Source organism: Agrobacterium sp. a22-2 (assembly GCF_012276985.1).
Lineage (GTDB): Bacteria > Pseudomonadota > Alphaproteobacteria > Rhizobiales > Rhizobiaceae > Allorhizobium.
Genome location: NZ_JAAXMM010000018.1, coordinates 1 through 56,371, shown reverse-complemented (window position 1 = coordinate 56,371; position 56,371 = coordinate 1). Strand labels below are relative to the sequence as shown.

Below are 56,371 nucleotides of genomic sequence, written 5' to 3'. Positions count from 1 at the left end.
GACGATGGCGCCCTTGCCATAACCCTGGATATCGGACTTGTCGCCGCCGAGCGCTTCGATCAGCCGGTTGGCCATCATGAGGCCGAGCGGCTCCAGGTCCTTCATGAAGCCGGCGATTTCTTCGTGATAGCTGCCGGCGAAGGGATTCTCGATGACGGCGAGGATGGCGCCGCGCTTGAGCGGCGTTTCAACCGGCTTGCCGCCTTCGTGATAGATGTCCTCGACGGTGGTCAGGAATTTGCGGATCTTCGGTTCAGGCATAACGTTTGCTCTCCAGAAGGGCGCCGGCGCGGGCCGGCATGGCAATGGTTTCGAGATCGGCGGTGACCAGATGGCCCTGGGCTTTCAGGAACAGCCCGGCGCGATGCACCAGTCCCTGCGCCATCAGCCCTTGCGCTTTGGCGCCGCCGGCGTCGAGTGCTGCGGTAACCTCGGCATCGCTCAGATCGCCGCAATCGACGGTCACCAGCCGGGCGCCGAGATCGCTGTTATCGATGACCCGATTTGCCGGCAGGCGCTGAACAGCGGCATGGCCGGGCAGATCGACCGCATTGGCAACGATCGTCGCCGCCGCATCGGCGGCAGCAGCATTCGATGCCAGCACCGTCACCGAATCGGCAATGCCCATCGACAGGCTGCGTCCGCCGCGGCCGCTGGTGGCGATGCCGCGGGTCGGGCTTGCGGCATCCACCGCGAAATCGCCGAGATGCGCGCCGTCTTCGCGCGCCATGCGGATGCGGAAGTCCGCCTGCTCGTCGAGATGCAGGGCGATGTCGCCGCCATTGTTGACATAGATCCGCCGCGGCCGTTCCTGGCCGTCGAAGCTCGCCAGCATGGCGGCGAGGATTTCATCGGCCACCGCTCCGGCTACGGCTGCCATCGGCGTGATGAAGGCCGTGTCCGCAAAGGGAAGAACGGCGGTCATCATGCGCTTGGCGATCTGCCCTTGCGGCATCGCGCAGCCGGTGAGCGCCTGGCTCTTCAACAGCGGCAGTTCCGCCACCAGTTCATTCAGAACGGTGCGGAAACGGCGGTTGGCATGGGCGAAGGCATGGGCGCGGAAATAGGCTTCCAGCTCCAGCGAGATGGCGCCATCGACGCCGATGATCAGATCGATCGGCCCGTGCTGCAGATGCAGCCGGCCGTTCGGGTCATGGTCGATAAAGCTGGCTGTGGGGCCGGTCATGAAGGCTCGCGCGTCATCATGCGCCCCATCTGAAATTGCGGCCATCGGTCGGCCAGGCGCGATCTGCGACCGGCGCCAGCTTGCGTTCGGCAAGGCCCAGCGCCTCTTCGATCGGCACGATGGCCTCCATATGACCGCCCAACGCCTGATAATCGGCAAGCCGCATGGTGAATTCGATGGGGGCGACCAGGGCGGGGGTCGGCACGTAGCCGAAGGAATTGCTGGGCATGTCCATCACATCCGCCATGACGGTGATGCCGCCACCCGGCCAGACATAGGCCGGTGCACCCCCGCAGGAGACGTGGGTAAGCGCGTCCTTGACCGAACGGGTAAGGCGGACCGGATTGGTGGTGACGCCTGCACGAAGGCTGCCGCCGGCACCGCCCATGAAGAGCACGGAGGCCAGCGCCGGTTCGCAATTCTCGGCAATGATATCAACCGATTGCTGCAGCGGGGCTGGCAGGGTCGATTGCAGGATGGGAACAAGATTTTCATCCAGCACGTAATAGCCGAACTGTTCGCCGGTGGTCGAGACCATCAGCATACGAAGGCCGGGATAAGCTGTCTTTTGATCAAAATCGCCGATGATCGACAGGGGATCGGAAATATTGGTGCCGCCCCAGCCGGTGCCGGGTTCGGCGACCTGGAAATAGCGGCCGGGCGTCGAGCGGCGCCCCTTGATCTTGATGCCGGTCGGCTGGACATCGAGCAGCTTGCCAGCCTGGTGTTCGGACAACACGCCGGTGATATGGTCGTCGACGACGACGACTTCGTCGACATGGCCGAGCCATTGCTTGGCGAACATGCCGATGGTGGCCGAGCCGCAGCCGACACGCATGCGCTGTTCCTCGACACCATTGATGATCGGCGCGGTGCCGGCCTTGACGATGAGGCTTGCCCCGCCGTCGATCGTCATCTCGACGGCTTGCCGATTACAGAGCTGCAAAAGCGCGTCGCAGGTGACGCGGCCTTCCTTCTTGGAGCCACCGGTCAAATGATGGACACCGCCGAGCGACAGCATCTGCGAGCCGTATTCACCCGTCATCACATGGCCGATCTGCTCGCCATCGACCCGGACGGCCGCCGATTCGGGGCCTAGGAAACGGTCGGTATCGATCTTCACCTTGGCGCCGCAATAGCTGAAAATGCCTTCGGTGACGACGGTCACCATGTCGACGCCGTCCTGTTTCTGGGAGACGATGAAGGGCGCGGGCTTGTAGTCGGGATAGGTCGTGCCGGCACCGACGGCGGTCACGAAATGCCGGGCGGAATGGACGATGTCGCCGTCCCATTCGCCTTGGCTGTCGGCCATGAACGGAACGACCTTGCCGCCATCCGAGAGCGTGGCTTCGATCACCGTCAGCGGATCGACGCGGATCAGTTCACCGGCGACATTGGCATAGCGGTCGCAGGCCCCTGACCGGCCATCGGCGATGTAGCACATGACGGGACAGGCATCACAGCGGATCTTGCCGTTGATGGCGCTTTCGACATGCTGTTTGACCATCTGCAGCCTCCTGTCATACCCTTGGCTTGCGATCGTGGCGCGGCATCAGGGCTTGCGGGCGAAGTCGGCCAAGCTGGACATGCGAGCTGAAGGCCTATCGTTTGTATGCAAACGACTATCCGTCGGGATGGGGCAACTGTCAAGCAGGGCCAGGGTATTGATGCGGCCGATGTCGTCAGCGTCACGTTGACAAACGGGCCGGTGCGGGTAAACCCGAATGCGGTGATTGGCCGGGACGGGCCAAGCCGAACAGGAAACAGAGATGGCCCTGACCCAGGATTCCGATACGCCCATGGACAGCGACAAGCCGAGCGCCTCGGACTACCGGGTCGATCAACAGATCGGCTTTTTCCTGCGTCAGGCCAACCAGCGGCATGTGTCGATCTTTGCCGGCCTGATGGGGGATCGGCTGACCACGACCCAATGGGCAGCGTTGACCAAGCTGAAGGAAATCCAGCCGACCTCGCAGAATCAGCTGGGCCGCGAAACCGCGATGGATGTCGCGACCATCAAGGGCGTGGTGGACCGGCTGGTCAAGCGCGGCTTCATGAAGACCATGGCGGATGCCACGGACGGCCGGCGGCTGGTGCTGTCGCTGACCGAGGAAGGCCTTTCGGCGATCGACCGCAATATCGACACGGCGATCGCGGTCAGCGAAGAGACGATGGCGCCGCTGACCTCGGGTGAGCGGATGATGCTGGTCGAACTGTTGCGCAAGCTCTGCTGACAGCGGGTTGCCGCTTCAACCGACGCCGACATACCGTTTCAGGAGATCGGGATCGTCCTTCAGGGTCTCAACCGGCAGGGTCGCCTGCACCTTGCCGTTTTCGACAAGGCAGATGCGGTCGGCCAGGGCCAGGACGGCCTCGACACGCTGCTCGACCAGAAGAATGGCCTTGCCGCGCTGGCGCAGCGTGATCACCACGTCACGGATCGCCGAGATCATCGAGGGCATCAGGCCCTCTGTCGGTTCGTCCAGCAGGATGACGGAGGGATCGATGCAGAGCGCTCGCGCCGTTGCCAGCATCTGCTGCTCGCCGCCCGATAGCGTTCCAGACACCTGGTCCATTCGCTCGCGCAGCCGCGGAAAGAGCTCCAGGGATTCCTCCAGAATCTTACGGTCGCTCTTGCGGGTCATCAGCCCGATCTCGAGGTTTTCTCGCACTGTCAGTTCGGAAAACAGGCGCCGGCCCTGCGGCACATAGCCGATGCCGCATTTCGGCACTTCATGGGGCTTGAGGGTGGTCAGCTCTTTTCCATCGAGCGTGATGCTGCCGGACCTGGCTTTCAGCAGGCCCATGATCGCCTTCAGCGTCGTTGTTTTGCCGGCGCCGTTGCGGCCAAGCAGGCACAGGACTTCGCCCGGCGCCAAGCTGAACGACATGCCCTTCAGCGTCTGGCTGTTGTCGTGGAAAACATCGAGATCCCGGATGTCGAGCATATCAGACAGCTCCCAGATAGGCGGCCTGGACCGCGGCATTGGAGCGGATGTCCTCCGGCGTGCCGCTGGCGAGGATCTGGCCGAAGTTCAAAACGGTGATGCTGTCGGCAAGGCGCATGACCACCGGCATATTGTGTTCAATCAGCAGGATCGTCGCGGTCCTGGCGATGTCCTTCACCAGGGCGCAGAAATTGTCGATCTCGCCATCCGACAGGCCCTGGGTCGGCTCGTCGAGGATCAGAAGCTTGGGCTCCAGCGCAAGGCCCATGGCAATCTCCAGCAGGCGCTGGTGCCCGTAGGACAGGGTCCCGGCCTTTTCCGCGCTTCGGCTTTGCAGGCCGACCTTGGTCAGCGCCTGTTCGGTCAGGGTTTTCAGACGTTTGCCGTCGATATGGCCGGACAGGCCGGCATCCCGCTGCAGGGCGCTCTGCACGGACAGGGCGACATTGTCGAAGGCCGACAGCGTCGGGTAGACGCTGGTGATCTGGAATGTATAGGCAATGCCCTGGCGCACCCGCTTGAAGGCGGGGTCGCGGGTTACGTCCCGGCCCATGAATTCGACGGTGCCGGCGCTCGGCTCGATGCGGCCCGACAGAAGCGAGACGAAGGTTGTCTTGCCGGCGCCGTTCGGGCCGATGATGGCGCGGATCTCGCCCGTCTTCAGCGAGAAATCGACATTGTTGACGGCCTTCAGGCCACCAAAATGGCGGCTGAGACCCTTGGTGGAAAGCAGTGTCACGGGATCCATGGGAACCACCTGTCGCGGATCGAGCCAAGGATACCCTTGGGGAAATAAAGGACGAGCAGCACAAGCGCGATGCCGGTGACCAGCAGGTAGGCCGTGGTGTATTCGCTGGCGATATCGATCATGTAGAACATCGCAGCCGTACCGATCAGCGGCCCGAGAATGGTGCCGGCGCCGCCGAGCAGCGTGAAAAGCAGCGCCTCGATGGAATACTGGATCGAGGCAAAGGTCGAGCCGATATAGCCGAACAGCAGTGCGTAAGCCGCGCCCGCCATGGCCGACAGGGTGCCGGAGGCGACCAGTGCGATCAGCTTCAGCCGGAAGGTGTCATAGCCGAGCATCAGGGTTCGCGGCTCGTTTTCGCGGATGGCGATCAGCACCCGGCCGATTGGCCGGCGCACGATGGCAAAAATGACTGCAGTCGTCAGCGTCAGCAGGAAGAGTGCGATATTGTAGCGCGTCGTCGGATCGGTCAGATCGAAGTGCAGGCCGGCCAGATCGAAACTGCGCGCCGTCGGCGGCATGGTGAGCCCCTCCTCGCCACGGGTCCAGGTGGTGAAATAGTTGGTTGTCAGATGGGCCACCTGCGCGAACATCATGGTCACGATCATGAAGGCGACGCCGGTGGTGCGCAGCGATATGACGCCGATGACCAGCGATGCGATGAAGCCGGACGCAATGCCGGCCAGGAAGGCGAGCGGCACGCTCCATTCGAAATAATAGGCGGTCAGACCGGCGCCGTAGAGGCCGGCCGCGAAGAACATGGCATGGCCGAGGCTGAGCAGGCCCGTGTAGCCAAACAGCAGGTTATAGGCCATGGCGAAGACGGCCAGCACCATGATGCGGGTCATGGAGAGATGGTGATAATCGGGCAGCACGAACTGCAGGCAGAACAAAAGGGCGATGGCAAAGGCCAGCAGGCCGGCGGATTTGGAAAAGCTCATGCCGCTCATCGCTGTTTTGCTCCGAACAGGCCTTCCGGCTTGAAGACCAGGACGAGCGCAACCAGCAGGGTCGAGATCATCTTGGCCAGCGTCGGCGAGAAGAAGACGGAAATGATGCCATCGCTAAGGCCGATGATCAGGGCGGCAACCACCGTGCCGCGGATGCTGCCGAGACCGCCGATGATGACGACGATGAAGGAGAGCAGCAGCGGATCGAGCCCCATCAGGTAATGCGCCTGGCGGATCGGCACGATCAGCACGGCGCCAATGGCGGCCAGCATGGCGCCGGCGGCAAAGACGAAGGCATAGACCCGGTCAATCGGAATGCCGAAGGCCTGCGCCGTTTCGCTGTCGAGTTGGGTTGCTCGCATGACCAGCCCAATGCGGGTGCGGGTCAACACGAACCACACGACCAGCAGCATGACGGCGGCGGCAAAGATGACGAACAGGTTATAGGCGGAATAGCCGAACCAGGGCAGCTGGATGCGATAATAGAAAGGGGCGGCGACGGGCCGGGCATCCGGGCCATAGGCGAGCAGCACCGATTGCTGGATGATGTAAAGCATGCCGATCGTCGCGACGATGGTCGATTCGGGATTGTAGTTGAGCCGCTTGAGGATCAGCCGCTCCCCGGCGAAGGCGACGCCGCCGACCAGAAGCGGGCTGACGATCAGCGCCAGAAAGAAACCGGCGGCGGGATGGATGCCGACCATGGTGGTGACCCACCAGGCGAGCACCGCCCCGAGCATGTAGAATTCGCCGTGGGCGACATTGACGATCCGCATCACCCCAAAGACGAGCGACAGGCCGAGCGCCGTCAGTGTCAGGACCGCTGCCTGCAGCAGGCCTTCCAGGGTGGCGAGCAGGAAAAAGGGGCCGAATGCCAAATCGGTAGTCCTTCAGTCAGGTATGGCGGAGGGACACTATCCCTGACCGCCGACAAAGCGCAACCGTGGCCGGGACGGTGGACCCGGCGCTTCGGAACTTCGAATGGTATCGTGGAAAACCGCCTGACGGCGTTTGCCGCGGCTCCCGATCCGGAGCCGCGGCAGACCGAAATCAGAGTGCCATCTTGGTGTAGTCGGCAGTCACTTCATAGGCGCCGTCTTCGATGGACGTCTTGTGAACCACGTTCAGCTTGCCGTCTTCGACCTTGGAAATGTACTGGTGGCCGTAGACCTGATGGTTCTTGCCGTTGAACACCTTGTCGCCCTGCGGATGCTCGCGGCCTTCGTCGAATTTTTCGAGCGATTCCATGGCTTCAATGAAAGCAGCCTTGTCCTTCGGGCCGGTATAGTTGGCCTTTTCCATCGCCTGCTTGATGACGAACAGGCTTTCCCAGCAGCCGAACATATGGGCGTAGGTGGAGATGTCCTTCGGGTCGGCAAGGCTTGCGCCATTGTCATCGACGCCAACGGCGGCGCGGTAGAACTTGTCCCATTCGGTCTGGTCTTTCTGGGCATAGCGCGGCATGCCTTCCCAGAAATAGGTGCCGTTGAGGAAGTCGAGCTGCGGCGTGGCCAGATCGACGGCTTCCAGGCTGTCGATGAAGCCGAAGATTTCCGGGCGTTGCGAGCCGTAGAACTGGCCGAGTTCGGTGACGAAGGTCAGAACCGCCGGGCCGACCATGACATGGTAGAGCACTTCGGTGTCGGAGGGGATGCGCGGCAGGTAGCGGGTGAAGGAGGATTCCGTCGGCGGAACAGCGATCAGCTCGAGGATTTCGCCGCCCTGGGCCTTCATCGCGGCCGAGAAATAATCGCGATGATCATGACCGAAGGCGTAATCCGGGAAGATCATCGTCGCTTTCTTGCCGAGATTCTTGGAGATCCACGGCGCCATGGCGGTGACCTGCGAGCGCACGTCGGTGATACCAGGCTGGAAACAGTAGCGGTTGAGCTTGCCCGACGCGACGTGGAAGCCTTCCGACACCACGACATAGGGCATTTTCAACTCGCCGGCGCGGGGAGCAGCACCCATGACGACATGCGAAAACAGAGTTCCGAAGGTCACGTCGACCTTGTGCTGGGTGGCGAATTTCTCGACCACTTCGGCGCCGCGCTTCGGATCGGTGCCGTCATCCTCGACGATGATCTCGACCGGGCGGCCGTTGATGCCGCCTTCCTCGTTGATGATCTTGACGGCGGCATTGGTGACGCGCTCGTACCAGCGGCCATAGGAGGCGCCAATGCCGGTGCGGTGCAGTTCGAGGCCAATCTTGATCGGCTCGGAGGTCTGGGCCTGGCTATAACGAACGAAACCCGGTGCGGCTGACGTGATAATGCCGGCGCCGGCGGCAGCGCCCATCCCCAAAAGGGTGGAGCGACGAGTCAAGGCTGATTTGGGCTTGATAATGGTGTCGGACATTAAAATTTCCCCTCTTGTGGAAATGACGTCTGCCTTTGTTTTGTTGCGGTGGCAGATCGTTCGTCCACTAACAAAACATGAGAATTTCGAAATGACAAGTGGCGGGGATTGCCGAGATTTCCTGTGCTCTCGACCCCATGCCGCTTGCCGTGGTTATAGTTCGCGAATGCGAGCGGCCTGTTCAACTGTCTTTTCCGCCGATTGGGATCAATCGTTATGCAAGGACCCGGAATTTACGGTTTTAACGGCTATTTTTTAGGCATTTAATCAGAGACAGCGTCACCACTTGGAAAATGATGCGGATGTTTCGGTCGTTCCGCCAACGGCCCGCCGGTCATATTTTTGAACGCAGGCGCCCGCGGGCGTGGACAGGGGCGATTTCTCGATGTTTGTATACGAACGATAGTGACGGGGGTGGCGATGAAGGACCGGCAGGACACCAGCGGAAAATGGCGGCTGAGGGCGGGCCATTTCCTGCCAGGCGTCGGCGCGGTTCCGGCATTCGTCGCAGTCGCCTTGGCGCTCCTTTTTTCATCCAGCGATGCCTTTGCCCATGGCGCCGAACGGGGGCTGGCGATGCTGCTGCCGAATACCTATGCCCGCACCGGCGGTGGCCTTGCGGTGCTGGTGTCGTTTCTGGCGCTGGCGATCGTTCCTTCCGTCTGGTTCCGCAGGATGGAGAGTGCCAGTCTGCGGCTACTGCCGGCCGTGCCCGTGCCGGCGGTTCCTGACAGCCTGCTGTCCTTCGCCGTGATGGTGGTGCTGATCCTGTCCGGCTTCCTGTCGGTGTCCGATCCGCTGACCAACCCGCTGCCGCTGGTGATCTGGACGCTGTGGTGGGTGATGTTCGCGCTGCTGCAGGCGGTGTTGGGCAATCTGTGGGTCTGGCTCAATCCATGGACGGGGCCTCTGGCACTGCTGCGCCTGGCGACCCGCCGGCCGATCGGCACCACGCCGCTTCTCCGCCTGCCGCAGCGGCTTGGTTACGGGCCGGCCATCGTACTGTTCTTCCTGTTTGCCTGGTTCGAACTGGTGTCGCTGGCGCCGGAGGACCCTCCATTGCTGGCCAAGGTGGTGCTGGGCTACTGGCTGTTCACGCTGGCGATGATGACGCTGTTCGGGGAAGCGGAGTGGGCGAAGCGGGGCGAGCCGTTTTCGGTGTTTTTCCGGATGATCGGCCTGCTGGCGCCGATCTTCGTTAAGAGACCGAAGGAGGCGGGCCAACGCTCCTGGATCGCGCTGACCTGGCCGGGCCAACGCTGCCTCGAGGTCGAACCCATGCCGATCAGCGGCATTCTGTTCATTCTGCTGACGCTCGGCACGGCGTCGTTCGACGGATTTTCGGAAACCTTTACCTGGCTCGGCTTCATCGGCATCAATCCGCTGGAATTTCCCGGTAGAAGCGGCGTCATGACCGCCAATTCCTGGGGATTGCTGGCAGCGCCCGCGGCGCTCAGCCTGCTGTTTCTGGGCTCGGTAGCGCTTGGCGCCTGGATCGCCGGGGAGAGGTCGGCGACCAACATCCTGCGGCTTGCCGGCCATCTGGTCTATTCGATCATCCCGATCTCGATCGCCTTCCATGCCGCCCATTACCTGACGCTGATGATGGTCAACGGCCAGTATCTCTACATAGTGATATCGGACCCGTTCGCGCTGGGCTGGGATCTGTTCGGCACGATCGACCACCATGTCACGGCGTCCTTCATGAACACGATCGAAGGCGTGCGCGTCATCTGGGTGGTTCAGACGCTGATCATCGTCGCCGGCCACGTGGTCGGCATTGGCCTCGCCCATATGATCGCCATGCGCTATTTTCCAAGCTCGGCGACGGCGGGCCTCAGCCAGATCGGCCTTGCGGCGGTCATGGTGTTTTACACGGTGTTCGGCCTCTGGCTGCTATCGACGCCCTCGGCCGGGTAGGTTTGACCTCAATGACCCGCGGCGGCTGTTCTGGCCGTTGCGACGGCCTCGTTGATGCCTTGCCATGCCGTTTTGTCGGGTGCGAAGCGGGCGCGCAGATAGGCGGTGAGGTCGGCGATCTGACGGTCGCTCAGGCTCCTGGCAAAGCTCGGCATGGACATCACTTCCAGATCACGGGCGGTTGCCTGCGCCGTCAGATGGGCGGGCGCTTCCACGCCTTGCAGAATGGATTGCAGCACATTGTCCGATCGGGTGCTGTGCAGGTTGCTGTTGAGAGCAAGGCTTGCCAGCGGCGAGGTTTCGCTGTGGCAGGCGGCGCAGGCGCCTTCGAAAATGCGTGCGCCTTCCGGGGAAATCATCATCGCCGCAGCCGTTGCGCCTTGCGATGCGGCGATGGCCGCCTGCTTCTGTGCGGCGGCGGTCTCCTGGGACACAGGGTTGCCAAGGCTTGCAAGATAGGTCGCCATGGCGCGGATATCGTCATCCGGCAGGGGCGACAGGGATTTGACAACCGCCGCCATCGGTCCGCCGGCGCTGCCGTGATTGGGCGAATGGCCGGTGCGCAGGTAGTCGTAGAGCGCCGTTTCGCTCCAGCCGACCGGGCCGGGGCCGTCGCCGGCGATGGCGTGGGCCTGCCAGCCATCGGCGATGCCGCCCGCCAGATGGGCCGCCCCGGTTTTTTCCGCGCCGACGACATTTCGATCGCTATGGCAGGCGGAACAGTGACCGAGGGTTTCGACCAGATAGGCACCGCGGTTCCAGGCAGCACTTTGGGTCGGTTGCGCGGCCAAAGGGGCAGCTTTCAGGAACAGAGCATTCCAGCCGGCCATCAGCCAGCGTTGGTTGAACGGGAAGGCGAGCCTGGTTTCCGGCATGGAGGAGGCGACCGGCGCCTGGGTCATCAGGAAGGCATAGAGCGCCTGCAAGTCGGCATCCTCAGCCTTGGCAAAGGACGTGTAGGGATGGACCGGGTAGAGATGATGCCCGTCGCGCGCGACGCCTTGGCGCATGGCGCGCTCGAAGGCCGGATAGGACCAGGCGCCGATGCCCTTGGTGGCGTCGGGCGAGATATTGGTCGCATAGACGGTGCCGAACGGCGTTTCGAACGCCCGCCCGCCGGCAAAGGCTTTGCCATCGCTGCCTTCGTGACAGACGTTGCAGGCACCGGCAGCAGCGGCGAGGCGGCCCCGCTCGATGGTCGCAGGACTGTAGGTCGCGGGGTCTGGTCTGGGGATTTCCGGATAGGCTGTTCGCCACGGCGAGGAGAGGGTGATGCCCCCGGCCACCGCACCGGCGATGCCGGCCAGGGCCAGGCCGAGCCGCCAGCGTCGCTTGGGCGGTTCCGGGGTTGGCGGCGACGGCAGATACGTGCCGTCTGCCGGCTGCAAGGCTGCCAGCACCTTGTCCGGCGTCAGCGGCAGTTCGCGAAAGCGGATGCCGGTTGCGTCATAAACCGCGTTGACGATGGCGGCCGCACTGGGAACGGAGGCGGATTCGCCGGCGCCGCGCGGCTCCTCGTTCTGCCGGGGCAGCATGAGCACGTCGATCTCCGGCACTTCGGGGAAGGTGATGATCGGGTAACCGCCCCATTCGACGCTTTCGACGGCGGTTTCCGTAAAGTTGACCTTTTCCTTCAGCACGCGGCTCAGCGACTGGATGACATTGCCGTGGATCTGGTGGCGCACGCCGTCCGGGTTGACCATCATGCCGGTGTCCTGGCCGACGGTGACGCGGGTGACGGCGATCTCGCCGGTCCGCCTGTTGACCGCGACATCGGCCACCCAGGCCGACCAGGCGGCCGGTACGCCGGGAAATTTGCCATGCACATAAAGCGCGTAGGCAAAACCGCGACCGTAAAGCACGTCGCCCTCGCGGCCGGCAGTGCCGGGTCGGGTGCGCGGCGTCCAGGCGGCCTTTTCGGTGACGGCGCGCACCAGATCGATGGCGCGCGGATCGGTCATGTAGCGCAGGCGATATTCGACCGGATCGACGCCGGCGGCAAAGGCCAGTTCGTCGATGAAGCTCTCATGGGCAAAGGAATTCGGCATGGCCGAGACGCCGCGGAACCAGGAGGCGCGGGCGATCGGCGGCATGTCGTGCACGGTGACGCGCATCGGCGCGAAGGCATAGGGCGGGATGGCGGTGCGGTCGCCCATCTCGGCGACATCCGGCGTGCTGGAGATCTTTCCCGTCAGGATCAGCGCGAGCGTCGGCGAGAGGTTCGAGGGATAGCGGGTCTCAAAATCATAGGCGACCGGCCCGCCGTCGAGATCGAGACCGCCGCGCACGTCGATGACCTGGGCGGCTCCCTTGGGCTCCCAGGCGTGTTCCTGTTCGCGGGTCAGTTGCACCCGCACCGGACGACCGACGGCGCGTGACAACAGGGCAGCATCGGCCGTCACGTCGTCGGCACAGTTGCGGCCGTAGCAGCCGGCGGCTTCCAGCCGCTCGACAGTGATCGCCGCTTCGGGCATGTCGAGCAGCAAAGCGAGATCGCGTCGCACGGAAAAGGGGTTCTGGGTGCCGGACCAGACGGTCAGCCGCTCCGGGTGCCAGTCGGCCACCGCGCAGGACGGGCCGATCGAGGCATGCATCTGGTAGGGCCAGACATAGGTGCGGTCCATGCGCGGCGATGCGCCTGCAAGCGCCAGATCGACATTGCCCTGGTCACGCAGGATGCGGGCTTTCGACGGATTGTCGCGCAGCGGCTGTTCCGGCCGGTTGAGATCCGGCAGTTTCGGTGGCGGTCGCCATTCGACGCGCAACCGATCCGCCGCCTCGATCGCCTGTTCTTCGCGCTGCGCAATGACGCCGACAAAATCTCCGACGACCACGATCTGCACGACGCCGGGCAGGCCTGCAATCGAGCTCTCGTCTACCGATAACAGGCTGTTGCCGACATGGTCGCCCTGGTCGAAGCCGGCATGGGGCGGGCGGATGACCCGGCCATGCAGCATATTCGGAACCCGCACGTCATGCACATAGGTCCATGTCCCGGTCGCCTTGCCGGCGATGTCGTTGCGCGGCTGCGATTGCCCGACGATGCGGTAGTTGGCGACATCCTTCACCGGCACTTCGGCATCGATGTCCAGGCGGACATGCCGGCCGGCAATCAGATCTCCGAAGGACAGCGCCCAGTTGGAGGTTTCGCCGTGGCGGACGATGCCGTCGTCAATGGTCAGATCATCAACGGGCACGCCCTGCCGGAGGGCGGCTTCGGCCAGAAGATAGTGCCGGGCGGTGGCCGCCGCCTGGCGCAGCGGAATGGCCGTGACCTGGATTGTTTCGCTGGCAATGGTCGGGCCCTGGTCGGGCACGGCGGTCGTGGTGCCGAGCACCATGGAGACCCGGTCGAAGGGCACGTCCAGCTCTTCGGCGACGATCTGCGCCAGCGCCGTGCGGATGCCGGTGCCGAGATCGACATGACCGTTGAAGGCGCTGATCCGGCCGTCCGGGTGCAGCGCCAGGAAGGGGTCGGGATTGGCTGCCGAGCCGGGCCGGATGACCAGCAGGATTTCCGCCGCATCGAGATAGGCAGCGCGCGGTGTTTCGGTTGGCTCGGTCATGGCGCGCCCCCGGGGGCCGGGTTTTCGGCGGCGGCCTGGCGGACGGCGGCGAGGATTTCCATATGGGTGCCGCAGCGACAGAGGTGATGGCGCAGCGCGTCGCGGATCTCCGCCTCGTCAGGGTGCGGATTGCGGGTCAGGAGCGATGTCGCGGCGATGATCATGCCGTTCATGCAATAGCCGCACTGGGCCGCCTGCCGGTCGATGAAGGCCCGCTGTACGGGGTGGGGATGATCGGGCGTGCCGAGCCCTTCAAGGGTGACGATGGGCCGGGAGCCAATAGTCCGGACGCTGACCGAGCAGGACCGCACGGAGCGACCGTCGACCAGTACGGCGCAGGCACCGCATTCGCCAAGGCCGCAGCCGAATTTCGGGCCATTCAGTCCCAGATCGTTGCGCAGCACATAGATCAGCTTGGTATCGGGCTCGATATCCAGCGTGTGGCTTCGCCCGTTGACGGTCAGTGAAACGGCTTGCACGGTCATGCTGTAAAGCGCTCCAGCCCCAAAGGATGGCGGCTGCAAAGGCACAAAGCAATGCATCCCGGCATGGCGCGGCCGGGTTGATGACTGAACACTGCGGTCCCCTTTGGTTTTCTTGGTCAGCGCTCGTTGAAGGGCTAGAATAGGCAAAATTTGTTGGCATGCAAATGAATTTCGCGGCAGTCCGCACTGGCAAAGCCTGTCCTGCTCAAGGCGGATTTTCAGCGGCGCGGACCTCTGGCGCGATCCGAATTTCGCCCTATCTTGTGAAGCATGATGAAGCCGGAGACGCTGCTGTTCCCAGGGCCCGAGGGCCTCTATTGTCCATCCGGTGACTTCCATGTCGACCCGGTGCGACCGGTGCCGCGTGCCCTCATCACACACGGCCATTCCGACCATGCCCGCGCCGGCCATGGCAAGATTCTGGCAACACGACAAACCCTCGACATCATGCGGCTGCGCTATGGGGAGGATTTCTGCCGCGAAGCACAGGCCGTCGGCCTGGGCGAGGTTGTCGACGTCAACGGCGTCAAGGTCAGTTTTCATCCGGCCGGCCATGTGCTGGGATCGGCGCAGATCGCTGTTGAAGAGGCCGGATTGCGAATTGTCGCATCGGGCGATTATAAGCGCGGCGCCGATCTGACCTGCGCGCCTTTCGAGCCGGTGCCCTGCGATGTCTTCATTACCGAGGCCACCTTCGGCCTGCCGGTCTTCCATCACCCCGATCCAGCCGGCGAGATCGGGAAACTGCTGCGCTCGCTGGAGCAGTTTCCCGAGCGCAGCCACCTGGTCGGCGCCTATGCGCTGGGCAAGGCGCAGCGGGTCATCTCCCTGCTGCGGCAATCCGGCTATGACAGACCGATCTACATTCACGGTGCGCTGGTGAAGCTGTGCGATTATTACATCGGCCAAGGTGTCGAACTGGGTGATTTGCGTCCAGTGGCGGCCGAGGGCAGCGAAACGTCCGTGTTCCGCGGCGCAGTCGTGGTCGGGCCGCCGTCTGCCTTCAACGATCGCTGGGCACGGCGGTTTCACGATCCGGTGGCGATCTTTGCCTCGGGCTGGATGATGGTGCGCCAGCGGGCCAAGCAGCGCGGCGTCGAACTGCCGCTGATCATTTCCGATCATTGCGACTGGCCGGAACTGACCGCCACCATCACCGAGATCGCGCCGCAGCAGGTCTGGGTGACCCATGGCCGCGAGGAAGCACTGGTGCGCTGGTGCGAGCTTGCGGGCATCGCGGCGCGGCCGCTGCATCTGGTCGGTTACGAAGACGAGGGCGATTGACATGCAGGCTTTCGCCACTCTGCTGGATCGCCTGGTGCTGACGCCAAGCCGCAACGGCAAGCTCAAGCTGCTGACGGACTATTTCCGCAGCACGCCCGATCCGGACCGCGGCTATGCCCTGGCGGTGCTCGCCGGCACTCTGGAGATCAGAAGCGTCAAGCCGGCGCTGTTGAAGGAGCTGGTGCTGGAGCGCATGGACGAGGTGCTGTTTCGCTATTCCTACGATTATGTCGGGGATCTGGCCGAGACCATAGCGCTGGTCTGGGACACGGATCACCGCGATGCGGTCCCGGCGCAGGCCCAACCAGGGCTCGGGACTGTCGTCGAGCTCGTGCAAGGGCTTGGCCGGACGGAAGTGCGCAGTGCCGTGCGGGATCTGATGGACCGGCTTGATCCGTCAAGCCGCTTTGCTTTCCTGAAGCTCGTGACCGGTGGCTTGCGGATCGGTGTTTCGGCAAGGCTTGCCAAGCAGGCCCTGGCGGACCTCGGCGACAGGGATGTCACCGACATCGAGACGCTGTGGCATGGCCTGACGCCGCCGTATGAGACATTGTTTGCCTGGCTTCAGGGAGCCGAGGAAAAGCCGGCACTCGCCACGCCGGCGATTTTCCATTCGGTCATGCTGTCGACGCCGATTGCCGATAGCGACCTGGAGACCCTGGATCCTCAGGATTTCGCGGCGGAATGGAAATGGGACGGCATCCGTGTCCAGCTGTCGCATTTCGGCGGCACGCGCCGGCTCTATTCCCGCTCCGGCGATGATATCTCGAACGCCTTTCCCGATGTGCTGGAGGCCGCCGATTTCGAGGGCGTCATCGATGGTGAGTTGCTGGTCGGCGGCACCTCGCGAAGCAACCGCCCGACGCGGACCTTTTCCGATCTGCAGCAACGGCTGAACCGCAAGACCGTTTCCGCCAAGATGCTGGCCGAGTATCCGGCGTTCATTCGTGCCTATGACGTGTTGTTCGAGGGGGCCGAAGATGTACGCGACCAGACTTTTCTGGAGCGCCGCGAGCGACTGTCGCGCCTGGTGGAGGCCGCGGCTCCGGATCGTTTCGACCTTTCGCCACTTGTGCCGTTTTCCTCCTGGGCCGAACTCGACGCACTTCGCTCCGATCCGCCCGATCCTGTCATTGAAGGAGTGATGCTGAAGCGGTTCGACAGCGTCTACCAGGCCGGCCGCGCCAAAGGGCCATGGTTCAAGTGGAAACGCAATCCGCTCAATGCCGATGCGGTGCTGATGTATGCGCAGCGCGGCCATGGGAAACGGTCGAGCTACTATTCGGATTTCACCTTCGGTTGTTGGACCGCGACGCCGGAGGGCGATCAGTTGGTGCCGGTCGGTAAGGCCTATTTCGGTTTTACCGATGCCGAACTTGAGCTGCTCGACAAGTTCGTGCGCAATAACACGGTGGAGCGGTTCGGCCCGGTCCGGGCGCTGCGGGCCGAGCGGGACTATGGGTTCGTGGTCGAGGTTGCGTTCGAAGGCATAAATCGATCGAGCCGGCACAAATCCGGTGTGGCGATGCGCTTTCCGCGCATCTCGCGGCTCCGCACCGACAAGCTGCCGCGTGACGCCGACCGGCTGGAGACGCTGATGGCGCTCATCAGTTGACCCCCCAAGCTGCTGGATAGGCGACAACAAAAAAACGGCGCCACGCGATCATCGCGCGGCGCCGTTCCATCGGCAGCATCATGCTGCCAGAAGGCTCAGTGCTTGCTGAGCCAGGTGTCGATCTCGCGTTCGGATTCTTCCGGGGTCTTGCCGTAGACTTCCTGAATGCGCCCGGCGAGCTGCTTGCGGTTGCCGGCGATCACATCGAGGTCGTCGCCGGTGAGCTTGCCCCACTGGGTCTGGGCCTTGCCCTTGAATTGTTCCCAATTGCCTTCAATCTGATTCCAGTTCATGTCGAACTCCTTCTGGTTGATGGTGGTGTCCGGTAACGAGTACCTGGTCTAACAACGCATCTCGGGTCTCCGGGTTCCGATAAAAATGCAGGCTCGCTCGCTTCTCTTTTGCGCAACTGCGACGTTGCGTCCATGATCCAGGGGTGACGGCGCCTTGATTAACCGGGTCGCCATGGAACATAATGGGGCCTTGCGCGTTGTCTTTGCGAATCCCGTTTCAAAAGGAGAATCTTCCATGGCCAATCCATCGATCGCAGACAAGATCTCGGGAAAGAACGGCGCTGCAGCGAGTGCCAGCGATATCGAAGCGCAGCTGGAGCAGCTGAGCCGGGATGTCGCTGAATTGACGCGCATCGTTGCCTCCTTCGGTAATGGCAAGGTCCAGGATGCGACCAATCGCGCTGCCCGCATCAGCAATGAAGTGGCGGAAGCCTCTGCGGAAGCCATTCAGTCCGCGCGCAGCACTCTGGTTTCGGCGGAAGAAGATCTTGAGGCCCATATCCGCAACAAGCCGCTGCAGGCGATCTGCATTGCAGCGGGTGTCGGCTTCCTGGCAGCGCTGATGACGCGGCGGTAACGGATGGGAAAGCTTGCCGAACAGCTTGCCTTGATGGCGATGCGTGGGCTAAGCCCGCGTGTTGCGGAAATCCGGCGGAATACTTTGGGACATATCGTGGCCGGCGTGCTGTTTGCCACCGCCTATGTGGCCGTTATCGTGGCTTCGTGGTTCTTCCTCACCCCGGAAGTGGGACCGGCATGGGCGGCTTTGATTGTCGCAGGGGTCGCCATTCTGGTCGGTCTGCTGGTGCTGGCGTGGGTCGCGATCGCCAATCGGCGGGCCGAGCGGCTGGCACTGATCAGGCGCGCCAGCCTGACGGCTGATCCATTGAGCTCGGGGCTGGCGGCGGAACTGCCGGGAATGCTGCGCGACAATCCGATCACCACGGTTGCGCTGGTTTCGGGCTTTGCCTATCTGCTCGCCCGCAATCACGGTTTCGGACGCCCGCCCAAACAAGACTGACGTTTCGGACGCGCTGGGGGACTGTGGCCGGGAGGCGTTTGGCGACGCAGCCCGGCCACGGCCTCGAACATTGAAATCGGTGAGAGAATGTTGAGCGCGCCTACTCGGCCTTGTTGTTCTTGCGTTCGGCTGCATCGAGGCGTTCCAGCAGGTCCAGGAAATGAGCCGGGGTGCCTTCTTCAACGATGCTCTCGTAGTAGCCTCGCAGTTTGGTGGCGATCAGGGTGCTGGCATTTTCTTTCTGCACATCAGTTGTTTTTTTCTGTTTGTCGTGGCCTGTCTTTTCGCCCGGCATGGTCATAATGTCCTGATCAACCCATATACACTGTCATGAATATCCTGCTAGAATAAAGTAATAGCAAAAAAGTTCCGCAGGTCGGGAACATTTTTTTCCAGCGTGCGTTTGTAATCGAGTTTGCATCTGATGATGTGCCCAATTGGAGAAGCTGCATGTCCCTTACTGCCCGCGTTGCCGTTCATATTCCTTATCTGAGACGGTATGCCAGAGCTGTTACTGGCTCACAAACTTCCGGAGACGCTTATGTAGCAGCAGTTCTTGAAGCTCTTATCGCGGATCTTTCAGTTTTTCCAAAAGCAAGCAGCGACCGTGTCTCGCTCTATAGACTGTTCGTCACCATATTTGGTTCAACAAATATTGAAGTTCGTCCGGTTTCTTCGCCTTTTGCCTGGGAGCAGCGGGCGGCGGCAAACCTCGCTGCCGTGCCGACGCGCGAACGTCATGCCTTCCTGTTGATCTCCGTGGAAGGGTTCACACCGGAAGAAGCGGCTGAAGTGCTGGATGTCAGCAACGAGGAGTTCCGCGTCATCTTCAATCAGGCCTCCACGGAAATCTCCAAGCAGGTGGCCACCGATATCATGATCATCGAAGACGAGCCGCTGATCGCGCTCGATATCGAGCAGATGGTCGAGGATCTCGGCCACCGGGTCACCGGCATCGCCCGCACCCACAAGGAAGCGATCGATCTCTACGGCCGTACCCATCCGAAAATGGTGCTGGCCGATATTCAGCTGGCCGATGGCAGTTCCGGTATCGATGCGATCAACGACATCCTGAAAGTGGATACGGTTCCGGTGATCTTCATCACCGCCTTCCCTGAGCGCTTGCTGACCGGCGAACGTCCGGAGCCGGCCTTCCTGGTGACGAAGCCGTTCAATCCCGACATGGTGAAGGCGTTGATCAGCCAGGCCCTGTTCTTCAACGAGCAGACACGCCAGTAGACCGGCGTGTCGGTCTGGACGGCGATCGATTTTGTGAGTTCTGGAAATTTGCCGCTGCATTGAGGTTTGGGAGCGGTGCAGCAGGCGGTGCCGATGCGGCGCCCGCGGAGTAACACATTGGTACATCGGCTGACATGGTTTGAACCTCAGCGCGGAGATGCGCAACTGCGCGAGTTCTTCATTTCCGCGCTGCTGGACATGGGAGCCAGCTTGATCCTGCAGGATGAGCAGGGAAAGTATATCTGTATCACCACGCTGCCGCCGCGCTGGTCGCTTACTCCGGATGTGGAGCCGAGCGACGACGGCATCTTCGGTGCTGAGATCGGCGCCAGGCTCAAGGAGTTGAAATCCGGGCTGGTGGCTGCGGGCGATGGCGGCGACGTGGAAATCGAACTGCCCGATGACAGCGTCTTCGAGTTCCGGTGCAGATTGGTGGAGATGTCCAGCAACAATGTCTGCATGATGACCGTGGTCGTCGACCGGACGGAAGAGCGGCGACGCGAACGCCTGTTGCGGGCGCTGCTGCGGGAGGTCAGTCATCGGTCCAAGAATCTCCTGGCGATCATTCAGAGTATCGCTTTCCAGACGGCCCGCTATTCCGGGACGCTTGAGGGGTTCCTCACGAAATTTCGCGGGCGCTTGCACGCCCTGTCGCTGTCTCAGGATCTCGTGACCGATTCAAGCTGGCGCGGCGCCTATTTCCGCGAGCTGCTGACGCAGCAGGTCGAGAAATACGTGCCGGAGAATCCTAGTCTCATCCAGGTATCCGGAGACAATGTTCTCCTGTCGCCAAACGCCTCGCTGCATATCGGCCTGGCGCTGCATGAGCTGGTGGTGAATGCCGTCAGCCACGGCGATTTCGTCAGCCAGCGCAAGACAATCCGCGTCACTTGCGAGCGGCTGACCATGCCACAAGGCGATGAAATCAGGGTGACCTGGTCGGAGCCGTTGTCTTCGCCGATCGACGAAGAGGGCCAGCGGGCGCGCGGTCGGTTCGGCAGCACGGTCCTGGAGCGGGTCGTACCCGCCTCGGTCAACGGCCGGATGGTGCACACGCTTGATGCCCGCGGCGTCTATTACGAGCTGGTCTTTCCGGTTGAAACCACGGACTGAGTTGCCGGAAGCCGGGTTTACAGGTTTCCGGCGATAACGGGCTGATGCGAGGAACCTTTTGTGGCTCCAGCCGTTTCTGGAGCCCTGCCTGCCTGGCCGCAATCGTATCCGCCGGGTGGCTTTGATTGTATTTCATTCCGCACCCTTCACCGGAGAATTTGCATGCGTCTCTTCACCTGTTCCAATTGCCGGAGCACAGTGCATTTCGACAATAGCGCCTGCCTGACTTGCGGATCAGGGCTTGGCTATCGGCCTAGCACGTTCGAGATGCTTGCGATGGATTCGTCTGGGCGTGTGTTGACCGACGTGGGTGCCGGCCCCTACGAAGCCCGCCTTTGTAGCAATTCGACCGCTGGTGCCTGCAACTGGCTGGTCGAGGATGATGTTCCCGGTGGCTTTTGCCTGGCCTGCCGGCACAACATGACGATCCCCGATCTTGGAAATCCCGCCAATGCTGAAAACTGGCGCAAGATAGAGGCTGCAAAGCGATATCTGTTCTACTCGCTCATGCGTTTCAGACTGCCGCTGACTACCCGGGCGCAGGATCCCGACGAAGGTCTTGCCTTCGATTTTCTCGCTGACAATTCCAGTGCGAGAGACGGTACGCCGATCCTGACTGGTCATGATGCCGGCCTGATCACCATCAACATTGCCGAGGCATCCGATGCCGAGCGGGAAGCACGGCGCGTGTCGCTGGGCGAGCCCTTCCGCACACTTGTCGGACATTTCAGACACGAGATCGGCCATTATTATTGGAACCGGCTGGTGCGGGACGGTGGCCAGCTCGACCAGTGCCGCGCGGTGTTCGGAGACGATAGCCAGGATTATGGTGCTGCGCTGCAGCAATATTATGCCAATGGCCCGGCGCCTGGATGGGAGCAAGGCTATATCAGCGCCTATGCATCGTGCCATCCATGGGAGGACTTTGCCGAAACCTGGGCGCATTATTTCCATATGGTCGATGCGCTGGAAACCGCCCATGCTTTCGGCTTGCGGACCCGGCCGGAAACGGACAGCGAGGGTCTGGCCCTTCGCGTCACTTTCGATCCGTACAAGGCATTCAACGCGACCGTGCTGATTGATGCCTGGGTGCCACTTACTCTGGCGGTCAACAGCATCAACCGCAGCATGGGACAGCGGGATCTCTATCCCTTCGTGCTGTCGGTGCCTGTTGCAGCAAAGCTCGAATATATCCATCAGCTCATACATGGAGCCGACATTTCAGGCATGTAGCTCTTCGGGAAAAAGTTCAGGCACCCAATGGAACTTTAACAATGCCGGCGCGTTAACCTTCGCAGAAGGAGAGCGACAATGATGAGCTTTGCCGCCGTTATGGTGCTGGTTGCCTGCCCATCTGATCAGACGGCCTGTATTCAGGAGCCGGTCGTCGTTATCTCCTATGCCGATTCAAAAGCCTGCAGGGCCGATCTCGATCGCGAGGTCAGCAAGGCAGGGAGGTATGCAGCGCTGATCTACGGTGACTGCATTCCGGTCGATCCGGCGCTTCTGGCTGGACGCATGGCTATCCGCCAGGAAATGTCCGCAGAAAGGCTCGCCGCCTTGTCGCCCGCCAAGGCGTTGCCGGCAAAGAGCCGTGCCATGGCGCTTGTTGCGGACCCCCTGGCCATTCCCACGCCGCTGGAGCGCTACGAGCGTCGATAAGGGCTTATGGCCGACAGAGCTTCTTAGCCATAGACGACTTGATTGCCTCATTTTCTTCCCGTCTGTCCCGCATAAAAAAACCGGACCAAAGGCCCGGTTTTTTATGCCGAAACGAAATCTCATTCAGGCGCGGCGGAAAAGCCGGCTTGCGAGCGAGAGCAGAAACAGGACGATGAAGATGAAAAAGAGTATCTTCGCAATGCCTGCAGACGCGCCCGCGATTCCGCCAAAGCCAAGGGCGCCGGCAATCAGGGCCACCACCAGAAACACCAACGTATAGTAAAGCATGAAGCATCTCCTCTGTAACGAATGATGTTTTTAACGTTGGGATTGGAAAAAGGTTCCGTTCTAAGTTGCGCGATGCATCTTCTGGCGGCAGCATAGGCCAGAAAAAATTCCGCATCGAGGGGAACCTTATCGCCGATGTGCCGTTCCCTTCCACAATGCTTTCAAACCTGTTGGAACAGTATGACCAAACATCACGACATAGCCGATACCGGAGCTGACGACGGCGCCCTGACGGCAGGGCCTTATTCCAGCATTTCGTCCAAGTTGCGCCAGTTTTATCAATCCGTTCAGGAAGAGGGAATCCCTGACAGATTTGTGTCGCTTCTGGAGCGGCTGGATGAAGCCGAGAAGACGGCTGGACACGGTATGGGCATGAAGGACAACACTCAATGAGCGTTGAAAAAGAAGCGAACGATCGCAGTTTCAAGAGAGAATTGCTGGCCGCCTTGCCAAATCTACGGGCATTTGCCGTGTCTTTGACGGGGAGGCATCATGTGGCCGACGACCTCGTGCAGGACACGATCATGAAAGCCTGGGCCAAGCAGGATCACTTCGAGCCCGGGACCAACATGAAAGCCTGGCTGTTCACCATTCTGCGCAATGAATTCTATTCCCAGATGCGCAAGCGCGGCCGCGAAGTGTCCGATTCCGATGGCATCTTCACCTCGCAGCTGTCGGTTCACCCGCAGCAATACGGCGCTCTCGACCTGCAGGACTTCAAGAAGGCTCTGGATCAGCTGCCGAACGACCAGCGCGAGGCGATCATCCTGGTCGGTGCGTCCGGCTTTGCCTACGAGGAAGCGGCCGAGATTTGCGGTTGCGCCGTCGGCACGATCAAGAGCCGCATCAACCGCGCTCGAAACCGCCTGCAGGAAATCCTTGGCGTTTCGGGTGAGGGTGACTACGGCCCCGATGCCCATAGCTCCGCGGTGACCAAGAGAGCGTTTGCTGTTTGAGCGAAAGGAACTCCGCTCCTCAGGTTGGCGATCTGTCGCCGGCCTGACGAACGGCGTCGATAATGATCTTGTCGTCGAAAGGCTTGGCGACGATGATGCTGCGGCCCAGTTGGGGCAGCGTTGCCGATATGTCGTCGTAGGATGACAGGAAAACCGGCACTGCGCCGTGCTCCTCGATGAAATGGGCGAATTCGATATTGCGGTTGATCGAGGGCGCAGCGTCCAGCACGACCACATCGTAGCGCGCGGTGGCCAGCTCCGCCTCAAGGTCGTAGCGTGGACAGACTTTCACAACGCATCCAAGCGCTTCCGTGAGAATGCCCTCCACCTCCATGGCGATCAGCAACTGCTTCTCGGCAACGAGAACCCGAATTGGCCGGCAAATCATGGCTTCCGCCTCCTTAAAAAGGCCATATGGATCGTCGGGCTGCATACTGTCATTTAAAAAAGACATAGCCGGCCAGGGAATGGAACAATCGGGCCTGCCGGGGATTTCAAGAAGAAATGCACAGGGGACATGATGGCGGCCGAAAGACAGAAGAATGGGATCCACACGGCATGTCTTGAATGTCCCTTGCGAAAAATCGAACATTTCCGTGAATTTACGCCAACGGAGCTCGAATTCGTGCGGCGATTCCGCAAGGGCGAGTTTCATGCCGATGCCGGCACGACGATTCTGGTCGAAGGCAGCCATAGCGCGCATCTCTACACGGTGCTTGAGGGCTGGGGCTTCCGCTACAAGATTCTGGAGGATGGTCGTCGGCAGATCCTCAACTACATTGTCCCAGGCGACATGATCGGCCTGCAGGGGGCGGTCTTCGATGAAATGGCCCATTCGGTCGAGGCTCTGACGCCGATGACGCTATGCGTCTTCGAACGCGACCATCTGTTCTCTCTTTTCCAGAAGCATGCTGGGCTCGGCTATGACCTGACCTGGATCGCCTCGCGCGAAGAGTCGATTCTCGATGAGCACCTCCTGAGCATAGGACGCAGGACCGCCCTGGAGCGGGCGGCCTACCTGCTGGCCTTCCTTTTCGACCGGGGAAAGGCCGTCGGGCTGATCAACGGCAACAGACGCCAGTTGCCGCTGACCCAGGCTCATATTGCCGACACCCTTGGCCTGTCGATCGTTCACACCAACAAGACATTGCGCAAGCTGGCCGCCAAAAACCTCGTGCGATGGCTTGACCGCGGCTGCGAAGTTCTCAATCCTGAAGGTCTGCAGGACATCGCCGACTGGCATCCGGGCGCCATCGCGAAGCGCCCGTTCATCTGAACCGGCGGCGCTCGTCGCGTGCTGTCGCATGCGGCGTTTGCCGGCGTTTTCCTCATCCCAAACGCAAAACCCGCCGCGGCTGTCTGAGCCGGGCGGGCCTGCAGGAATTGATCGGGCGCTACGTCTCCGTCAGGCGACGATCAAGACGCCGGATACGAGGGCGATGATCAGGACGACCAGGACGATAAAGATCAAGATCTTGGCAATACCGGCCGATGCACCAGCCACACCGCGAAAGCCCAACAGACTTGCTACTGCCGCGATGAGAAGGAAGACCAGAATCCAATAAAGCATACGTTTCTCCTTTGAAAAGTTGTTCAATCAACGATGCCGCTCCACGATTGTTCCATCATTGTTTGCAGTGATCTTCTTTTCCAGTCAGGTGGATCTTCCACGCGGGATCTCCTGGATGGGCCACGCAACCGCGGTGGATCGGCCGTTTTCGGCACCAGGCAAGCCGCGCCAGCATCTTTTCATTGTCACAATAAGACGCTAGCTATTTGCCATGACAAAAATCCTCAGCCTTGCCCTTAACCCGGCCATCGATATCTCTACGGATGCGGTGAAGGTCGGCCATACCCACAAGACCCGGACCCATAACCAGCGCCAGTTTCCAGGCGGCGGCGGGATCAACGTGGCGCGTGTCATTGCCGAACTGGGGGGACAGTCGGATCTGGCCTACCTGTCCGGTGGCGGCAGCGGCATTCTTCTTGAAAGCATGCTCTCGACGCTTGCCGGCCAGCAGCATGTCTTCAAGATCCATGACGCCGTGCGCATTGCCTTCATGGTGCATGAAGAATCGACCAATTTCGAATACCGCTTCGTACCGGAAGGGCCGCTGGTCACCGAGGCCGAGGTCCAACCGGTGTTCGATCTGCTGGAGGCCAGCGATGCCGACTATGTGGTGGCCAGCGGCAGCCTGCCGCGCGGCCTGCCGGCCGATACCTATGCCCGGATGGCCGATATTGCCGCCCGACAGGGCGCGCGCTTCGTGATCGATACATCGGGCGAGGCGCTGCACGAGACACTGACCCGCTCGCGAGTGTTTCTGATGAAACCGAGCAGCGGCGAACTGGAGAGTTTTGCCGGCCGAAAGCTCGACACGGAAGGTCTGATTGCTACTGCCTCCGAGATCGTTGCCAGCGGTGCGGCGCAGAACGTTGCCGTGACGCTCGGTGCTGACGGCGCCATGCTGGTGAATGCGGACGGGGTCATTCGGACGCCGGCCATCGACGTGCCGGTGCAGTCGGCGGTTGGCGCAGGCGACAGTTTCGTCGCCGGTATGGTGTGGTCGCTGGCCGAGGGCCACGAAATCGCTGAGGCCTTCCGCTTCGGCGTCGCAACCGGTGCCGCAGCCGTCATGACGTCCGGCACGGAACTGTGCCGGCGCGCGGATGTGCTGGCGCTCTACGAGGCCTCCTGCGCCACCTCGCAGTCCAAAGGTTAGGCCTGTTTCCTGCGGTCTGCTTTCTCCGCTTCCGCGACGATCTGTTTGACGGCGATGAAGCTGTCCGGGCTCACCGACATCGAGTTGATGCCGCATTGCACGAGGAATTCTGCGAATTCCGGGTGGTCGCTGGGTGCCTGGCCGCAGAGGCCGATCTTGGCGCCGGCCTTGCGGGCCTCAATGATCACTTTCTCGATCATCCATTTCACCGCTTCGTCCTGCTCGTCGAACAGGTCTGCCAGTTCGCCGGAATCCCGGTCGACGCCGAGCGTCAGCTGGGTCAGATCGTTCGAGCCGATCGAGAAGCCGTCGAAACGATTGGCGAACTTGGCGGCCAGAATGACGTTGGACGGGATCTCGCACATCACATAGACCTGCAGGCCGTTGTCGCCACGGGTCAGGCCATTCTCCGCCATGACAGCCAGAACCTTGTCGGCCTCTCCGACCGAGCGGCAGAAGGGGATCATCACCACGACATTGGTAAAGCCCATTTCGTCGCGCAGCCGCTTGATGGCTTGGCATTCCAGCGCAAAGCCTTCGCGGTAGCGCGGCGAGTAATAGCGCGAGGCGCCGCGAAAGCCGATCATCGGGTTTTCTTCGGCCGGTTCGAATTCCGCGCCGCCGATCAGTCCGGCATATTCATTGGTCTTGAAATCGCTCATGCGCACGATGGCGGGTTTCGGATAAACCGCCGCGGCCAGCCGACCGAGGCCGAGAGACAGCTTATCGACGAAATAGTCGGGCTTGCTGGCATAGCCTGCCGTCAACGCGGCGATGTTCTCCTTGGCCTTGTCATCCCTCAAGGTCTCGAAATGCACGAGCGCCATCGGGTGAACCCGGATGGCATTGCTGACGACGAATTCCATACGGGCCAGCCCGATGCCATCGGCCGGCAGGCGCCACCAGCGGAAGGCCGAGCCCGGATTGGCCAGGTTGAGCATTACCTGGGTCTCGGTGGCCGGCAGATTGGAAACGTCAAGCTCCTCGACTGTGACGTCGGCAATGCCGTCATAGACGAAGCCCTCGTCGCCTTCCGCGCAGGAAATCGTTACGTCCTGGCCGGAATGCAGGATCTCCGTCGCATGGCCGGCGCCGACGATGGCCGGCAGGCCCAGTTCGCGACTGACGATGGCGGCATGGGATGTTCGCCCGCCGTGATCCGTGACGATGGCCGCAGCGCGCTTCATGATCGGCACCCAGTCCGGGTCGGTGGTCTGGGTCACCAGGATGGAGCCGTCGACGAATGAGCCGATATCCCTGGCGCTTTCGATCAGGCAGACCTGGCCGGTCGCCACCGCATCGCCGATCGACAGGCCCTTGACCAGCATCTTGCCCTTGTTGTGGATCGCATAGGTCTTGAAGGCACCGGCGCCGCGGCGCGCCTGCACTGTCTCCGGCCTCGCCTGGACGATATACATCGCACCGGTGCGGCCGTCGCGCGCCCATTCCATATCCATCGGGCAACCGTAATGGGCTTCGATGGTTGCGGCCCATTGGGCGAGGGTCACGATTTCGGGATCACTCAGAACATAGGCAGCCCGTTCGACCTTGGAGGTCGGCACGTTACGGGTCGGGGTCTCGCCAGTGGCGTAGATCATCTTGATCTCCTTGGCGCCGCGTTTCTTTTCGATGATCGGCACCAGGCTCGGCTTGTCGAGCAAGGGTTTGAACACCTGATATTCGTCGGGATCGACCGTGCCCTGCACGACATTCTCACCCAGGCCCCAGGCGGCATTGATCAGCACGACCTTGTCGAAGCCGGTTTCGGTGTCGATGGAAAACATGACGCCGGATCCGCCGAGATCGGAGCGAACCATCTGCTGGACGCCGATCGACAGGGCGACCTTCATGTGGTCAAAACCCTTGGTCTTGCGATAACTGATCGCCCGGTCGGTGAAGAGCGATGCATAGCAACGCCGGCAGGCATCGATCAGGGCAGCATCGCCCTTGATGTTCAGAAAGGTTTCCTGCTGGCCGGCAAAGCTTGCGTCTGGCAGATCCTCGGCCGTGGCGCTGGAGCGAACGGCAACTTCCACCTCGGCGACACCGGCCCGGCGCGACAGTTCGCGATAGGCTTCCCGGATCGCAGTGGACATCTCGGCCGGCCAGTCACCTTTCAGAAAAATGGCGCGGATCGCCTTGCCGGTTTCGGCCAGCGTCGCCTTGCCGGCATCCCATTCGGCCAGCAGGTCCGTCATCCGCGTCTTCAGGTCATTGGCCTCGACATAGCGCCAATAGGCGTCTGCCGTCGTGGCAAAGCCAGGTGGCACATGGATTCCCTTGGGCTCCAGTGTCCGGACCATTTCGCCCAGCGAGGCATTCTTGCCCCCCACCTTGGCCACATCCTGGCGGCCGAGGGTTTCGAACCATGCGATGGATTGCGATGCTGCCGTCATGTCCTATCTCCCTTCCGGGTGGTCTTGTTGTGGCGCAACCATCAGTCTGGTCACCCGGCTGAGTTGAGCTTACGGGAACGAGCACGGGACGCTTTGACAGAAATCAAAGGCTCTCGCGGTTGCAGGCCCCCGGGCGCAACCGTTGCCCATGGCCGGAATTTCGGCTGGGATGATTCTCGTTGCGCTGCAACTTATTACTTGTAAACGAAACTCAAGTTTATTATCGGAAGAGATGGTTTTGCGATTTATCGCGCCATTGTCCTGGCTGCGGGCCGATGCGGACTAGACAAAATCGACGTTTCGAGAAGGAAATCGCCATGATCTTTCGCTCCCAAGTGTCCCTCGCCACGGCAGCGATGCTGGCCTTGCTCTTGAGTGCTGCGATCGACAATAGCGGCTTTGCCCTGGCCCAGGAAACCGCTCCAGCGGCTTCCGTACCTGCTGCTCCCACTGCGGTCGTGCCGGCTCCTGTCCCGACGACAAGTGAAACGCCTGCCGTTGCTACGCCAACGACGTCCCGGCCGGTTGCTGTGGCGCCATCGGCGGTGCCGAGCGGGACCGCTACGCCGGGTGAAGTTCCTGCAACGCCTGCGCTGCCCGCCGCACAGTCCGCGCCTGCTCAGGATGCCGTTCAGGCCGCGCCAGCGAGCCCGCAGACGGCACCGGGAACCTCCGAACCTGCTCCCTCGACGGAACCGCAGGCCCCAGCGTCCGACGCTGTTGCAGCCGAACCGGCGGGCGGCATGTTCAGCGACCTCATCGAGATCCCGCGCTCCGATCTTCCGCACGACCTGTCGCCAATCGGCATGTTCCTGGCGGCGGACTGGGTGGTGAAGTCTGTGATGATCGCGCTTGCGTTTGCGTCCTTCCTGACCTGGACCATTCTCATTGCCAAGACATTGCAGATGGCCGGTGCCAAGGCGCGGGCGCAGCGGGGCCTGAAGACCGTGCGCAATGCCAAGACGCTCGGCAATGCCGTGACCGCCATGGGCCGGCGCCGCGGCGTTGTGGCGCTGATGCTCGCCACGGCAAGCCAGGAACTGCAGTTTTCCGACCAGGCGATCGACCATGCCGGCGGTGACGGCGTCAAGGAGCGGGTCGGCTCGGCGCTTACGCGGATCGAAGTGCAGGCCGGCCGCCATATGGCCAACGGCACGGGGATTCTGGCTACCATCGGTTCGACCGCACCTTTCGTCGGGCTGTTCGGCACGGTCTGGGGCATCATGAATTCGTTCATCGGCATTTCGGAATCCCAGACGACCAATCTTGCGGTCGTGGCACCCGGTATTGCGGAAGCGCTGCTGGCAACGGCGATCGGTCTGGTCGCAGCCATTCCGGCGGTGGTGATCTACAATGTCTTTGCCCGTTCGGTGACCGGATACCGCCAGATCCTGGCTGATGCTGCAGCCGGCGTCGAGCGACTGGTCAGCCGCGATCTCGACTTCCGCAAGGTGCCGACCGAAAACCGGGCGGCGAAAATCAAGCTTGTGACGGAGTAAGGCCATGGCAGGCGGTATTCGTGAAGGGGCCGGCGACGATCTGGTCGAGAACCACGAAATCAACGTGACGCCGTTCATCGACGTCATGCTGGTTCTGCTGATCATCTTCATGGTAGCGGCACCGCTGGCCACCGTCGATGTCAATGTCGACCTGCCGGCTTCCACATCGACCCCCGCGGAACGTCCTCCTGAACCGGTCTATGTGACGCTCAAGGATGACCTGACGCTCAATCTCGGCAACAATCCCGTGGCGCGCGAAGCGCTGGCAGCCGATCTCGACCGGATGACCGAGGGCAAGAAAGACACCCGGATCTTTCTTCGTGCCGACAAGGCCGTCGACTATGGCCAGTTCATGGAAATCATGAACCTGCTGCGCGATGCCGGCTATCTGAAGATCGCGCTGGTGGGCCTTGAAACATTGCCACAGCCGATTGCATCGTCGCCAGACGAAACACCGCCGGCGCCCGAGGGCCAGCAACCATGACAGTTCCTCCGGTGCAGCGTCGGTTTTCCCTTGCCGAACTGGCCCTGTGGTCGAGTGCCGGCATTTTCGCTTTCGTCGCCCATGCCGGAGCCGTGGCGCTGATGCTGCAGCAGCCAGCCGAAATGGCGGCCGCCGACGCGCCGCCGGCTGCGATCATGATCGAAATGGCGCCGGAGCCGGTGGCCGTCAACACGGAAGAAGACCAGATCGTCCCCGACGAGGTCGATGCCGAGGAAATCAAGACGGCAACCACCGAGCCCTTGCCGGAGCCGATCGTCGAGCCGCCGCCGGAGCCCATGCCCGAGCCCGTTATCGAGCCCGTGGTTGAGCAGGAACCCCTTCCGGAACCGGAGCCGACGCCACCTGAGATCGTTGAACCGATGCCGCCCGAGCCGCTGCCGGAACCGGTGGAAGAGGTGGACCCGATCGAGGAAATGATGAAGGCCGAACTCGAGAATGTCGAGGTGCCTTTGCCGATCCTGCGTCCGCCGCCGCCGCCGGAAACGAAGAAAGAGGAGGTTGCCGAAAAGCAGCCACCGAAGAAGAAGACTGTCACTCCCCCGCCGCCGGCATCGAAGGCGGCCAAGCAGGCCAAGGCGCAGGTGCAGCAATCCGACCGGACAGCCGCCGCACAGAACAGCACGGGTGCCGCGCAATCGTCGGTTTCGCCGGCGCGCTGGCAGTCACGCCTGATGTCGCATCTGGAGCGTCGCAAGCGCTATCCGAGCGAGGCCAAGGCCAACAAGGAACAGGGAACGGCCTATGTGCGGTTCCGGATCGACGATTCCGGCAATGTGCTGTCTGTGTCGCTGTCGCGTTCCTCGGGCTATGCGTCACTCGACCGAGCGGTGATCGAGATGGTGCAGCGCGCCTCGCCGGTTCCGGCTCCGCCGCCCGGTGCCAACAAGACCATCACGGCGCCGGTGAAGTTCAACATCCGCTAAAGGCTTGCCAGAAGCTCTTTTGTTCGCAGGAACACTTCGAGCGGCGTTCCGGCTGCCGAGATGTGGTGCCAGTCTATGGTGCCGGTTGCCTTTGCCATTTGGCGTTCCAGAATATCGGGCGTGGCGTCGGACGGACCTTTCGGCCGAGCGATCACCCGATCCTTCAGCACATTCGCGTCCGCTTCCAGCCAGATCCCGGTAAACGGCACACCGAGGTCTCGCGCGACCGCTTCCATGGCGGCGCGGTCTGCCGCACGGTCGAAAACAGCGTTGGCGATCACGGTGCCGTTGCTGCTCAAGATGCTCTCGGCCTTGCGGCATAGGCTATCGTAGACTTTAGCGGAGACCTCCGGAGCATAGGCCTCCGGTGGCAGGGGCTCGCTCGGCCGCCGGCCGAACATCGCCTTGCGGATACGGTCGCTTTCCAGCATCCGGGCGCCGGGCGGGCCGCCGATATGTGGCGCCAGGGCCTCAGCCAATGTCGACTTGCCCGAACCGCTGAAGCCGCCGATCACCACCAGCCCCGGCTTTGCGGGCTTCAGCAGTTCCCGCGCGAAGTCGAAATAGGAGGTGGCGCTGGCCGTCAATTCTCCCGAGCCATCGCCGATTTCGGCGATCTGGGTTCCGGTGACATGGGCGCGCACGGCGGCTCTGACGGCCATGAAAAAGGGCAGGAGGGTAAAGCCATCGTCATCGCCCGTAACATCGAGGTAGCGGTTGACGACCGTGTTGGCGAATTCCGGAAAGCCGCGATGCCAGAGGTCCATCAGCAGGAATGCCAGGTCATAGAGGGTATCGATCGTGGCGATCTGGTCGTTGAAGTCGATGCAGTCGAACAGGCGTGGGCCGGATCTCGTCATGTAGATGTTGCGCAGGTGCAGATCGCCATGGCAGAGGCGCACCTTGCCTGCAGCCTCGCGGCTATCCATGGCCGCCACATGGGTCGTCCAGGCCTGCCGGAATGCCGCGGTCAGCGCGGAGACATCCGCTTTGGCAAAGACCTCGCTGGTCGCAAAGCCGCCTTCGTTGATATCGAGAACGCCGGCCATGTTGGCCGATCCGCTGCCGTCATGCATCACAGGCGCCTTGGCATGGAATTCGGTGATCGTCACTGCGGTTTCTTCCATCACCGCCTTGCTGAGCTTGCCCTCGGTCGCCATGCGATCGAACAGGTCGTGCTGGCGGAACCGCTCCATCTCCACGACGGCATCGACCGGTTCGCCGGTTCCGTCGAAGGCCAGGTGACCGTCGGCCTCGCGGGTGATGCGGCGGACACCGAGATAGAGATCGGGCGCCGCGCGGCGATTGAGTTCGATCTCTCGCTCGCAGAAGGCCAGGCGCAGGTCATAGGTCGAGAAGTCTACATAGGGCAGCTTGACGGCGCGTTTCAGCTTGAAAGCGCGAGCTTCGATGAGAAAGACCAGCGAGATATGGGTCTCGATGATCTTGACCTTGCCCGTCTGTCCATAGCTTGCCGCGTCGCTCAGAAAGGCGATGGTGGCCGATTGGTCCTGTATGTCCATGCGTGCCTCGGGCGTCCTATGGTCGTCGTGCCGGCACCTTGGCCGATTTCACCGGCCAAGACCAGTCGACCTTAGGCTGGATGCCACCATGTCGCGCCTGTCTACGAAAAAAGCCGCGTCGACCCTTTCAGGTGCAACGCGGCTTTGAATGCTTGTCTCAGCAGGTGTGATCAGCCCACGTCGAACTTGACGCCCTGAGCGAGCGGCAGGGTCTTGCCGTAGTTGATGGTATTGGTGGCGCGGCGCATATAGGCCTTCCATACATCCGAGCCGGACTCACGCCCGCCGCCGGTTTCCTTCTCGCCACCGAAGGCGCCGCCGATTTCCGCGCCCGACGGGCCGATATTGACATTGGCAATGCCGCAATCGGAACCGCGTGCCGACGTGAAGGTTTCGGCCTCCTGCATGTTGTTGGTGAAGATCGATGACGACAGGCCCTGCGGCACGTCGTTGTTCATGTCCAGCGCCTCGTCGAATTCGGCATATTTGACGACATAGAGGATCGGCGCAAAAGTCTCGTCCTTCATCGGGCCGGACTGTTCCGGCATTTCGACGATGGCCGGCCTGACGTAATAGGCGTCTGCCGCTTCGGTCTGCAGCAACCGCTCGCCACCGGAGACCTTGCCGCCAGCCGCCTTGGCCGCTTCAAGGGCGGTCTGCATGCGCTCAAACGAGGCCTTGTCGATCAGCGGGCCGACCAGTGTCGTGCTTTCGAGCGGATTGCCGACGGAGACCGAGCCATAGGCCTGGATCAGGCGGGGCACGAGCTTGTCATAGACGCTTTCATGCACGAACAGGCGGCGCAGCGAGGTGCAGCGCTGCCCGGCCGTGCCCATGGCCGCGAAGGCGACGCCGCGCAGCGTCAGGTCGAGATCGGCGGTCGGGGCCACGATGGCTGCATTGTTGCCGCCGAGTTCGAGGATCGAACGGGCAAAGCGGGTGGCCAGACGCGGGCCGACCTTGCGGCCCATGGCCGTCGAGCCGGTGGCCGAGACCAGGGCGATCTTTTGATGGTCGACCATCACTTCGCCGATCTCGCGTCCGCCGATCAGCAGGGTCGAGAGATTGGCCGGAGCCGTGCCGCCTTCGGCGACGAAGCGCTTCAGGGCCTTTTCGAAGATCGCGTGGGTGGCGATTGCCGTCAGGGGCGTCTTTTCCGAAGGCTTCCAGACGATCGAATTGCCGCAGACCAGCGCCAGCGCTGCGTTCCACGACCAGACGGCGACCGGAAAATTGAAGGCCGAAATGATGCCGACGGCACCGAGCGGATGCCAGGTTTCCATCATCCGGTGTTCCGAGCGCTCGGTGGCGATCGTCAGGCCGTAGAGCTGGCGGGACAGGCCGACTGCGAAGTCGCAGATATCGATCATTTCCTGCACTTCGCCGAGGCCTTCGGAGACGATCTTGCCAACTTCGATCGATACCAGACGTCCAAGCGCCTGCTTGGCCGAGCGCAGTTCTTCGCCCAGCAGGCGGATCAGTTCGCCGCGCTTGGGGCCGGGCACGAGGCGCCATTCCTGGAAGGCCTTGTGGGAGGCTTCGATGGCGGCAGCGGTCGCTGCGGCGTCGATTTCCTTGACCTGCGCCAAAGCCGTGCCGCTGATCGGCGACTGGACGGCCAGCGTGCCGCCGGAAAGCTGGTCGGCGGAGACGCCGAGATCGGCCATAATGGCGCGCACATCAGCGGCAAGATCGAGTGGAGCGAGGCTCATGGGTGTTCCCTTCTTTGGAAGTGTCGTCTTGTTGCGGTTCGGGCCAGTTGCACCGTTCAGGCGCGGGCTCCGGCAAAATGGGCAAGCTGCGCGCCGGCTTCGTACCATGTCTCCTTGAGGGTACGGAAGGGCGGATCGCGCGGATCGGTGAGCGGCAGCGGCAGGTCGCTTTCCGGCAGTTCGCCGAGGATATGTCTGGCCAGAACCTTGCCGAACACCGTTCCCGGCGCAATGCCGCGACCGTTATAGCCGGAAAAGCCGACGACGTTCGGCGCGAACTTATGAAAGCGTGGCAGGGCATTGGCGGTCATGCCGATCCTGCCGTACCACTCGCTTTCGAAATCGACGTCGCCGAGTTGCGGGAAGAGCTGCTTGAGGCTGCGGCGGGCCCAGGCCTTGTGGATCGCCGAGCCGGTGCCGCGAAGCGCGCCGACGCTGCCGAAAACCAACCGGCCGGCCTCATCCATACGGAAGGAGGAGAGCACTTCCTTGGTGTCCCAGCAACCTTCGTTGCCGGGCAGGATGGTGCGGCGAAGGTTGTCGCCAAGTGGCCTTGTGGCGAGATTGAAATAGGGCAGGAGCACCTGTTCGGTGCGAACCTTTTCCCAAGGGCCGGTGCTGTAGGCATCCGTGGCAACCACGATCCAGTCTGCCGATACGCTGCCGCGGTGGGTCCTGACCCGCCAGCCGGTGCCCTGGCGCTCGGTCGCGGTCACTTCGCTGCCCGTGTGCAGGACAGCGCCGGCCTTGACGGCCGCATGGGCGAGACCCCGCACATAGGCGAGCGGCTGCAGGGTGCCGGCCCGCCGGTCGAGCAGCGAGCCGCTATAGCCCTCGGTGCCGATGCGCGATGCGGTCTCGGCGGCGTTCAAAACCTCGACCGGTGCGCCGCGCTTCTGCCACTGTGCAGCGCGCTGTTCGATTTCCTTGAAGCCGGCTGCGCCGACCGCGCAGTGCAAGGTGCCGGCCTTCTGCAGCTCGCAGGCAATGCCATGGGTCTCGATGAGGTCCATGACCACGCTCGGCCCGTTGCCGAGCAGATCGAGCAGTCTTTCGCCATGCACAGGCCCGAGTTCGCCCGGCAGATCGTCGGGCATGACCCACATGCCGGCATTGATCAGGCCGACATTGCGGCCGGCGCCGCCAAAACCGATTTCCTTGGCTTCCAGCAGAATGACGCGGCTGCCGGCACTGGCCAGATGCAGCGCGGCCGAAATGCCGGTATAGCCGCCGCCGACAATCACCACGTCCGCTCTGGCATCGTCCGTAAGCGGCACCGTTACCGGAGGCTCAGGCGCCGTCTTTTCCCAGAGGCCGTGGGAGCGGGGATCGTTCAGCATGGGGCTTCTCCATCGGCTCTGCGGTGCACGGGGTGGCGCGCCGGGAAAGGGTGAAGTCCGGATGGACGGTTGGAGGACCGGCAGGTGGCCTGCCATCGCGGTGTCCAGCCCGTTTTGCCCGGCTTCATTCCAAAATATACAGTCGGCCATAATTAGGTGAGGATTTTTTCGACATATAACGATAATTTCTCAAGAGTTCATTCCATCAAGGCATAATACCCCCATGCTGCAGGCCCGCCGTTTCCTTCCCTCCCTGTCGCTGCTCGCCGCTTTCGAGGCTGCGGCCCGCACCGGAAGCGTGACTGCCGCTGCCCGCGAGCTGGATCTGACCCAGAGTGCGGTCAGCCGGCAGATCAAGGCGCTGGAGGATCAGCTCGGCGTCGAGTTGTTCCTGCGCGAGCGCCAGACCATTCGTTTGACCGTTGCCGGCGACGGTTATGCCCGCGAAATCCGCGAGGCGCTGCGGCGGATTTCCAGCGCTTCGCTCAACCTGCGCGCCAATCCGCATGGCGGCACGCTCAATCTCGCCATCCTGCCGACCTTCGGGGCACGCTGGCTGGCTCCGCGGCTCGGCAATTTCCTCAAAGCCAATCCCGGCATTACCATCAATCTGGTGACACGGCTGGTGCCTTTCGATTTCCGGCTCGATACGATCGATGCGGCGATCCATTTCGGACAACCGTCCTGGCCCGGCGGCGAGTTGACGCTGCTGATGAACGAGACCACCATTCCCGCCTGCAGTCCGGCGTTCAAGGAAAGTCATGTCCTCGCCGAGCCCAAGGATATGCTGAAGGTGCCGCTGCTGCATCTGATGACGCGGCCGGACGCCTGGGAGAAATGGCTCACGCTGAACGACGTACCGTTCGAGACGGTCAGCGGCATGCTGTTCGATCAGTTCGCGACCGCCGCCCAGGCGGCCAAAGCCGGCCTCGGCGTCGCGCTTTTGCCGGTGTTCCTGATCCAGGAGGAGCTGGAGCGCGGTGAACTGGTGGCGGCGATCGACCGGGAGATCGAGAGCAGCGCGCGTTATTATCTGGCCTTCCCCAAGGAACGGGCCAGCTATCCGCCGCTGGCTGCCTTTCGCGAATGGATCGTGGCTGAGGCGCAGGCTGCCATGGAAAGCGGCTGCCATAAATTGCCGGCGCACCGCTTGCAAGCCTAGGGCATTTGGGGGATAGTGCCGGCGATTTGCCGAACACCGGTCGCGGCCAGAGCCTTGGGGCTCACTCTCATCGACCGACGCAGGATTGTCTCATGAAGCCGATATTCGTCCAGCTGCAATGTGCCCCGGGCAAGACCTATGAGGTCGCAGACGCTATCTACAAGGCGGAGATCGTCTCCGAACTCTATTCGACCAGCGGCGAATACGACCTGCTGATGAAGGTCTACCTGACCGAGGACGAGGATGTCGGCAAGTTCGTCAACGAGAAGATTGCCTCGATCCCCGGCATTTCCCGCTCGCTGACGACGATGACGTTTACCGCCTTTTGAGCGACGGTTGCGCCTACCAGCCTTCCGAGAGAACCTTTTCCAGCATGTCGGCAAAGAAGTCGGCGCTTTCCTTCGCAAGGCAAAGCGGCGGCTTGATCTTCAACACGTTCAGATGGTCACCGGTCGGCTGCATGATGACGCCGAGATCGAGCAGGCGGTCGCAAATGGCGGCCGTCTCGGCCGTTGCCGGCTCCAGCGTGTCACGGTCGCGGACGAATTCCAGGCCGAGATAAAGCCCCATGCCATGCACGGCGCCAACCAGGGGGAAGCGTTGGCCTAGCGCTTCCAGCCGGCTTTTCAGGTAATCGCCGATGATGCGGGCGTTTTCCTGCAGGTCTTCGTCGCGCATGATGTCGAGCACGGTCATGCCGACCACGCAACTGACAGGACTGCCGCCGGACGAGGAGAAGAAATAGCCCTCCTTTTCGAAAGCCTCGGCGATCTCCCTACGGGTGATTACGGCACCGAGCGGCTGGCCGTTGCCCATGCCCTTGGCAATGGTGATGATGTCCGGCACGACCCCCTGCGTTTCGAAGCCCCAGAAATGATGGCCGAGCCGCCCGTAGCCGACTTGAACTTCGTCTGCGATACAAAGCCCGCCCCGGTCGCGCACCAGGGCATAGACTTGGCGAAGATAGCCCGGTGGCAAGGGAATGCCGCCAGCATTGCCATAGACGCTTTCGCAGACGATGCCGGCGAGCCCCGTTCCGGCCGCGTCGATTTCGGCAAGAGTTGCCGCAACGGCTTCGACATAATCGGTCGTCGAGGCTTCGCCGCGGAATTGGCCGCGATAGGTATTGGGCGAGAGAACGGGATGAACCCAATCCGGCCGGGTCTCCAGCGCACGCGGGTTGTCGGCTATGGATGTGGACACCGCGTCGCTGGCAACCGTCCAGCCGTGATAGGCCTCCAGCAGGCTCAGCATGTTGCGGGCGCCCGATGCCGCCCAGGCCAGCCGGATTGCCAGGTCGACGGCCTCCGAACCGCTGTTGACCAGGAAAACGGTGTCGAGGCCATCGGGGGCGAGGCCGGCGAGCCGTTCGGAAAACTCGGCAACCGAGGCATAGTGAAAGCGCGAATTGGTGTTGAGCAGCGACCATTGGTGGCCGGCGGCATGGGCCAGCCGTGGATGGCCGTGGCCGACCATGGTGACGTTGTTGACCATGTCGAGATAGGCGCGGCCCGTCGTGTCGAACAGATGCTCCTTCCAGCCGCGTTCGATCTGCGGCGGATGGGAATAATAATTCTTCTGAGGCGCGGCGAAATTGCGATGCCGGCGTTCGAGCAGTTTTTCGTCTTCGAGCGGTGGCGCATCGATATCCGTGCCGAACAGCGCCGATGGCGAGGGGCAGAGATGGCGCCAGGCCTGCGCATGGGCGGGTCTGGCAAACAGCGGTGGCACGAGATCGTCGTCCCGGCAGAATTGCAGCCGCAGGCCGCCGATCGTGCCGGGCGCGCCGGCAATGCGGCCGAGGTCCTGACCGGCCACCAACGGCGTTCCGTCATCGATCGGGCAATCCAACCCATGGATGTGCAGGGACAGGTCCTCTCCCCGCAGGATAATGTGCTGCTCGGTGGTCTGCAGCACGCCGTCGAATGGCGCCACCGCCAGGGTTTCGGCCGGCAGGCAGGCGTCAATATGCAGGGCGAAGGTGGCCGGTGCATGGGCGGAGAGCGGCTTGGTGTAGGACAGGCGATACTCGCCGTAACGGGTGGTGGCGACGCCGGTTTCGGCCGCGACCTGGGCCAGCAGTTTCCAGTCGATCTCCGGATCGGACCATTCGTCCTGGATGAAATCGAAGCTCCGGGTCGACAGGTCGGTCAGGCGAACGCTGTCGGGTTCGACGTCGGGCAACAGGCGGCCGATGTCCGGCAGGACTGCGGGAGTGTCGACAGTGTCACCGACGGCCTGCAGGATCGCCGTTTCCATCAGCGAGAAGGGCACCGATGTGGCGACTTCGAAGATCTCCCTTTCGTGGGCGGCGTTGTCGATCACATAGCCGTTGTCCGGATCGATGGCGCGCTGCTGCTCGCTGCTGGCGACCAGCACGCCGGCACGGGCGACGATCAGCGGCCAGAGAGCGCGCAGTTCGCTTGCATTCAGCGGGCTGACGGCATGAAAGGCCCGGACGGCCGGCAGGATGAAGAACGGATCATTGTCGGCATGGTGCAGCAGCGAGGCGCAGGTCACGGCGAGGTCGGCGACCAGCCAACTGGAGATGACATCGCCAAAATCGATCACGCCATCGGGGATCGGGCGGCCATCGGGGTCGGGCCGGCTGACGACGTTGTCGTCGGTGATATCCTGATGGATGGCCTGCACCGTGAGATCGGGCGTCAGCGGCCGCAGCCGCTTCATGGCGCTGATCATCGCCTTGGCGATCTGGTCGCGCAGCGGCCGGTCGGTCACCGCGCCCAGCAGGCGCAGCGCCACGGGGCCGGCGCGGCGAAGATCCCATTGCAGATCGCGCTCAAGGCCGTCGTGGGAGAAGTCCTTGAGGCCAAGGGCAACGCGCCCGGCAAGATCGCCAAGTGCGGCCACGGTCGTTGGGGGCAGATGTTTGCGGCGGGTCAGCGGTTCTCCCTCAAGATAGGAGAGCAGTCGGACCTGGTAGTTTTCACCGTCGACCGCGAGCGCGACGATATCGGTGCCGCTTGTGGAGGCGATCGGTTCCGGCACGCGGGCCATGCCATCGATGGCGCGCAGATGGCGCATGGCGGCGTTCTGGGCCTCCAGTTCGATGGTTGCATATTCGGCGCGGCAGATCTTCAGGACGAAGCGGACGGCGCCGGTGTCGATGCGGAAATTGCGGTCCTGCTGGCTGCCGAGTTCGACAATGCTGCCCTCGAGCCCGTAATGCTCTTTCAGGATGTCTGCCGCCTGCTCAATGGAGACGGCGGGCCGGGGGAGTTCGGTGCGCTCAAACAGAGTGCTGTCGGGCATGGTTGTTCTCCCTTGGAGACTCAAATTCAGCCGACAATATCAAACGCATAGCGCGCGTCCATCCCGGCCGCACTGATCTGCGGCCGGAGGTCTGCTTGAGGCATTAACCGAAAGCGTCAGCCCATGCGCTCGGAAGCGTAGGAACCGGGGCTTGCGGGGAAAACGACCGTGCGGTTGCCGTTGATGAAGGTGCGGTGATGGATATGCGCGTGGATGGCGCGGGCCAGCACCTGGCTCTCGACGTCGCGGCCGATCGAGACATAGTCCTCGCCCGACTGCGCATGGGTGATGCGGGCAACGTCCTGCTCGATGATGGGGCCTTCGTCGAGGTCTGCGGTGACGTAATGGGCCGTGGCGCCGATCAGCTTCACGCCGCGCTCGAATGCCTGCTTGTAGGGATTTGCGCCCTTGAAGCTCGGCAGGAAAGAGTGGTGGATGTTGATGATCCGTCCGGACATTTTCTGGCACATGCTGTCGGACAGGATCTGCATGTAGCGGGCCAGCACGATCAGTTCGGTGCCGGTCTGCTCGACCACTTCCATGATCCGAGCCTCGGCCTGCGGCTTGTTGGCCTTGGTGACCGGGATATGGTGGAACGGAATGTCGTGATTGACCACGACCTTCTGATAGTCGAAATGGTTGGAGATAACACCGACGATCTCGATTGGCAGCGCGCCGATCTTCCAGCGGTAGAGCAGGTCGTTGAGGCAGTGGCCAAAGCGCGACACCATCAGCAGCACCTTCATGCGGTGGGCCGAGTCATGCATCTCGAACGTCATGGCGAATTTCTCCGCGATCGGCGCGAAGCCCTCGAGCAGCTTGTCTCCGCTGAGGCCCTCTTCGGAGATGAAGCTGACGCGCATGAAGAACTTGCCGGTATCGAGGTCGTCGAATTGCGAGCTGTCGATGATGTTGCAGCCCTCGGCGGCGAGATAACCTGAAATCGCGGCGACAATGCCTCTGGTGGACTTGCAGGAAACCGTCAATACGTAGCTAGTCATATCTCAACCCTTATGCTCGGCCCGTGCAGGGCATGCGGCAGTTGTTTATCCCAAGTGAAAGGCGCCGGACAAGCTCCGGCGCCTTGTCGTTGGAATAGCTGTTCTGCGAATCGAACGATAATTCCGGCCCTCAGATGTCGAGCGTGGTGTCGCGCTCCCATTGGGTGAAGTGACCGGCATAAGCGTTCCACTCATTGTGCTTGAGCTTAAGATAGGCTGCGGAAAACTCCGTTCCCATTGCGTCTTTCAGAAGCGTATCCCCGTCGTATTGACGCAAGGCGTCGAGCAGATTGAGCGGAAGGCGCGGCGCGTCCTTTACCAGATGGCCTTCCTGATACATGTCGATATCGTGATGCGGGCCGGGATCGGCCTTGGTGCGCACGCCGTTGAGACCGCAGGCGATGATCACGGCCTGCAGTAGGTAGGGGTTGACGGCGCCGTCCGGCAGGCGGAGCTCGAAGCGGCCGGGACCCGGAACGCGCACCATATGGGTACGGTTGTTACCGGTCCAGGTGACCGAATTGGGCGACCAGGTGGCCCCGGAGGTGGTGCGCGGCGCGTTGATGCGCTTGTAGGAATTGACGGTCGGATTGGTGATGGCGGCCAGAGCCGAGGCGTGGTTCATGATGCCGCCCAGGAAATTCAGGCCCTTGGCGGACAGGCCGAAATCGGCATTGTCGTCGGCAAAGGCATTGTTTTTGCCCGGCAGGTCCCAGACCGAGATGTGGCAATGGCAGCCATTGCCAGTCAGTCCCTTGAAGGGTTTCGGCATGAAGGTGGCGCGCAGTCCGTGTTTTTCGGCCACGGATTTGACCATGAACTTGAAGAAGGAATGCTTGTCGGCGGTTTTCAGCGCGTCGTCAAATTCCCAGTTCATCTCGAACTGGCCGTTGGCATCCTCGTGGTCGTTCTGATACGGCCCCCAGCCGAGTTCCAGCATGTAGTCGCAGATCTCGGCGATAACATCGTAGCGCCGCATGATGGCCTGCTGGTCATAGCAGGGCTTTTCCGCCGTATCGAGACCATCGGAAATTTCCGAGCCGTCGGCGGAAATCAGGAAGAATTCCGCCTCGACGCCAGTCTTGACCCGCATGCCCTCGCTCTGGGCTTCACCGATCAGCCGCTTCAGCAGGTTGCGCGGCGCCTGCGCGACCGAGCGGCCTTCCATCATGCAGTCGGCCGCGACCCAGGCGACTTCCTTCTTCCACGGCAGCTGGATCACCGAAGAGGCATCCGGCAGGGCGAAGAGATCTGGATGGGCCGGTGTCATGTCGAGCCAGGTGGCAAAGCCGGCAAAGCCCGCCCCTTCGCGCTGCATGCCGGCAATCGCCTGGGCCGGCACAAGCTTGGCTCGCTGCCCACCGAACAGGTCGGTATAGCTGATCATGAAATATTTGATGCCATTGTCCTTGGCATAGGTTGCAAGATCGAGTGTCACGTCGTTCCCCTTTTGGATTTTTTAGACACTTGCGCGATAGTTCAGGGTGGGTTTTGCCCCTCACCCTAGCCCTCTCCCCGCGGGCGGGGAGAGGGGACGACAGGGCTGCTCAAAACCCTCCCTTGCCGGGGATCCAGCTGGTGCCGGCCAGTGGCACCTGGGCCATGGCCGAGGCCTCGATGGTCAGGGCGCAGAGGTCTTCCGGCTCGAGATTGTGGACATGGTTCTTGCCGCAGGCCCGCGCGATGGTCTGGGCCTCCAGCGTCATGACCTTGAGATAGTTGGCAAGCCTGCGGCCGGCCAGAACCGGATCGAGGCGCTTCATCAGTTCCGGATCCTGCGTGGTGATGCCGGCCGGGTCGCGGCCCTCGTGCCAGTCGTCATAGGCGCCGGCGGTGGTGCCGAGCGCATTGTATTCCGCCTCCCAGTGCGGATCGTTGTCGCCGATCGCCACCAGTGCCGCGGTGCCGATCGACACGGCGTCGGCGCCGAGCGCCAGCGCTTTGGCGACATCGGCACCGGAGCGGATGCCGCCGGAGATGATGAGCTGCACCTTGCGATGCATGCCCAGATCCTGCAGGGCCTGGACGGCGGGCCGAATGCAGGCAAGCGTCGGCATGCCGACATTTTCGATGAAGACGTCCTGCGTGGCGGCGGTGCCGCCCTGCATGCCATCGAGCACCACGACATCGGCGCCGGCTTTCACGGCCAGCGCCGTGTCGTAATAGGGCCGAGCGCCGCCGACCTTCACATAGATCGGCTTCTCCCAATTGGTGATTTCGCGCAGTTCGAGGATCTTGATTTCCAGGTCGTCCGGGCCTGTCCAGTCGGGATGGCGGCAGGCGGAGCGCTGGTCGATGCCTTTCGGCAGGGTGCGCATGTCGGCGACGCGGTCGGAAATCTTCTGGCCGAGCAGCATGCCGCCGCCGCCGGGCTTGGCGCCCTGGCCGATGACGATCTCGATGGCGTCGGCGCGGCGCAGGTCATGGGGGTTCATGCCATAACGCGACGGCAGATACTGGTAGACGAGGATCGAGGAATGGCCGCGTTCCTCCTCGGTCATGCCGCCGTCGCCAGTGGTGGTCGATGTGCCGGATAGCGACGCGCCACGGCCGAGCGCTTCCTTGGCCGGGCCGGATAGCGAGCCGAAGCTCATGCCTGCAATGGTGATGGGGATCTTCAGCTCGATCGGCTTCTTGGCAAAGCGTGAACCCAGCACGACATTGGTGTCGCAGCGCTCGCGATAGCCTTCCAGCGGATAGCGCGAGATCGAAGCGCCGAGAAACAGCAGGTCGTCGAAATGCGGCACCTTGCGCTTGGCGCCGCCGCCACGGATGTCGTAGATGCCGGTTGCCGCCGCACGGCGGATCTCGGACAGGGTGTAGTCGTCGAAGGTAGCAGACTTGCGGGGCGTGGTGGGCGGGTTGTGATAGCTCATCTCATGTCCCTCAATAGGCGTCGGCATTGTCGATGTTGAAATTGTAGAGCTTTCGGGCCGAACCGTAGCGCTTGAACTCCTCCGGCTTCACATCCGTCACGCCTGACCTGTCGAGAAGCGCCTGCAGGATCTCGATGTGTTCGGCGCGCAGGTCCTTCTCGATGCAATCGGCGCCGAGGCTCTTCACGGTGCCGCGCACGAAAAGCCGGGCCTCATAGAGGCTGTCGCCCAGCGCATCGCCGGCATCGCCCAGTACCACCAGATTGCCCGACTGCGCCATGAAGGCCGACATGTGGCCGATATTGCCCTTGACGACGATATCGATGCCCTTCATCGAAATGCCGCAGCGCGACGAGGCATTGCCTTCGATGATCAACAGCCCGCCGCGGCCGGTGGCGCCGGCATACTGGCTGGCATCGCCCTTGATGGTAACCACGCCGGACATCATGTTTTCGGCAACGCCCGGACCGGCCGAACCATGGATGGTAATGGCGGCCTGCGCGTTCATGCCGCCGCAATAATAGCCGACATTGCCGCGTACATCGACGCTGACCGGCGCATCGATGCCCACGGCGACTGCGTGGCTGCCGCGCGGGTTCAGCACGTCGAAATGCAGGTCATTGCTGCCGGCGGGGATGTCGTGGAGGCTTTGATTGAGCTCACGCAGCGGCGTGATGGCAAGATCGAAACTCGGCATGCTGGTCTTCCTTGTCGGCCAGTTTGGTCAGGCGGCTTGTTCATGTTCCCAGAAATAGACGGTGGCCGGTTCCGGCTCCCAGATGCGGGCGGTGTCGATGCCTGGCAGGTTGACCAAGGCGCGATATTCCGAGCCGAAGGCGACATACTGGTCCGTCTCGGCCATGACAGCCGGCTTGCAGGCGATCGGATCGCGCAGCACGCCGAAGCCCGACTTGGTGCCGACCACGAAGGTGAAGAAGCCGTCGAGGTCGTCGATGGCGCTGTCGAGGGCCGCGCCGAGGTTCTTGCCATGGGCCATTTCGGCAGTGAGATAGGCGGCTGCGACTTCGGAATCGTTTTCCGTCTCGAACGACATGCCTTCGCGCTTCAGCTCGCGGCGCAGGTTGTTATGGTTTGACAGCGAGCCGTTGTGCACAAGGCACTGGTCGGCGCCGGTCGAAAACGGATGGGCGCCGAGCGTCGTAACGGCGGATTCGGTGGCCATGCGTGTATGGCCGATGCCGTGGGTGCCGGCCATGGAATTCACCGCAAAACGCGAGACCACGTCCTTCGGCAAGCCGGTTTCCTTGTAGATCTCGATGGTGTCGCCGCTCGACATCACCCTGATATCGGGACGGAGCGTCGAGAGAAGGGTGCGGGCCTCACTGACCTTGCCCGCATCCAGCGTGATCACCGCGTGGGAATTCTTGATCTTGACGTCGACCTCGCTGTCGAGGCTCTTGGCCAGATCAGCTTCAAGGCTTGCGAAATCCGTCTCTGAGGCGGCCGATTGTACGGTGATCTTTGCCTTGCCCGACTGCGGTGCGCCGTAGATGGCGATGCCGGCGCTGTCGGGGCCTCGGTCGGTCATGATAACAAGCATTTGCGAGAGCAGGGCACCCAGCTGCGGCTCCAGGCTCTTATCCTTCAAGAACAATCCAACGATGCCACACATCGGCTCTCACTCCATTCCGCTCTGAGACATTTCTCACTGTCCATGTCGGTACCAGAGATGAAACGCCAAATCAACTGAAGAGAAATATAATTGCCTTAAGTGAAATATTTTTTGGAGGAAAGACGACCGAATTCGTTCAGTGGGCCTTCCGCACGCTGCGAGGTGTCATACCGAAATGCTCGCGATAGCGCCGGGCGAAATGGCCGGGGCTGGCAAAGCCGCAGGCAAAGGCAATCTCGGAGACGGAAAGGGCGCTCTGCTGCAACAGCTTGCGGGCATGTTCGAGCCGCAAGCGCCGGTATTCCAGCGTGAAGGTCGAGTTGAGATGGCCGGCAAAGAGCCTGTCGAGGTGGCGTGGAGTCATGCCCGCGAAGCGCGCCATGGCATCGCGGTCCAGTGGCTGTTCGATGGTCGCCTCCATCTTTTCCAGTACAGCCAAGAGCGCCGGATGATGCAGGCCGTGGCGCTCGGCAAGCGAGGCGCGTTGCGGCTCGGCCGCGGATCCGACCTGGGTGTGCAGATACCAGTCGCTGACACGGGTGGCGAAGGCCGGGCCGAAACGGGCGGCAATCAGTGCGTGCATCATGTCGAGCGGTGCCACGCCGCCGCCGCAGGTCAGCCGATTGCGATCGAAGATATAGCGTGCCTGTTCGGGCTTCAGGCCCGGAAAGTCCTCGATCAGCGCCGGCGCATGTTCCCAGTGGATGGTGAAGCGATGGGCGTCTAGCAGGCCGGCGGCGGCCAGCAGATAGGGGCCGCCGGAAATGCCGCCAATCCGCGCGCCTTCCCGTTCAAAAGCTCTGAGGCTTGCATAGATGTTGGGCCAGTGCCAGCCGGAGGGGTGGCCGCCGGCGACCACGAAGACCGAATGCAGGCGCTCGCCGCGGGCCGGCAGCGGCTGGGCCGGAACCAGAGCGCCCGACGAGGACCGGACCATATTGCCATCCGGCGAATAGATATGGACCCGGTAAAGCTCCCGCCCGGCCAGGAGGTTGACGGCGCGCAGCGGTTCGACAGCCGAGGCAAAGCACATCAGCGCAAAGCCCGGGACCAGGATGAAGCCGATATCCTGAATCGTGTTGTCGATATCCGTCACGTCCTGTCCTCGTCGTTTGCCACTCCGGTGCGATCAATTGCCGATCAACCGGTATGTCCTGTGTTTCATGCACGATGACGGCGCTGGCGAAAAGAGCGGTATCGTGATTGTCCCGGTTGACGGCGGCTGTCCGCAGTCTCTACGCTGACGCATTGAAACCGAGCAGTGGTGCTGGCAATGACATTTGGCAAGCGGTCCGAAGGCCGGACACAGACGAGCGGCCTGGGCTCCGGGATCGGGATGCGGGTACTGGCGGTCGGTTTGGCCGCTGGCCTCATCGCCAGCCCGCTGCAGGCAGCACAAGGGTGCTTTCGCGGCGTGAACCTATCGGGCGCCGAGTTTGGCGAGCCTGATGGCCTGCCGTTTCAGAATTATATCTATCCGTCCGAGGAGACCATCCGCTATTTCGCCGGCAAGGGTTTTACTTCGGTGCGTCTGCCCTTCAAGTGGGAGCGGCTGCAGCCGACCCTGAATGGCGATCTTGCGCCCGACGAGGTCGAACGGCTGCGCTCGACCGTCGCGCTGCTGCGCCAGTCCGGGATCAGAACCGTCATCGACCCGCACAATTTCGGCTATTACCGCAACAAGCAGGTGGGGACGGCCGACGTTCCGGACGCGGCGCTTGCCGATTTCTGGGGCCGGCTGGCGGCGCTTTTCGCCAATGACCCGGATATCACGTTCGGCCTGATGAACGAGCCTTTCGACATGCCGGCCCGCCAATGGCTTCAGTCGGCCAATGCCGCAATCGCTGCGATCCGGGCCACCGGGGCCGGAAATCTCATCCTCGTGCCCGGCACGGTATGGACCGGGGCGCACAGCTGGGAGTCCGGCCATTATGGCGGTGCCAATGGCGAGGTCATGCTGGGCGTTGTCGATCCGGTCGACAACTATGCCTATGAAGTCCATCAGTATTTTGACGACGACTTTTCCGGTACCAAGGACAATTGCAGTCGCGCCGACGATGCGATCGGCGCCATTGAGAGTTTCACGCGCTGGCTTCGCAAGAACGGCAAGCGCGGCTATCTCGGCGAGTTCGGCGCGCCGGGCGAAGAGGCTTGTATCAAGGCGATCGATGGCATGGTCTCCGTCGTCGAAAGCAACCGCGATTTGTGGACCGGCTGGGCCTATTGGGCGGCGGGCGACTGGTGGCCTGAGGCGGAGGCGCTGAACATCCAGCCGACCGCCAGCGGCGACCGGGCACAATTGGCCGGCCTTTCGCGCTATCTCAAGGATTTCTCGGCGTCATCCGGCACCTGCGCTGCGCTCGATAGGCGCTGAGGTCAGACGCTTGCCGTCGTGCGGCGCAGCCTGGAGGCGGCTTTTTCAAGCTTCTCGACCGCCTGAACACCGGTCCAGTCCACCCGGTCTGCCGTGCCGAGGATGAACCACATCAAGGCGGCCGTCTTGATCGAGAAGAAGGAATTGCTGATCAGCATCAGCAACAGCAGGTAGATGACGATCATCGAGTGGAACGACCAGGCTTTGGCGTCCTTCAGCGGTGCAAAAATTAGCGCTGCCCAGAGACCGATGAAGCCGAAGATACCGAAACTGGTCAGCGTGTAGGCAAAGCCGGAATCGGCCGTGAAGATACTGGTCGCAGTGCTTCCCAGCACGACCGACAGGTCGAGGTCGATGAGAATGGCCGCGGTCACCTTCAATCGGCCGGCGACATCGTTGGGACCGCCCTCGGCGCCGATGGTCAGGCCGTAGGCCGCGATCACGGCCAGCATGAGAAAGGGCAGCACGAGCCAGACGACCTTCGGCACGAAGCGATAGAACGGCAGACCCAGGGTCATCACGATGCAGGTGAAAAATCCGAATCGTGCATCGGCCAGAACGGTGAAGGCCAAGGCGGCCGCCATGACGGGGAAGCGAAACCGCATGCCGCCGCGAAAGAGCGCCCAGGCATAGATGATGGCCCCGAAATTGCCGGCCGAGACTGGCTCAAGGAAGACCGAGGAAACGCGGTGCTGCCCGAGGAAGGGGAGCAGCGAACGCGGCTCCGGACGGATGCCGCTGATGAACAGGCCGCGGGTCTGTCCGAAGGTGTCTTCCGGAGAGACGGTGCCGCGGGCCATGTAGTAGCCGAGCACGTTGAAGAAATCGAGATAGGTTTCGAGCAGGAAATATTCGAACAGAGCGATCACAAGGACAATTGAAACCGACAGTGCGACCAGCCGATCGGCCAGTCGGACATTCTGGATCTTGGCGCCGGCAAAATAGAAGGCGACGGGAATGAACACATCGCGCAGCGACTTGATGTCGGCCACGCCGCGCAGCGCAAAAAGCAGCAGCATATAGCTCACGAACAGCGCCAGGATGAGGTAGATGTCGAGACGCCGATCGAATGCGACCAGGAAGGCGCAGCCGATCAGCAGGATCTCGCACATCATCACATGGCTTTCGGACACCGGCATGATGCGGGTGTTGACGAAGCACAGGAAGAGATTGAAGGTCAGGGCGCCAAGGATGGCGATCGTTGCCAGGGCGTGGATCAGTTGCGCCTGCAACTGGGCCGAGGGGGTCGCCGACTGTGCCGGATCCATCCCATATTGACCTGGATTGCCCGCCGCCATGGTCTCAATGTCCGGATGGCGGCCGGCCATGGGCCGGCGCCGTTTCGCTTGACCATCCCGATCGTTGCGCGGCGTTCACGCGCCGTCTCCCATCACGATCCGGCCCAGCATCCGATCGCGCCACGGCTCCAGCATCGTGGCCATGCCGCCGGTCTGTGGCCCTGACGCTGCGTCGGCTTCGGTCAGAAGGATGATCGCGTCGCATTGGGGCAGCAACTCGTTCAGGTGGCCGGCTGCCCTCGTGCCGCAGGCATTGATGACAACGAAGCCTGCCAGATGGTCGCTGCCGCGGCTCACAAAGCGGGAATAGGTCGGGCGCGATCCGGAGGGAGTCTGTGCCTGAGGTGCCCGAGCGATCAACTGGTCGTATTTCAGAACATCCGACAAAGGTGCGTCGAGCGTCTCTTCCTGCGCCAGCGCCAGCGAGAGGCTCGGCCGTGCCGATCTCGGGTTCCGTCCAATCGTGCTTTCGCGCAAATCGCCGGGTGCGTAAAAGACATCGCGGCCGTGGTCGACCAGCGACTGCACGATATCGGCGATGACGTCGGCTGCCTCGCGGATCGGCCCATTCGAGACGAAGGCGACGGTTGCCCTGCTGTCGCGGTCCAGCGCATCGAAGAGCAGGCCCGCGACGCCGGCGATCGCCTTTTCGCGCCGTTCGGCAAGGCTTGTCTCGTCGACCCGATCCCGGCCGAACAGTTTCGGCAGTCGAGGCATTCCTTTTGCGGTCGGCTCCAAGCGGCTGGGCACGGTGGCGAGCGTGGGAAGGGCAGCCGCCCTGTCGTCCTGCTGCTTTTCGGTTATTCTTCTGCCGCCCAGCAGTTCCCGCAAGACGGCTAGACCGCTGCCGAGCGCGGTGCCGAACAGGCCGGCGGCCATCAGGATCAGCAGTTTGAGAGTGGTCAGGGATTTTGGCGAGGCGACTGCGCCGGTGATCACCCGAGAATTGTTGATGCTGATCGTCTGCCGCTGGCTCAGTTCCTCGGCGCGGCTGAGGAAGGCCTTGTAGATCGTGCGTACCGCTTCCGCTTCGCTTTCGAGCTGGCGCATCTTGATCTGGGCCGCACTGCTGTCGAAGCTGGTGCGGGTCATGTTCTCAAGCCGCTCGGACAGCGCCTTGGTATTGGCGGCGGCCCGCTCGTAATTGGTCTGCATCGCCTGACGGACGCGATCCAGTTCCTGCTGAATGGCCTGCTGCATATTGCTGACCTGGGAGCGGATTGCCTTTAGCTGCGGGTGGTTGCTGCCGAGGCTCGTCGACATCTGCGTCTGGCGGTCGAGAAGCTGGACGTAACGGTCGCGCAGCAGGCCGATCGAAGTCGACTGCAGCGCCTCGGGGATCGCTCCTGCCTCCACCGCGGCCATGGTCAGTTTCTTGGTCTGCTCGTAGATCGTTTGCTGCTGCTCTTCGACGCCGCGCGCCTCGATCAGCTGATCGTTGATGCCCTGCAATTGCTGATCGATGACAAGGCCCTTGTCGCCGGTACTGGCCAAGCCATTGTCCGACTTGAATTTCTCGACGGCCAACTCGGTCTTCAGCACACGGTCGCGCAATTCGCTGGCCTGGACCTGGAAGGCATTGCTGGCCCGTTTTGCAGCTTCCGAACGCGCCACATCGACCTGCTTCAGGTAAACGGTCGCGATGGCGTTGGCGATGTCGGCGGCTTTGCGCGAATTGGCATGGTCGACCGTAATGGTCATGATGAACGACTGGCCGGCACGCTCGACCTTCATGTTGGCCTTCAGGCCGGCTGCCACGCTGGCCAACGCGTCGGCGCGGCTCAGCTTGTCACCGATCACCGGAGCGCCGAAAAACGGGTCTTCCAGCAGGTCGAGCTTTTCGATGACTTCATCGAGGATCGTGCTGGACTGGACCACGAAGATCTGGCTGTCGAGGCTCGACTGGTCAACGGCGGAGGCCGGGCCGGACTGGCTGCTGTCGCTGCTTTCGGCCAGCAGGCCCTGGGGGTCGAGAAGCAGTTCGGTCGAGGAGGAATAGATCGGCTTCAACTGCAGGACATAAAGCAGCGCCGCGATCACGCAGATCACCATCGAAAGCGCAACGTAATGCCACCGCCGCTTCAAAATTCCCGGTAGTTGAAAAATGTCGATGTCCATTTTCCTGCCCAGGACCGTAGCGGGTCCGAGTTGCTGTTCGTTCACGGTCCGGCGGTGAAAGCCGAGGGCAGAGATTCCGCGTCCGTAAGCGGGGATCGCCTGACCATGAATTATCCGGCCGGATGCCGGAAGAAGACAGCCAGCGCCGGGTGTTTGAAGCGCCATAGTCGCAGATCATGGTTAACGAGTTCTGAAATATCCGGCATGGGGACGTGCTGCTTTAAGGTTTTGCGATGCCTTTGCGGCAAGAAGCATCAGGACAGGCTTTGCCGATACCGGATCTTAATATTTTTCAGCCACTTAATCTGTCAATTCTGCCGTCTGCCGAACAGGGCAAATCGGCCTGCGGTAACGGCGAAGTGCGAGCAGCGGGTAGGTAATGAAGACCGTCGAGATGACCCTTCCGGATGCAGCCCTCCGCACGGCAACGCCTCCTCTGATTGTTCAAGTCGTGCGGCAATATGCGCCGAGCCAGGGCGGGCTTGAAGATGTCGTCGCCAATCTCAGCGCCCATCTTTTGGCCAAGGGATTCCGGGTTCGGATCATTACCTGCGATCGGATTTTCACCGATCCGTCGCGTCGCCTGCCGGCGTTCGAAATGATCGGCGGCGTCGAGGTCGTGCGCATTCCCTGGGCCGGCTCGAAACGTTATCCCTTCGCCCCTTCGGTGTTCCGCTACCTGGCGGATGCCGACCTCATTCATGTTCACGCAGTGGATTTCTTTTTCGATGCCCTGGCATGGGGGCGCTTGCTGCATGGCAAGCCGATGGTGGCGACGACCCATGGCGGTTTTTTCCACACGACGACCTATGCACGGATCAAGCGGTTCTGGTTCCAGACCGTGACCCGCCTGTCGGCCACCGGCTACAAGATGCTCTGCTGTTGCAGCCGACCTGACCTGGCGATGTTTGAGCGCATAGCCGGCGATCACGCCATGTTGATCGAAAACGGTGTCGATATCTTAAAATTTGCCGGCCTTTCGGCTGCCGTTCCGAACAAGCGGATCGTGACCATCGGCCGCTTCTCGGTCAACAAGCGGATCGAGCGGCTGCTGGATGCCATGGCGGTTCTTGTGGAGCGGGATAGCGCATGGCACCTCGACATCGTAGGGTCGCCGTCCGACTTCACCGTCGAAGACCTTGCTCGTGAGATCCGCACCCGCAATCTGTTGGATCATGTGTCGGTGCACGCTTCGCCCGACAACGATCGCATCCGGACTCTGATCGGGCAGGCTTCGATTTTCGCGTCGGCCTCTGACTATGAAGGTTTCGGCCTGGTCGCCGTCGAAGCAATGAGCGCGGGTCTCGTACCGGTGCTTCATCCAAACGAAGCCTACCGGTCGCTGGCGGCCGCCCATGACGGCGTGGCGCTGGCCGATTTCGCCGATCCGCCTGCCGCCGCCGAGCGGATAGAGGCTGCCTATGGTGCTTTGCTGCTTCAACCGGCCGAGACCCGGCAGCGTTTGATGGATCAGGCCGGCGGCTATGCCTGGGACAGGGTGGCACAACGCTATATCGATCTCTATAGGGCCGTATTGGGCGGTCAGCCTTTTGCCGGATCGGAGGCCGCCAGACGATGAGTGCAAAGCCCCCCGCGCGGAACGTTCTCATTGTGACCGGCCAACATTTCGCCGAGGCGCCGCGCAAGGTGGATCTGCATTTCATGGCGGACGCCCTGCGTGCCCAGGGCGATCATGTGGATTTCCTCGTCTGCCGGCTGAGCTTTGTCAGTCGTTTCCTGAAAGACGGACGCTGGAATTTCGCGCGGCAGCGGCCGCTCAATCGCTGGGTGGCGATCGACCGCGGGCTTGAGGAGTTCATCTGGTATCAGGCCATTCATCCGATGAACTTCAAGATCGGCATTCTCAACACGATCTCGGGATGGCTCTTCCGGCGATATGGGCGGTTGATGCCGAAGGCGGTGCGCAACCGCCTGCCGTTCTACACCCATATCCTGATCGAGAGCGGACCGGCACCCCTGCTGGCGCCGGAGATCCGCAAGGCGGCACCCGACGCACAACTGATCTATCATGCGGCCGACCGGCTGAAGACCATCAACGTGCACCCTTGCGTCGAGGCGGTGCTCAACGAGACGATCGGCATCTATGACCTCGTGCACATCATGGCAGAGGCATTGCGGCAGGATTTTCCGCCGGATGCGCCTATTCTCTATCTGCCGCACGGCATCGCCAAGGCGGCATTCGACGATGCGCGGGTCAATCCCTATGCCGGCAGACAAAATGCTGTCAGCGTCGGTGATATGCTGTTCGATGCCGGCGCCATCGACGTGCTGGCCGAGGCCAATCCGGGCTGGACCTTTCATCTGTTCGGCAAGAAGGCCATTCCTGCGGTCGCACGGCCCAACATCATCGCCCATGGCGAAGTGGCCTTCGACACGATCATACCCTTCATCAAGTTTGCCGATATCGGCATTGCGCCCTATCGGGACAGCAGCAATGCCGATTATCTCAGCCAATCGAGCCTCAAGATGATCCAGTACAGCTATTGCCGGCTGCCGATCGTGGCACCCGTCTTTGCGTCCGCCGGGCGGGACCATGTCTGCGCCTACCAGCCGGGTGATGCCGGGTCCATCCGCGATGCCTTTGCGAAGGCGCAGGCCTTCGACCGCAGTTCGATCGATACAGGCTCCATCATGAGCTGGGACGAGGCTGTCGCGACCTTGCTCGATTGATCGGAACCCCTGGGGCGTCACGAAGCTGTGATGCCTGCAGATCCGGCTGGCACACGAGTTTTTTAAGTTTTTCGCCCTAGAAACGGATGTGGCAACCTGCGGCGCTTTTGCTCGACTGCGCCGGTCCTCAGACGGGTAGAAACTTCGCATGGTCAATCGCATCGTCGCAAATTCGGCCCTGAACGCAGCGGCGGGGCTGTCGCTTCTGCTGGTCGGGTTCATCTGCTCGATCATCACCGCGCGTCTGCTTGGACCGGAAGCTAATGGGATCATCGCCTTTTCGCTGTGGCTGGCCGTCACGGCCTCGCTGGTTGCCGAACTGGGCACCGGCGTCATGCTGCTGCGCCTGCTGCCGCAATTGAAGACGCAGGGCTATTCGCCGGAGGATCGGCGCGGTTTTGCCGCCTACCTGCTGCGCCCCGTCCTGATCTCGACGATCGTCATCGTCACCGTGTACGGGCTGTTCTTCTGGCTTGCCGGGCGCGAGCACTGGGCGACAAGCGCGCCGACCGTAGTGATCATTACCGGCGTTCTGCTTTTCGTGCAGTCGATTGGCTCGTTTACGAAGAACTACCTGCTCGGCGAACAGAATGTTGCAGCCTTCTTCCGCCTGTCGGCAATCGCCGGCGGCCTTCAACTGCTGAGCGTGCTGGCCGGGGCCGTGTTTTTCGGCATTCCAGGGGCGCTGGCCGGCTACACGATCGCCTTCGGCCTGCAGTTTTTCTACTCACTCGGCATCCTGCGGACCAAGGTCAATCGCTGCGGTATCTCGGCGCGGTATCTCGTCGGTTCCTCGGCCCTCTTGTCGATGCAGTTCGTGGTCGATTCGATCTTTCTCAACCGGGTCGAGTTCTTCTTCCTGCAGCAATACCAGGGCATCGAAGTCGTCGGCTTTTATGCGGTCGCTTTCACGCTGGCCAATCTGGCGCTCCAGCTACCGGTTCAGCTCTCGGGCAGTCTCGTGCCTTACTATTCCGAGAAGCTGCATGCACAGGACGGCCAGGGCCTGCCTGTCGAGGTCTTCGAGGGCGTGGTGCGCAGCCTGTCCTATGTCACCCTGCCAATGAGCTTTGGCCTTGCCGCCATCGCGCCGTCCCTCGTGACGCTGGTGTTCGGCGATGCCTTTACGTCGAGCGGGCCGATGCTGATTGTTCTGGCTCTCGGCGTTCCGGCCGCCGTCTATAGCATGATCTGCACCCAATATCTTTTCTCGCTCGATAAGATCCGCGAGCGGTTGATCGTCGGCATTGTTGGTGCCATCGTCATGGTCGTCGGCGATCTGGCGCTTGTGCCCTCCTATGGCGGGGAGGGGGCGGCTCTGGTGCGGATCGCCGTCTTCGTGGTGATGAGCGTGTTGATGATGCGCTGGATGCATTTCACCGGCTCGCTGAAAGCCATGTTTGCCAGTCTCGCGAGAGTGACTCTGGCGGCTCTCGTGTGCGGTGGTGTGGCCTATGGTCTGGTTCAGGCGGTGACGGGTTTGGGGGGGCTTGTCCTTGCTGTTTCGGCCGGGGCGGCGGCGTATTTCGTTGCCTTGAAGCTGTTGCGGGCGGTGCCTGCGCAGGATCGCGAAGCGATCGAGAGCATTGCTGCCCGGCTGCCGGGGCCGCTCGCACGCATTACCATGCGCCTGGTCGGCTTTTTGTCCGCTGCGAGGTAGTTGGGGGAGGGGGAGGAAATGGAGAACAGGAG

51 protein-coding genes (1 of these 51 cut by a window edge) are annotated in these 56,371 nt (G+C 62.1%); 23 read left to right on the top strand and 28 right to left on the bottom strand.

The annotated features are described in order from the left end of the window. The 3 genes in view from HFC70_RS23195 to HFC70_RS23185 are tightly spaced (at most 16 nt apart) and all read right to left on the bottom strand, a layout consistent with a single transcriptional unit that may run on beyond the window. A protein-coding gene (locus HFC70_RS23195; RefSeq protein ID WP_168475676.1) for an amino acid synthesis family protein crosses the window boundary here: on the bottom strand, positions 1 to 261 show its beginning. The gene continues 324 nt to the left of window position 1, outside the view; 261 of the gene's 585 nt are visible here — the first part of the coding sequence; it begins with the start codon at positions 259 to 261; its stop codon lies off the left edge, out of view. Further along, positions 254 to 1,186, bottom strand: coding sequence for a UPF0280 family protein (locus HFC70_RS23190; protein ID WP_168475675.1), 933 nt, complete (start codon positions 1,184 to 1,186; stop codon positions 254 to 256). The genes HFC70_RS23195 and HFC70_RS23190 overlap by 8 nt, the downstream gene beginning before the upstream one ends. 16 nt (positions 1,187 to 1,202) lie before the next feature. Further along, positions 1,203 to 2,693 (bottom strand): 6-hydroxynicotinate reductase, encoded by a 1,491-nt coding sequence (locus HFC70_RS23185; RefSeq protein ID WP_168475674.1) that lies wholly within the window; start codon positions 2,691 to 2,693, stop codon positions 1,203 to 1,205. 262 nt (positions 2,694 to 2,955) lie between these two features. Between HFC70_RS23185 and HFC70_RS23180 the strand changes: the two genes are divergently transcribed. Next, entirely contained in the window at positions 2,956 to 3,420 is a 465-nt protein-coding gene (locus HFC70_RS23180; protein ID WP_168475673.1) for a MarR family winged helix-turn-helix transcriptional regulator, read from the top strand. Positions 3,421 to 3,435: 15 nt separating this feature from the next. Here HFC70_RS23180 and HFC70_RS23175 read toward each other — a convergent pair whose 3' ends face one another. From HFC70_RS23175 to HFC70_RS23155, 5 genes are all read right to left on the bottom strand, one after another. Further along, positions 3,436 to 4,077 (bottom strand): ABC transporter ATP-binding protein, encoded by a 642-nt coding sequence (locus HFC70_RS23175; RefSeq protein ID WP_246735929.1) that lies wholly within the window; start codon positions 4,075 to 4,077, stop codon positions 3,436 to 3,438. Positions 4,078 to 4,135: 58 nt separating this feature from the next. Next, entirely contained in the window at positions 4,136 to 4,882 is a 747-nt protein-coding gene (locus tag HFC70_RS23170; RefSeq protein ID WP_168475671.1) for an ABC transporter ATP-binding protein, read from the bottom strand. Continuing rightward, a complete protein-coding gene (locus HFC70_RS23165) occupies positions 4,870 to 5,832 on the bottom strand; it encodes a branched-chain amino acid ABC transporter permease (RefSeq protein WP_168475670.1) in 963 nt (320 codons plus the stop codon). The genes HFC70_RS23170 and HFC70_RS23165 overlap by 13 nt, the downstream gene beginning before the upstream one ends. Further along, positions 5,829 to 6,710, bottom strand: a complete 882-nt coding sequence (locus HFC70_RS23160) for a branched-chain amino acid ABC transporter permease (RefSeq protein WP_168475669.1) — start codon at positions 6,708 to 6,710, stop codon at positions 5,829 to 5,831. The genes HFC70_RS23165 and HFC70_RS23160 overlap by 4 nt, the downstream gene beginning before the upstream one ends. A gap of 172 nt (positions 6,711 to 6,882) precedes the next feature. Next, positions 6,883 to 8,190, bottom strand: coding sequence for an ABC transporter substrate-binding protein (locus tag HFC70_RS23155; RefSeq protein ID WP_168475668.1), 1,308 nt, complete (start codon positions 8,188 to 8,190; stop codon positions 6,883 to 6,885). 420 nt (positions 8,191 to 8,610) lie between these two features. On the opposite strand from HFC70_RS23155, the gene HFC70_RS23150 reads away from it, so the two are divergent. Continuing rightward, positions 8,611 to 10,110: a hypothetical protein gene (locus HFC70_RS23150; RefSeq protein ID WP_168475667.1), complete on the top strand. Its 1,500-nt coding sequence runs from the start codon at positions 8,611 to 8,613 to the stop codon at positions 10,108 to 10,110. An 8-nt stretch (positions 10,111 to 10,118) separates the two neighbouring features. Here HFC70_RS23150 and HFC70_RS23145 read toward each other — a convergent pair whose 3' ends face one another. Continuing rightward, the gene (locus HFC70_RS23145) at positions 10,119 to 13,676 is read right to left on the bottom strand and encodes a molybdopterin cofactor-binding domain-containing protein (RefSeq protein WP_168475666.1); all 3,558 of its coding nucleotides are present in this window, start codon (positions 13,674 to 13,676) and stop codon (positions 10,119 to 10,121) included. Further along, positions 13,673 to 14,161, bottom strand: a complete 489-nt coding sequence (locus HFC70_RS23140) for a (2Fe-2S)-binding protein (protein ID WP_168475665.1) — start codon at positions 14,159 to 14,161, stop codon at positions 13,673 to 13,675. Before HFC70_RS23140 ends, HFC70_RS23145 begins: the two co-directional genes overlap by 4 nt. A 273-nt stretch (positions 14,162 to 14,434) precedes the next feature. Here HFC70_RS23140 and HFC70_RS23135 point away from each other — a divergent pair, with 273 nt between their 5' ends. Next, positions 14,435 to 15,445 carry a ligase-associated DNA damage response exonuclease gene (locus HFC70_RS23135; protein ID WP_168475664.1) on the top strand — a complete coding sequence of 337 codons (1,011 nt, stop codon included), beginning with the start codon at positions 14,435 to 14,437 and terminating at the stop codon, positions 15,443 to 15,445. Position 15,446: 1 nt separating this feature from the next. Then, a complete protein-coding gene (locus HFC70_RS23130; protein WP_168475663.1) occupies positions 15,447 to 17,060 on the top strand; it encodes a cisplatin damage response ATP-dependent DNA ligase in 1,614 nt (537 codons plus the stop codon). Positions 17,061 to 17,155: 95 nt separating this feature from the next. Here HFC70_RS23130 and HFC70_RS23125 read toward each other — a convergent pair whose 3' ends face one another. After that, positions 17,156 to 17,353, bottom strand: a complete 198-nt coding sequence (locus HFC70_RS23125; protein ID WP_168475662.1) for a CsbD family protein — start codon at positions 17,351 to 17,353, stop codon at positions 17,156 to 17,158. Positions 17,354 to 17,588: 235 nt separating this feature from the next. On the opposite strand from HFC70_RS23125, the gene HFC70_RS23120 reads away from it, so the two are divergent. Together HFC70_RS23120 and HFC70_RS23115 are read left to right on the top strand one after the other, a co-directional pair. After that, positions 17,589 to 17,930: a YqjD family protein gene (locus HFC70_RS23120; RefSeq protein WP_168475661.1), complete on the top strand. Its 342-nt coding sequence runs from the start codon at positions 17,589 to 17,591 to the stop codon at positions 17,928 to 17,930. A gap of 3 nt (positions 17,931 to 17,933) precedes the next feature. After that, entirely contained in the window at positions 17,934 to 18,374 is a 441-nt protein-coding gene (locus tag HFC70_RS23115; protein WP_168475660.1) for a hypothetical protein, read from the top strand. Between the two features lie 100 nt (positions 18,375 to 18,474). Here the strand turns inward: HFC70_RS23115 and HFC70_RS23110 are convergent, their stop codons facing one another. Beyond that, positions 18,475 to 18,669 (bottom strand): NepR family anti-sigma factor, encoded by a 195-nt coding sequence (locus HFC70_RS23110; protein WP_168475659.1) that lies wholly within the window; start codon positions 18,667 to 18,669, stop codon positions 18,475 to 18,477. Positions 18,670 to 18,824: 155 nt separating this feature from the next. On the opposite strand from HFC70_RS23110, the gene HFC70_RS23105 reads away from it, so the two are divergent. The 4 genes from HFC70_RS23105 to HFC70_RS23090 all read left to right on the top strand — a co-directional run bounded on the left by HFC70_RS23105 (position 18,825) and on the right by HFC70_RS23090 (position 22,388). Next, entirely contained in the window at positions 18,825 to 19,613 is a 789-nt protein-coding gene (locus HFC70_RS23105; RefSeq protein WP_168475658.1) for a response regulator, read from the top strand. A gap of 75 nt (positions 19,614 to 19,688) precedes the next feature. After that, entirely contained in the window at positions 19,689 to 20,726 is a 1,038-nt protein-coding gene (locus tag HFC70_RS23100; RefSeq protein ID WP_368669798.1) for a sensor histidine kinase, read from the top strand. A 162-nt stretch (positions 20,727 to 20,888) separates the two neighbouring features. After that, entirely contained in the window at positions 20,889 to 21,959 is a 1,071-nt protein-coding gene (locus tag HFC70_RS23095) for a putative zinc-binding metallopeptidase (protein ID WP_168475657.1), read from the top strand. Between the two features lie 78 nt (positions 21,960 to 22,037). Beyond that, a complete protein-coding gene (locus HFC70_RS23090) occupies positions 22,038 to 22,388 on the top strand; it encodes a hypothetical protein (RefSeq protein WP_168475656.1) in 351 nt (116 codons plus the stop codon). A 123-nt stretch (positions 22,389 to 22,511) separates the two neighbouring features. Here the strand turns inward: HFC70_RS23090 and HFC70_RS23085 are convergent, their stop codons facing one another. Further along, on the bottom strand, positions 22,512 to 22,676 hold the full coding sequence (locus tag HFC70_RS23085) for a DUF1328 domain-containing protein (RefSeq protein ID WP_168475655.1): 165 nt from the start codon (positions 22,674 to 22,676) through the stop codon (positions 22,512 to 22,514). 180 nt (positions 22,677 to 22,856) lie between these two features. Here HFC70_RS23085 and HFC70_RS23080 point away from each other — a divergent pair, with 180 nt between their 5' ends. Further along, the gene (locus HFC70_RS23080; protein WP_168475654.1) at positions 22,857 to 23,069 is read left to right on the top strand and encodes a NepR family anti-sigma factor; all 213 of its coding nucleotides are present in this window, start codon (positions 22,857 to 22,859) and stop codon (positions 23,067 to 23,069) included. Next, entirely contained in the window at positions 23,066 to 23,632 is a 567-nt protein-coding gene (locus HFC70_RS23075) for an RNA polymerase sigma factor (RefSeq protein ID WP_168475653.1), read from the top strand. Before HFC70_RS23080 ends, HFC70_RS23075 begins: the two co-directional genes overlap by 4 nt. A 19-nt stretch (positions 23,633 to 23,651) precedes the next feature. On the opposite strand, the gene HFC70_RS27075 is transcribed toward HFC70_RS23075, so the two are convergent. Further along, positions 23,652 to 24,287, bottom strand: coding sequence for a hypothetical protein (locus tag HFC70_RS27075; RefSeq protein WP_246735930.1), 636 nt, complete (start codon positions 24,285 to 24,287; stop codon positions 23,652 to 23,654). Here HFC70_RS27075 and HFC70_RS23065 point away from each other — a divergent pair. Further along, positions 24,207 to 24,908 carry a Crp/Fnr family transcriptional regulator gene (locus HFC70_RS23065; RefSeq protein WP_246735926.1) on the top strand — a complete coding sequence of 234 codons (702 nt, stop codon included), beginning with the start codon at positions 24,207 to 24,209 and terminating at the stop codon, positions 24,906 to 24,908. The two genes, HFC70_RS27075 and HFC70_RS23065, sit on opposite strands and share 81 nt — an antisense overlap. Positions 24,909 to 25,037: 129 nt before the next feature. Here the strand turns inward: HFC70_RS23065 and HFC70_RS23060 are convergent, their stop codons facing one another. After that, complete coding sequence (locus HFC70_RS23060; protein WP_168475650.1) at positions 25,038 to 25,202, bottom strand: DUF1328 domain-containing protein; 165 nt, start codon at positions 25,200 to 25,202, stop codon at positions 25,038 to 25,040. A 211-nt stretch (positions 25,203 to 25,413) separates the two neighbouring features. Here HFC70_RS23060 and HFC70_RS23055 point away from each other — a divergent pair, with 211 nt between their 5' ends. After that, positions 25,414 to 26,355 carry a 1-phosphofructokinase family hexose kinase gene (locus tag HFC70_RS23055; RefSeq protein ID WP_168475649.1) on the top strand — a complete coding sequence of 314 codons (942 nt, stop codon included), beginning with the start codon at positions 25,414 to 25,416 and terminating at the stop codon, positions 26,353 to 26,355. On the opposite strand, the gene ppsA is transcribed toward HFC70_RS23055, so the two are convergent. Continuing rightward, a complete protein-coding gene (ppsA, locus tag HFC70_RS23050; protein WP_168475648.1) occupies positions 26,352 to 28,751 on the bottom strand; it encodes a phosphoenolpyruvate synthase in 2,400 nt (799 codons plus the stop codon). The genes HFC70_RS23055 and ppsA overlap by 4 nt on opposite strands. A gap of 317 nt (positions 28,752 to 29,068) precedes the next feature. Between ppsA and exbB the strand changes: the two genes are divergently transcribed. From exbB to HFC70_RS23035, 3 genes are read left to right on the top strand one after another with little or no spacing between them, the layout of a single operon-like run. Next, positions 29,069 to 30,250 carry a tonB-system energizer ExbB gene (exbB, locus tag HFC70_RS23045; protein ID WP_168475647.1) on the top strand — a complete coding sequence of 394 codons (1,182 nt, stop codon included), beginning with the start codon at positions 29,069 to 29,071 and terminating at the stop codon, positions 30,248 to 30,250. A gap of 4 nt (positions 30,251 to 30,254) precedes the next feature. Next, positions 30,255 to 30,734, top strand: coding sequence for a TonB system transport protein ExbD (gene exbD / locus HFC70_RS23040; RefSeq protein WP_168475646.1), 480 nt, complete (start codon positions 30,255 to 30,257; stop codon positions 30,732 to 30,734). Beyond that, positions 30,731 to 31,678 carry an energy transducer TonB gene (locus HFC70_RS23035; protein ID WP_168475645.1) on the top strand — a complete coding sequence of 316 codons (948 nt, stop codon included), beginning with the start codon at positions 30,731 to 30,733 and terminating at the stop codon, positions 31,676 to 31,678. Before exbD ends, HFC70_RS23035 begins: the two co-directional genes overlap by 4 nt. Here the strand turns inward: HFC70_RS23035 and HFC70_RS23030 are convergent. The 3 genes from HFC70_RS23030 to HFC70_RS23020 all read right to left on the bottom strand — a co-directional run bounded on the left by HFC70_RS23030 (position 31,675) and on the right by HFC70_RS23020 (position 36,253). Then, positions 31,675 to 33,201: a bifunctional aminoglycoside phosphotransferase/ATP-binding protein gene (locus HFC70_RS23030; protein WP_168475644.1), complete on the bottom strand. Its 1,527-nt coding sequence runs from the start codon at positions 33,199 to 33,201 to the stop codon at positions 31,675 to 31,677. The two genes, HFC70_RS23035 and HFC70_RS23030, sit on opposite strands and share 4 nt — an antisense overlap. A gap of 170 nt (positions 33,202 to 33,371) precedes the next feature. Continuing rightward, on the bottom strand, positions 33,372 to 34,913 hold the full coding sequence (locus HFC70_RS23025; protein ID WP_168475643.1) for an aldehyde dehydrogenase family protein: 1,542 nt from the start codon (positions 34,911 to 34,913) through the stop codon (positions 33,372 to 33,374). 56 nt (positions 34,914 to 34,969) lie between these two features. Continuing rightward, on the bottom strand, positions 34,970 to 36,253 hold the full coding sequence (locus HFC70_RS23020) for an FAD-binding oxidoreductase (RefSeq protein ID WP_168475642.1): 1,284 nt from the start codon (positions 36,251 to 36,253) through the stop codon (positions 34,970 to 34,972). A 223-nt stretch (positions 36,254 to 36,476) separates the two neighbouring features. Between HFC70_RS23020 and HFC70_RS23015 the strand changes: the two genes are divergently transcribed. Further along, entirely contained in the window at positions 36,477 to 37,415 is a 939-nt protein-coding gene (locus tag HFC70_RS23015; RefSeq protein WP_168475641.1) for a LysR family transcriptional regulator, read from the top strand. A gap of 92 nt (positions 37,416 to 37,507) precedes the next feature. Next, positions 37,508 to 37,744, top strand: coding sequence for an Lrp/AsnC ligand binding domain-containing protein (locus HFC70_RS23010; RefSeq protein ID WP_168475640.1), 237 nt, complete (start codon positions 37,508 to 37,510; stop codon positions 37,742 to 37,744). A gap of 13 nt (positions 37,745 to 37,757) precedes the next feature. Here HFC70_RS23010 and HFC70_RS23005 read toward each other — a convergent pair whose 3' ends face one another. The 7 genes from HFC70_RS23005 to HFC70_RS22975 form a co-directional block, all read right to left on the bottom strand. Then, entirely contained in the window at positions 37,758 to 40,688 is a 2,931-nt protein-coding gene (locus tag HFC70_RS23005) for an aminotransferase (protein ID WP_168475639.1), read from the bottom strand. Between the two features lie 116 nt (positions 40,689 to 40,804). Beyond that, positions 40,805 to 41,689 (bottom strand): formyltetrahydrofolate deformylase, encoded by an 885-nt coding sequence (gene purU / locus HFC70_RS23000; protein ID WP_168475638.1) that lies wholly within the window; start codon positions 41,687 to 41,689, stop codon positions 40,805 to 40,807. A 130-nt stretch (positions 41,690 to 41,819) separates the two neighbouring features. Next, entirely contained in the window at positions 41,820 to 43,127 is a 1,308-nt protein-coding gene (gene glnT / locus HFC70_RS22995) for a type III glutamate--ammonia ligase (protein ID WP_168475637.1), read from the bottom strand. 109 nt (positions 43,128 to 43,236) lie between these two features. Continuing rightward, complete coding sequence (locus tag HFC70_RS22990) at positions 43,237 to 44,565, bottom strand: FMN-binding glutamate synthase family protein (RefSeq protein WP_168475636.1); 1,329 nt, start codon at positions 44,563 to 44,565, stop codon at positions 43,237 to 43,239. Between the two features lie 10 nt (positions 44,566 to 44,575). Then, complete coding sequence (locus HFC70_RS22985) at positions 44,576 to 45,262, bottom strand: GXGXG domain-containing protein (RefSeq protein ID WP_168475635.1); 687 nt, start codon at positions 45,260 to 45,262, stop codon at positions 44,576 to 44,578. A 27-nt stretch (positions 45,263 to 45,289) separates the two neighbouring features. Further along, positions 45,290 to 46,198, bottom strand: a complete 909-nt coding sequence (locus HFC70_RS22980) for a glutamine amidotransferase family protein (protein WP_168475634.1) — start codon at positions 46,196 to 46,198, stop codon at positions 45,290 to 45,292. 136 nt (positions 46,199 to 46,334) lie between these two features. Then, positions 46,335 to 47,294, bottom strand: a complete 960-nt coding sequence (locus HFC70_RS22975) for a GlxA family transcriptional regulator (protein ID WP_168475633.1) — start codon at positions 47,292 to 47,294, stop codon at positions 46,335 to 46,337. Between the two features lie 240 nt (positions 47,295 to 47,534). On the opposite strand from HFC70_RS22975, the gene HFC70_RS22970 reads away from it, so the two are divergent. Next, on the top strand, positions 47,535 to 48,572 hold the full coding sequence (locus tag HFC70_RS22970; protein WP_168475739.1) for a glycoside hydrolase family 5 protein: 1,038 nt from the start codon (positions 47,535 to 47,537) through the stop codon (positions 48,570 to 48,572). A gap of 2 nt (positions 48,573 to 48,574) precedes the next feature. On the opposite strand, the gene HFC70_RS22965 is transcribed toward HFC70_RS22970, so the two are convergent. Then, complete coding sequence (locus HFC70_RS22965; protein ID WP_168475632.1) at positions 48,575 to 49,900, bottom strand: UDP-phosphate alpha N-acetylglucosaminyltransferase; 1,326 nt, start codon at positions 49,898 to 49,900, stop codon at positions 48,575 to 48,577. A gap of 45 nt (positions 49,901 to 49,945) precedes the next feature. After that, the gene (locus HFC70_RS22960; protein WP_168475631.1) at positions 49,946 to 51,988 is read right to left on the bottom strand and encodes a GumC family protein; all 2,043 of its coding nucleotides are present in this window, start codon (positions 51,986 to 51,988) and stop codon (positions 49,946 to 49,948) included. Positions 51,989 to 52,367: 379 nt separating this feature from the next. On the opposite strand from HFC70_RS22960, the gene HFC70_RS22955 reads away from it, so the two are divergent. From HFC70_RS22955 to HFC70_RS22945, 3 genes are all read left to right on the top strand, one after another. Continuing rightward, positions 52,368 to 53,567 carry a glycosyltransferase family 4 protein gene (locus HFC70_RS22955; RefSeq protein WP_168475630.1) on the top strand — a complete coding sequence of 400 codons (1,200 nt, stop codon included), beginning with the start codon at positions 52,368 to 52,370 and terminating at the stop codon, positions 53,565 to 53,567. Between the two features lie 32 nt (positions 53,568 to 53,599). Next, positions 53,600 to 54,679, top strand: coding sequence for a glycosyltransferase family 4 protein (locus HFC70_RS22950; RefSeq protein WP_168475629.1), 1,080 nt, complete (start codon positions 53,600 to 53,602; stop codon positions 54,677 to 54,679). A gap of 148 nt (positions 54,680 to 54,827) precedes the next feature. After that, complete coding sequence (locus HFC70_RS22945) at positions 54,828 to 56,339, top strand: polysaccharide biosynthesis C-terminal domain-containing protein (protein ID WP_168475628.1); 1,512 nt, start codon at positions 54,828 to 54,830, stop codon at positions 56,337 to 56,339. The last annotated feature ends 32 nt before the right edge of the window (positions 56,340 to 56,371 follow it).

Coding starts and splice junctions, on each gene's coding strand:
- HFC70_RS23190 (WP_168475675.1), bottom strand. CDS start 1,186: ATGACCGGCCCCACAGCCAGCTTTATCGACCATGACCCGAACGGCCGG.
- HFC70_RS23185 (WP_168475674.1), bottom strand. CDS start 2,693: ATGGTCAAACAGCATGTCGAAAGCGCCATCAACGGCAAGATCCGCTGT.
- HFC70_RS23180 (WP_168475673.1), top strand. CDS start 2,956: ATGGCCCTGACCCAGGATTCCGATACGCCCATGGACAGCGACAAGCCG.
- HFC70_RS23175 (WP_246735929.1), bottom strand. CDS start 4,077: ATGTCGTTCAGCTTGGCGCCGGGCGAAGTCCTGTGCCTGCTTGGCCGC.
- HFC70_RS23170 (WP_168475671.1), bottom strand. CDS start 4,882: ATGGATCCCGTGACACTGCTTTCCACCAAGGGTCTCAGCCGCCATTTT.
- HFC70_RS23165 (WP_168475670.1), bottom strand. CDS start 5,832: ATGAGCGGCATGAGCTTTTCCAAATCCGCCGGCCTGCTGGCCTTTGCC.
- HFC70_RS23155 (WP_168475668.1), bottom strand. CDS start 8,190: ATGTCCGACACCATTATCAAGCCCAAATCAGCCTTGACTCGTCGCTCC.
- HFC70_RS23150 (WP_168475667.1), top strand. CDS start 8,611: ATGAAGGACCGGCAGGACACCAGCGGAAAATGGCGGCTGAGGGCGGGC.
- HFC70_RS23145 (WP_168475666.1), bottom strand. CDS start 13,676: ATGACCGAGCCAACCGAAACACCGCGCGCTGCCTATCTCGATGCGGCG.
- HFC70_RS23140 (WP_168475665.1), bottom strand. CDS start 14,161: ATGACCGTGCAAGCCGTTTCACTGACCGTCAACGGGCGAAGCCACACG.
- HFC70_RS23135 (WP_168475664.1), top strand. CDS start 14,435: ATGAAGCCGGAGACGCTGCTGTTCCCAGGGCCCGAGGGCCTCTATTGT.
- HFC70_RS23130 (WP_168475663.1), top strand. CDS start 15,447: ATGCAGGCTTTCGCCACTCTGCTGGATCGCCTGGTGCTGACGCCAAGC.
- HFC70_RS23125 (WP_168475662.1), bottom strand. CDS start 17,353: ATGAACTGGAATCAGATTGAAGGCAATTGGGAACAATTCAAGGGCAAG.
- HFC70_RS23120 (WP_168475661.1), top strand. CDS start 17,589: ATGGCCAATCCATCGATCGCAGACAAGATCTCGGGAAAGAACGGCGCT.
- HFC70_RS23115 (WP_168475660.1), top strand. CDS start 17,934: ATGGGAAAGCTTGCCGAACAGCTTGCCTTGATGGCGATGCGTGGGCTA.
- HFC70_RS23110 (WP_168475659.1), bottom strand. CDS start 18,669: ATGCCGGGCGAAAAGACAGGCCACGACAAACAGAAAAAAACAACTGAT.
- HFC70_RS23105 (WP_168475658.1), top strand. CDS start 18,825: ATGTCCCTTACTGCCCGCGTTGCCGTTCATATTCCTTATCTGAGACGG.
- HFC70_RS23095 (WP_168475657.1), top strand. CDS start 20,889: ATGCGTCTCTTCACCTGTTCCAATTGCCGGAGCACAGTGCATTTCGAC.
- HFC70_RS23090 (WP_168475656.1), top strand. CDS start 22,038: ATGATGAGCTTTGCCGCCGTTATGGTGCTGGTTGCCTGCCCATCTGAT.
- HFC70_RS23085 (WP_168475655.1), bottom strand. CDS start 22,676: ATGCTTTACTATACGTTGGTGTTTCTGGTGGTGGCCCTGATTGCCGGC.
- HFC70_RS23080 (WP_168475654.1), top strand. CDS start 22,857: ATGACCAAACATCACGACATAGCCGATACCGGAGCTGACGACGGCGCC.
- HFC70_RS23075 (WP_168475653.1), top strand. CDS start 23,066: ATGAGCGTTGAAAAAGAAGCGAACGATCGCAGTTTCAAGAGAGAATTG.
- HFC70_RS27075 (WP_246735930.1), bottom strand. CDS start 24,287: ATGAAACTCGCCCTTGCGGAATCGCCGCACGAATTCGAGCTCCGTTGG.
- HFC70_RS23060 (WP_168475650.1), bottom strand. CDS start 25,202: ATGCTTTATTGGATTCTGGTCTTCCTTCTCATCGCGGCAGTAGCAAGT.
- HFC70_RS23055 (WP_168475649.1), top strand. CDS start 25,414: ATGACAAAAATCCTCAGCCTTGCCCTTAACCCGGCCATCGATATCTCT.
- ppsA (WP_168475648.1), bottom strand. CDS start 28,751: ATGACGGCAGCATCGCAATCCATCGCATGGTTCGAAACCCTCGGCCGC.
- exbB (WP_168475647.1), top strand. CDS start 29,069: ATGATCTTTCGCTCCCAAGTGTCCCTCGCCACGGCAGCGATGCTGGCC.
- exbD (WP_168475646.1), top strand. CDS start 30,255: ATGGCAGGCGGTATTCGTGAAGGGGCCGGCGACGATCTGGTCGAGAAC.
- HFC70_RS23035 (WP_168475645.1), top strand. CDS start 30,731: ATGACAGTTCCTCCGGTGCAGCGTCGGTTTTCCCTTGCCGAACTGGCC.
- HFC70_RS23030 (WP_168475644.1), bottom strand. CDS start 33,201: ATGGACATACAGGACCAATCGGCCACCATCGCCTTTCTGAGCGACGCG.
- HFC70_RS23025 (WP_168475643.1), bottom strand. CDS start 34,913: ATGAGCCTCGCTCCACTCGATCTTGCCGCTGATGTGCGCGCCATTATG.
- HFC70_RS23020 (WP_168475642.1), bottom strand. CDS start 36,253: ATGCTGAACGATCCCCGCTCCCACGGCCTCTGGGAAAAGACGGCGCCT.
- HFC70_RS23015 (WP_168475641.1), top strand. CDS start 36,477: ATGCTGCAGGCCCGCCGTTTCCTTCCCTCCCTGTCGCTGCTCGCCGCT.
- HFC70_RS23010 (WP_168475640.1), top strand. CDS start 37,508: ATGAAGCCGATATTCGTCCAGCTGCAATGTGCCCCGGGCAAGACCTAT.
- HFC70_RS23005 (WP_168475639.1), bottom strand. CDS start 40,688: ATGCCCGACAGCACTCTGTTTGAGCGCACCGAACTCCCCCGGCCCGCC.
- purU (WP_168475638.1), bottom strand. CDS start 41,689: ATGACTAGCTACGTATTGACGGTTTCCTGCAAGTCCACCAGAGGCATT.
- HFC70_RS22990 (WP_168475636.1), bottom strand. CDS start 44,565: ATGAGCTATCACAACCCGCCCACCACGCCCCGCAAGTCTGCTACCTTC.
- HFC70_RS22985 (WP_168475635.1), bottom strand. CDS start 45,262: ATGCCGAGTTTCGATCTTGCCATCACGCCGCTGCGTGAGCTCAATCAA.
- HFC70_RS22980 (WP_168475634.1), bottom strand. CDS start 46,198: ATGTGTGGCATCGTTGGATTGTTCTTGAAGGATAAGAGCCTGGAGCCG.
- HFC70_RS22970 (WP_168475739.1), top strand. CDS start 47,535: ATGCGGGTACTGGCGGTCGGTTTGGCCGCTGGCCTCATCGCCAGCCCG.
- HFC70_RS22965 (WP_168475632.1), bottom strand. CDS start 49,900: ATGGCCGGCCGCCATCCGGACATTGAGACCATGGCGGCGGGCAATCCA.
- HFC70_RS22960 (WP_168475631.1), bottom strand. CDS start 51,988: ATGGACATCGACATTTTTCAACTACCGGGAATTTTGAAGCGGCGGTGG.
- HFC70_RS22955 (WP_168475630.1), top strand. CDS start 52,368: ATGAAGACCGTCGAGATGACCCTTCCGGATGCAGCCCTCCGCACGGCA.
- HFC70_RS22945 (WP_168475628.1), top strand. CDS start 54,828: ATGGTCAATCGCATCGTCGCAAATTCGGCCCTGAACGCAGCGGCGGGG.